Origin of the sequence: Pseudomonas atagonensis (genome assembly GCF_011369485.1) — a bacterium.
Classification (GTDB): domain Bacteria; phylum Pseudomonadota; class Gammaproteobacteria; order Pseudomonadales; family Pseudomonadaceae; genus Aquipseudomonas; species Aquipseudomonas atagonensis.
This window is the reverse complement of the sequence record NZ_VXCA01000011.1, coordinates 57,672-111,850: the sequence shown is the minus strand read 5'-3', so window position 1 is coordinate 111,850 and position 54,179 is coordinate 57,672. Positions and strand designations below refer to the sequence as shown.

Annotated in this window: 57 protein-coding genes and 1 pseudogene (2 of these 58 cut by a window edge); 29 read left to right on the top strand and 29 right to left on the bottom strand. The window is 58.6% G+C overall.

Annotated elements, in window-relative coordinates; genetic code table 11:
- The 3 genes and pseudogenes from F2P67_RS07695 to F2P67_RS28045 form a co-directional block, all read left to right on the top strand.
- Window positions 1-298 carry the 3' portion of an ABC transporter substrate-binding protein gene (locus tag F2P67_RS07695; protein ID WP_166219105.1) on the top strand. It extends 716 nt beyond the left edge of the window, so only the last 298 of its 1,014 coding nucleotides appear in the window; its start codon lies off the left edge, out of view; the stop codon is at window positions 296-298.
- A 514-nt stretch (window positions 299-812) separates the two neighbouring features.
- A pseudogene (locus F2P67_RS28050) lies at window positions 813-1,589 on the top strand (PAS domain-containing protein); the annotation flags it as partial.
- 3 nt (window positions 1,590-1,592) lie between these two features.
- Window positions 1,593-2,132, top strand: coding sequence for a methyl-accepting chemotaxis protein (locus tag F2P67_RS28045; protein WP_224787096.1), 540 nt, complete (start codon window positions 1,593-1,595; stop codon window positions 2,130-2,132).
- Window positions 2,133-2,268: 136 nt separating this feature from the next.
- On the opposite strand, the gene F2P67_RS07685 is transcribed toward F2P67_RS28045, so the two are convergent.
- The 3 genes from F2P67_RS07685 to F2P67_RS07675 form a co-directional block, all read right to left on the bottom strand.
- Window positions 2,269-2,817: a hypothetical protein gene (locus F2P67_RS07685; RefSeq protein ID WP_166219101.1), complete on the bottom strand. Its 549-nt coding sequence runs from the start codon at window positions 2,815-2,817 to the stop codon at window positions 2,269-2,271.
- A 152-nt stretch (window positions 2,818-2,969) separates the two neighbouring features.
- Entirely contained in the window at window positions 2,970-4,394 is a 1,425-nt protein-coding gene (locus F2P67_RS07680) for an MFS transporter (RefSeq protein WP_166219099.1), read from the bottom strand.
- A gap of 125 nt (window positions 4,395-4,519) precedes the next feature.
- The gene (locus tag F2P67_RS07675; protein WP_166219097.1) at window positions 4,520-4,960 is read right to left on the bottom strand and encodes a PACE efflux transporter; all 441 of its coding nucleotides are present in this window, start codon (window positions 4,958-4,960) and stop codon (window positions 4,520-4,522) included.
- A gap of 123 nt (window positions 4,961-5,083) precedes the next feature.
- On the opposite strand from F2P67_RS07675, the gene F2P67_RS07670 reads away from it, so the two are divergent.
- Entirely contained in the window at window positions 5,084-5,956 is an 873-nt protein-coding gene (locus tag F2P67_RS07670) for a LysR family transcriptional regulator (protein WP_166219095.1), read from the top strand.
- A 66-nt stretch (window positions 5,957-6,022) separates the two neighbouring features.
- On the opposite strand, the gene gntR is transcribed toward F2P67_RS07670, so the two are convergent.
- On the bottom strand, window positions 6,023-7,054 hold the full coding sequence (gntR, locus tag F2P67_RS07665; protein ID WP_166219093.1) for an HTH-type transcriptional regulator GntR: 1,032 nt from the start codon (window positions 7,052-7,054) through the stop codon (window positions 6,023-6,025).
- A 217-nt stretch (window positions 7,055-7,271) separates the two neighbouring features.
- On the opposite strand from gntR, the gene F2P67_RS07660 reads away from it, so the two are divergent.
- Entirely contained in the window at window positions 7,272-7,805 is a 534-nt protein-coding gene (locus tag F2P67_RS07660; protein WP_166219091.1) for a gluconokinase, read from the top strand.
- 82 nt (window positions 7,806-7,887) lie between these two features.
- Window positions 7,888-9,240, top strand: coding sequence for a GntP family permease (locus tag F2P67_RS07655; protein WP_166219089.1), 1,353 nt, complete (start codon window positions 7,888-7,890; stop codon window positions 9,238-9,240).
- A gap of 176 nt (window positions 9,241-9,416) precedes the next feature.
- On the opposite strand, the gene alaC is transcribed toward F2P67_RS07655, so the two are convergent.
- Window positions 9,417-10,634, bottom strand: a complete 1,218-nt coding sequence (gene alaC, locus F2P67_RS07650) for an alanine transaminase (protein ID WP_166219087.1) — start codon at window positions 10,632-10,634, stop codon at window positions 9,417-9,419.
- Between the two features lie 139 nt (window positions 10,635-10,773).
- Between alaC and F2P67_RS07645 the strand changes: the two genes are divergently transcribed.
- The 3 genes from F2P67_RS07645 (at window position 10,774) to F2P67_RS07635 (ending at window position 12,800) form a co-directional block, all read left to right on the top strand.
- Window positions 10,774-11,436 (top strand): LysE family translocator, encoded by a 663-nt coding sequence (locus tag F2P67_RS07645; RefSeq protein WP_166219085.1) that lies wholly within the window; start codon window positions 10,774-10,776, stop codon window positions 11,434-11,436.
- A 67-nt stretch (window positions 11,437-11,503) separates the two neighbouring features.
- Window positions 11,504-12,001: a GyrI-like domain-containing protein gene (locus F2P67_RS07640; RefSeq protein ID WP_166219083.1), complete on the top strand. Its 498-nt coding sequence runs from the start codon at window positions 11,504-11,506 to the stop codon at window positions 11,999-12,001.
- A 310-nt stretch (window positions 12,002-12,311) separates the two neighbouring features.
- Window positions 12,312-12,800 (top strand): GNAT family N-acetyltransferase, encoded by a 489-nt coding sequence (locus F2P67_RS07635; RefSeq protein ID WP_166219081.1) that lies wholly within the window; start codon window positions 12,312-12,314, stop codon window positions 12,798-12,800.
- A gap of 45 nt (window positions 12,801-12,845) precedes the next feature.
- Here the strand turns inward: F2P67_RS07635 and F2P67_RS07630 are convergent, their stop codons facing one another.
- Together F2P67_RS07630 and F2P67_RS07625 are read right to left on the bottom strand one after the other, a co-directional pair.
- Entirely contained in the window at window positions 12,846-13,451 is a 606-nt protein-coding gene (locus tag F2P67_RS07630; RefSeq protein WP_166219079.1) for a pyridoxamine 5'-phosphate oxidase family protein, read from the bottom strand.
- A gap of 19 nt (window positions 13,452-13,470) precedes the next feature.
- The gene (locus F2P67_RS07625) at window positions 13,471-13,956 is read right to left on the bottom strand and encodes a GNAT family N-acetyltransferase (RefSeq protein WP_166219077.1); all 486 of its coding nucleotides are present in this window, start codon (window positions 13,954-13,956) and stop codon (window positions 13,471-13,473) included.
- Between the two features lie 140 nt (window positions 13,957-14,096).
- On the opposite strand from F2P67_RS07625, the gene F2P67_RS07620 reads away from it, so the two are divergent.
- Genes F2P67_RS07620 through F2P67_RS07610 form a run of 3 tightly spaced genes read left to right on the top strand, consistent with a single transcriptional unit; the run spans window position 14,097 to window position 16,141 of the window.
- Window positions 14,097-14,522: a YybH family protein gene (locus F2P67_RS07620; protein WP_166219075.1), complete on the top strand. Its 426-nt coding sequence runs from the start codon at window positions 14,097-14,099 to the stop codon at window positions 14,520-14,522.
- A 40-nt stretch (window positions 14,523-14,562) separates the two neighbouring features.
- A complete protein-coding gene (locus F2P67_RS07615) occupies window positions 14,563-14,907 on the top strand; it encodes a YciI family protein (RefSeq protein ID WP_007951101.1) in 345 nt (114 codons plus the stop codon).
- The gene (locus F2P67_RS07610) at window positions 14,900-16,141 is read left to right on the top strand and encodes an RNA polymerase sigma factor (RefSeq protein WP_166219073.1); all 1,242 of its coding nucleotides are present in this window, start codon (window positions 14,900-14,902) and stop codon (window positions 16,139-16,141) included. Before F2P67_RS07615 ends, F2P67_RS07610 begins: the two co-directional genes overlap by 8 nt.
- A gap of 224 nt (window positions 16,142-16,365) precedes the next feature.
- On the opposite strand, the gene F2P67_RS07605 is transcribed toward F2P67_RS07610, so the two are convergent.
- On the bottom strand, window positions 16,366-17,091 hold the full coding sequence (locus F2P67_RS07605) for an SDR family oxidoreductase (RefSeq protein ID WP_166219071.1): 726 nt from the start codon (window positions 17,089-17,091) through the stop codon (window positions 16,366-16,368).
- A 111-nt stretch (window positions 17,092-17,202) separates the two neighbouring features.
- Here F2P67_RS07605 and F2P67_RS07600 point away from each other — a divergent pair, with 111 nt between their 5' ends.
- Window positions 17,203-18,039, top strand: coding sequence for a LysR family transcriptional regulator (locus tag F2P67_RS07600; RefSeq protein WP_166219069.1), 837 nt, complete (start codon window positions 17,203-17,205; stop codon window positions 18,037-18,039).
- A 114-nt stretch (window positions 18,040-18,153) separates the two neighbouring features.
- Here the strand turns inward: F2P67_RS07600 and F2P67_RS07595 are convergent, their stop codons facing one another.
- The gene (locus F2P67_RS07595) at window positions 18,154-19,008 is read right to left on the bottom strand and encodes a LysR family transcriptional regulator (protein ID WP_166219067.1); all 855 of its coding nucleotides are present in this window, start codon (window positions 19,006-19,008) and stop codon (window positions 18,154-18,156) included.
- 89 nt (window positions 19,009-19,097) lie between these two features.
- On the opposite strand from F2P67_RS07595, the gene F2P67_RS07590 reads away from it, so the two are divergent.
- Window positions 19,098-19,529 carry a multidrug/biocide efflux PACE transporter gene (locus F2P67_RS07590; RefSeq protein ID WP_166219065.1) on the top strand — a complete coding sequence of 144 codons (432 nt, stop codon included), beginning with the start codon at window positions 19,098-19,100 and terminating at the stop codon, window positions 19,527-19,529.
- A 140-nt stretch (window positions 19,530-19,669) separates the two neighbouring features.
- Here the strand turns inward: F2P67_RS07590 and F2P67_RS07585 are convergent, their stop codons facing one another.
- Window positions 19,670-20,428, bottom strand: a complete 759-nt coding sequence (locus F2P67_RS07585) for an SDR family NAD(P)-dependent oxidoreductase (RefSeq protein WP_166219063.1) — start codon at window positions 20,426-20,428, stop codon at window positions 19,670-19,672.
- A 120-nt stretch (window positions 20,429-20,548) separates the two neighbouring features.
- On the opposite strand from F2P67_RS07585, the gene F2P67_RS07580 reads away from it, so the two are divergent.
- Window positions 20,549-21,445: a LysR family transcriptional regulator gene (locus tag F2P67_RS07580; protein ID WP_166219061.1), complete on the top strand. Its 897-nt coding sequence runs from the start codon at window positions 20,549-20,551 to the stop codon at window positions 21,443-21,445.
- Between the two features lie 123 nt (window positions 21,446-21,568).
- On the opposite strand, the gene F2P67_RS07575 is transcribed toward F2P67_RS07580, so the two are convergent.
- Both F2P67_RS07575 and F2P67_RS07570 read right to left on the bottom strand, forming a co-directional pair.
- Window positions 21,569-23,182, bottom strand: a complete 1,614-nt coding sequence (locus tag F2P67_RS07575; RefSeq protein ID WP_166219059.1) for an inorganic phosphate transporter — start codon at window positions 23,180-23,182, stop codon at window positions 21,569-21,571.
- 335 nt (window positions 23,183-23,517) lie between these two features.
- Complete coding sequence (locus tag F2P67_RS07570; RefSeq protein WP_166219057.1) at window positions 23,518-24,540, bottom strand: transporter; 1,023 nt, start codon at window positions 24,538-24,540, stop codon at window positions 23,518-23,520.
- Between the two features lie 275 nt (window positions 24,541-24,815).
- Here F2P67_RS07570 and F2P67_RS07565 point away from each other — a divergent pair, with 275 nt between their 5' ends.
- The gene (locus F2P67_RS07565) at window positions 24,816-26,438 is read left to right on the top strand and encodes a methyl-accepting chemotaxis protein (protein WP_166219055.1); all 1,623 of its coding nucleotides are present in this window, start codon (window positions 24,816-24,818) and stop codon (window positions 26,436-26,438) included.
- A gap of 109 nt (window positions 26,439-26,547) precedes the next feature.
- Window positions 26,548-26,988 (top strand): hypothetical protein, encoded by a 441-nt coding sequence (locus F2P67_RS07560; protein ID WP_166219053.1) that lies wholly within the window; start codon window positions 26,548-26,550, stop codon window positions 26,986-26,988.
- A gap of 255 nt (window positions 26,989-27,243) precedes the next feature.
- Here the strand turns inward: F2P67_RS07560 and F2P67_RS07555 are convergent, their stop codons facing one another.
- Entirely contained in the window at window positions 27,244-27,549 is a 306-nt protein-coding gene (locus F2P67_RS07555) for a PepSY domain-containing protein (RefSeq protein ID WP_166219051.1), read from the bottom strand.
- Window positions 27,550-27,719: 170 nt separating this feature from the next.
- On the opposite strand from F2P67_RS07555, the gene F2P67_RS07550 reads away from it, so the two are divergent.
- On the top strand, window positions 27,720-28,598 hold the full coding sequence (locus tag F2P67_RS07550) for a sterol desaturase family protein (protein ID WP_166219049.1): 879 nt from the start codon (window positions 27,720-27,722) through the stop codon (window positions 28,596-28,598).
- A gap of 1 nt (window position 28,599) precedes the next feature.
- Here the strand turns inward: F2P67_RS07550 and F2P67_RS07545 are convergent, their stop codons facing one another.
- Both F2P67_RS07545 and F2P67_RS07540 read right to left on the bottom strand, forming a co-directional pair.
- Entirely contained in the window at window positions 28,600-29,283 is a 684-nt protein-coding gene (locus F2P67_RS07545; RefSeq protein ID WP_166219047.1) for a helix-turn-helix domain-containing protein, read from the bottom strand.
- Window positions 29,284-30,402: a glycerophosphodiester phosphodiesterase gene (locus F2P67_RS07540; RefSeq protein WP_166219045.1), complete on the bottom strand. Its 1,119-nt coding sequence runs from the start codon at window positions 30,400-30,402 to the stop codon at window positions 29,284-29,286.
- A gap of 223 nt (window positions 30,403-30,625) precedes the next feature.
- Between F2P67_RS07540 and F2P67_RS07535 the strand changes: the two genes are divergently transcribed.
- Window positions 30,626-30,952, top strand: coding sequence for a DUF2025 family protein (locus F2P67_RS07535; RefSeq protein WP_166219043.1), 327 nt, complete (start codon window positions 30,626-30,628; stop codon window positions 30,950-30,952).
- A gap of 118 nt (window positions 30,953-31,070) precedes the next feature.
- Here the strand turns inward: F2P67_RS07535 and F2P67_RS07530 are convergent, their stop codons facing one another.
- On the bottom strand, window positions 31,071-31,385 hold the full coding sequence (locus F2P67_RS07530; protein ID WP_166219041.1) for an antibiotic biosynthesis monooxygenase family protein: 315 nt from the start codon (window positions 31,383-31,385) through the stop codon (window positions 31,071-31,073).
- A complete protein-coding gene (locus F2P67_RS07525; protein ID WP_166219039.1) occupies window positions 31,382-32,083 on the bottom strand; it encodes a CTP synthase C-terminal region-related (seleno)protein in 702 nt (233 codons plus the stop codon). Before F2P67_RS07525 ends, F2P67_RS07530 begins: the two co-directional genes overlap by 4 nt.
- Window positions 32,084-32,119: 36 nt before the next feature.
- Between F2P67_RS07525 and F2P67_RS07520 the strand changes: the two genes are divergently transcribed.
- The gene (locus F2P67_RS07520; RefSeq protein ID WP_425511018.1) at window positions 32,120-33,067 is read left to right on the top strand and encodes a LysR family transcriptional regulator; all 948 of its coding nucleotides are present in this window, start codon (window positions 32,120-32,122) and stop codon (window positions 33,065-33,067) included.
- Between the two features lie 10 nt (window positions 33,068-33,077).
- Here the strand turns inward: F2P67_RS07520 and F2P67_RS07515 are convergent, their stop codons facing one another.
- Both F2P67_RS07515 and F2P67_RS07510 read right to left on the bottom strand, forming a co-directional pair.
- The gene (locus F2P67_RS07515; protein WP_166219250.1) at window positions 33,078-34,142 is read right to left on the bottom strand and encodes a diguanylate cyclase; all 1,065 of its coding nucleotides are present in this window, start codon (window positions 34,140-34,142) and stop codon (window positions 33,078-33,080) included.
- 157 nt (window positions 34,143-34,299) lie between these two features.
- Window positions 34,300-34,908 carry a TetR/AcrR family transcriptional regulator gene (locus tag F2P67_RS07510; protein WP_166219035.1) on the bottom strand — a complete coding sequence of 203 codons (609 nt, stop codon included), beginning with the start codon at window positions 34,906-34,908 and terminating at the stop codon, window positions 34,300-34,302.
- Between the two features lie 216 nt (window positions 34,909-35,124).
- On the opposite strand from F2P67_RS07510, the gene F2P67_RS07505 reads away from it, so the two are divergent.
- Window positions 35,125-36,180 (top strand): MBL fold metallo-hydrolase, encoded by a 1,056-nt coding sequence (locus F2P67_RS07505; RefSeq protein ID WP_166219033.1) that lies wholly within the window; start codon window positions 35,125-35,127, stop codon window positions 36,178-36,180.
- 142 nt (window positions 36,181-36,322) lie between these two features.
- On the opposite strand, the gene F2P67_RS07500 is transcribed toward F2P67_RS07505, so the two are convergent.
- Both F2P67_RS07500 and F2P67_RS07495 read right to left on the bottom strand, forming a co-directional pair.
- On the bottom strand, window positions 36,323-36,640 hold the full coding sequence (locus F2P67_RS07500; protein ID WP_166219031.1) for a helix-turn-helix domain-containing protein: 318 nt from the start codon (window positions 36,638-36,640) through the stop codon (window positions 36,323-36,325).
- 93 nt (window positions 36,641-36,733) lie between these two features.
- Window positions 36,734-37,501 carry an AraC family transcriptional regulator gene (locus F2P67_RS07495; RefSeq protein WP_166219029.1) on the bottom strand — a complete coding sequence of 256 codons (768 nt, stop codon included), beginning with the start codon at window positions 37,499-37,501 and terminating at the stop codon, window positions 36,734-36,736.
- Window positions 37,502-37,613: 112 nt separating this feature from the next.
- Between F2P67_RS07495 and F2P67_RS07490 the strand changes: the two genes are divergently transcribed.
- The 3 genes from F2P67_RS07490 to F2P67_RS07480 all read left to right on the top strand — a co-directional run bounded on the left by F2P67_RS07490 (window position 37,614) and on the right by F2P67_RS07480 (window position 40,990).
- Window positions 37,614-38,429 carry a sulfite exporter TauE/SafE family protein gene (locus F2P67_RS07490; RefSeq protein WP_166219027.1) on the top strand — a complete coding sequence of 272 codons (816 nt, stop codon included), beginning with the start codon at window positions 37,614-37,616 and terminating at the stop codon, window positions 38,427-38,429.
- A gap of 90 nt (window positions 38,430-38,519) precedes the next feature.
- A complete protein-coding gene (locus tag F2P67_RS07485) occupies window positions 38,520-39,668 on the top strand; it encodes a hypothetical protein (RefSeq protein WP_166219025.1) in 1,149 nt (382 codons plus the stop codon).
- 125 nt (window positions 39,669-39,793) lie between these two features.
- The gene (locus F2P67_RS07480; RefSeq protein ID WP_166219023.1) at window positions 39,794-40,990 is read left to right on the top strand and encodes a hypothetical protein; all 1,197 of its coding nucleotides are present in this window, start codon (window positions 39,794-39,796) and stop codon (window positions 40,988-40,990) included.
- A 3-nt stretch (window positions 40,991-40,993) separates the two neighbouring features.
- Here the strand turns inward: F2P67_RS07480 and F2P67_RS07475 are convergent, their stop codons facing one another.
- The 8 genes from F2P67_RS07475 to F2P67_RS07440 all read right to left on the bottom strand — a co-directional run bounded on the left by F2P67_RS07475 (window position 40,994) and on the right by F2P67_RS07440 (window position 47,778).
- Window positions 40,994-41,980 (bottom strand): hypothetical protein, encoded by a 987-nt coding sequence (locus F2P67_RS07475; protein WP_166219021.1) that lies wholly within the window; start codon window positions 41,978-41,980, stop codon window positions 40,994-40,996.
- Window positions 41,981-42,118: 138 nt separating this feature from the next.
- Window positions 42,119-42,349: a DUF7683 domain-containing protein gene (locus F2P67_RS07470; protein ID WP_166219019.1), complete on the bottom strand. Its 231-nt coding sequence runs from the start codon at window positions 42,347-42,349 to the stop codon at window positions 42,119-42,121.
- A gap of 42 nt (window positions 42,350-42,391) precedes the next feature.
- On the bottom strand, window positions 42,392-42,625 hold the full coding sequence (locus tag F2P67_RS07465; protein WP_166219017.1) for a DUF7683 domain-containing protein: 234 nt from the start codon (window positions 42,623-42,625) through the stop codon (window positions 42,392-42,394).
- On the bottom strand, window positions 42,622-43,815 hold the full coding sequence (locus F2P67_RS07460; protein WP_166219015.1) for an S-type pyocin domain-containing protein: 1,194 nt from the start codon (window positions 43,813-43,815) through the stop codon (window positions 42,622-42,624). Before F2P67_RS07460 ends, F2P67_RS07465 begins: the two co-directional genes overlap by 4 nt.
- Window positions 43,816-43,994: 179 nt before the next feature.
- Window positions 43,995-44,708: an HNH endonuclease gene (locus tag F2P67_RS07455; RefSeq protein ID WP_166219013.1), complete on the bottom strand. Its 714-nt coding sequence runs from the start codon at window positions 44,706-44,708 to the stop codon at window positions 43,995-43,997.
- Window positions 44,709-44,821: 113 nt separating this feature from the next.
- On the bottom strand, window positions 44,822-45,355 hold the full coding sequence (locus F2P67_RS07450; RefSeq protein WP_166219011.1) for a BRO-N domain-containing protein: 534 nt from the start codon (window positions 45,353-45,355) through the stop codon (window positions 44,822-44,824).
- A gap of 347 nt (window positions 45,356-45,702) precedes the next feature.
- Window positions 45,703-46,953 carry a ribonucleotide-diphosphate reductase subunit beta gene (locus F2P67_RS07445; RefSeq protein ID WP_166219009.1) on the bottom strand — a complete coding sequence of 417 codons (1,251 nt, stop codon included), beginning with the start codon at window positions 46,951-46,953 and terminating at the stop codon, window positions 45,703-45,705.
- 564 nt (window positions 46,954-47,517) lie between these two features.
- Window positions 47,518-47,778: a DUF2790 domain-containing protein gene (locus tag F2P67_RS07440; RefSeq protein ID WP_166219007.1), complete on the bottom strand. Its 261-nt coding sequence runs from the start codon at window positions 47,776-47,778 to the stop codon at window positions 47,518-47,520.
- Between the two features lie 465 nt (window positions 47,779-48,243).
- Between F2P67_RS07440 and acs the strand changes: the two genes are divergently transcribed.
- The 5 genes from acs to F2P67_RS07415 all read left to right on the top strand — a co-directional run.
- The gene (acs, locus tag F2P67_RS07435; RefSeq protein WP_166219005.1) at window positions 48,244-50,199 is read left to right on the top strand and encodes an acetate--CoA ligase; all 1,956 of its coding nucleotides are present in this window, start codon (window positions 48,244-48,246) and stop codon (window positions 50,197-50,199) included.
- Between the two features lie 729 nt (window positions 50,200-50,928).
- The gene (locus tag F2P67_RS07430; protein WP_166219003.1) at window positions 50,929-51,702 is read left to right on the top strand and encodes an ABC transporter substrate-binding protein; all 774 of its coding nucleotides are present in this window, start codon (window positions 50,929-50,931) and stop codon (window positions 51,700-51,702) included.
- 91 nt (window positions 51,703-51,793) lie between these two features.
- Entirely contained in the window at window positions 51,794-52,483 is a 690-nt protein-coding gene (locus F2P67_RS07425; protein ID WP_003227287.1) for an ABC transporter permease, read from the top strand.
- Window positions 52,480-53,178, top strand: coding sequence for an ABC transporter permease (locus F2P67_RS07420; protein WP_166219001.1), 699 nt, complete (start codon window positions 52,480-52,482; stop codon window positions 53,176-53,178). Before F2P67_RS07425 ends, F2P67_RS07420 begins: the two co-directional genes overlap by 4 nt.
- Before the next feature lies 1 nt (window position 53,179).
- A protein-coding gene (locus F2P67_RS07415; protein ID WP_166218999.1) for a M14 family metallopeptidase crosses the window boundary here: on the top strand, window positions 53,180-54,179 show its 5' portion. The gene runs 113 nt beyond the window's last position; the window shows 1,000 of its 1,113 coding nt (coding positions 1-1,000); the start codon lies at window positions 53,180-53,182; its stop codon lies beyond the right edge, outside the window.

Genomic DNA, 54,179 nt, shown 5'->3' with positions numbered 1-54,179 from the left:
CGAAGCCTGGAAAACCCTGGCCGACGCGAACAACCCGAATCCGAAAGGCTCGCGCTCGATGCCGGCCAGCCTGGCAATTGGCGTGTCGGCACCGTTCAAGGCGCAGTACCCGCAGTTGGTGGCGTTTTTTGAAAAGGTCGATTTGCCGATTGATCTGCTGAACCAGACGCTGGCCGGAATGAGTGAAAAACGCCAGCAACCGCGGGCGGTGGCCGAAGCGTTTTTGCGTGATCAGCCGCAGGTCTGGACACCGTGGGTGCCGGCAGAGGTGGCAAGCAAGGTGAGTGAGAGTCTGTAAGTCTTTTTTGATGCTTTTTCAGTGCTTGCATTGACGCCATCGCGGGCAAGCCACANNTGTGGCTTGCCCGCGATGGCTTTCGCCCGGTGAAAACTCCCCGCGCTGAACCGTTTCTTGTGCAAAAAGTGCCAGATACTGGCCGACTAGTGGCCTTGCGCAAGGCTTTGCGCTGTCTATGCTCACCTGTAACTAACTATGTCGATAGCCATCGGTTAGCCGTGACTTCAACGCTGCCAGAGTGCGCAATCAAAGGCACCGGACACTGAACCAACAAGGAGCATTTTTTAAATGGAAGTTCTTCAACGCGTTAGGGCTGGCCCCTCAGTGGGCTATCAAGAGAAGGATGTCTTGATTAGAGCGTCGCAACCGGGACGCTCCGATTGACCATCATTTATCACCTGACAACTTCCTCCCGTGGAGGAATGCGTGTGCCTGTTCCATGGAACGTAGTGGTGGATTCTGAAAGACCTGAACTTTCATCAAATCAAAAGACCGCGCGGAAGGTGATAGAGACATGTTCAACCTACATCACAAGGCTGACCTGCAGGAAATCGAACGCTTCAGTTGTGCCCTGACCGAAGCCAACGCCAGACTGGCGGCGATCAGCCGCTCGATGGCAATGATCGAATTCAGCCCCGACGGGGTGGTTCTCGACGCCAATGAAAACTTCTGCAAGACCATGGGCTACAGCGCGGACGAGGTACGGGGCAAACATCACCGGATCTTTTGTGAAGAAGCGTTTTACCGCAGCGAAGAGTACGCCAAATTATGGCGCGACCTGGCGCGGGGCGAGCCGATCAGCGGAACGTTTCTACGCCTGAACAAGAGCGGCAAGGAAGTCTGGCTCGAAGCCAGTTACATGCCGGTTTATGGGCCGGACAAACAAGTCAGAAGTGTGATCAAAGTGGCCGCCGACATCACCGCGCGGATCAATAAAGAGCATGAAGAGGAAAGCATGCTGGCGGCCATCGGTCGCTCGATGGCGGTGATCGAGTTCACCCCGGAAGGCAATGTGATCAGCGCCAACGACAACTTTCTGCGCACCATGCAGTATTCGCTCAATGAAGTCGTCGGCCATCACCACAGCCTGTTTTGCCACCGCGCCGAAGCCGAATCTGCGCAATACAAGGCCTTCTGGGCATCGCTCAATCGCGGCGAATATCACTCGCACCGCTTCGAGCGCAAGAACAAGTCCGGGCAAATGGTTTACCTCGAAGCGTCCTACAACCCGCTGTTCGACGCCAAGGGCCGCTTGTATAAAGTGGTGAAATTCGCCAGCGACATCACCCACCAAATGACCACGCTGCAGAACGCTGCGGAATCGGCCCACAGCACTTCGGTACAAAACGACGCCTGCGCGCAAAAAGGCTCACAGGTCGTGCAGCAAACGGTGCAGATCATTCAGGACATTTCCCGCGACCTCAACGAAGCGGCGGTCAGCATCGACGCGGTCAGCAAGCAGTCAGACATCATCGGCACCATCGTCCAGACCATTCGCGGCATCGCCGATCAGACCAACCTGCTGGCGCTCAACGCCGCCATCGAAGCGGCGCGTGCCGGTGAACACGGACGCGGGTTTGCGGTGGTCGCGGACGAGGTACGCAGCCTCGCGGCACGCACCAGTCAGGCCACGCTGGAAATTGTCGAAGTGGTGCGCAAGAACCATGACCTGTCGCTGAGCGCGGTGTCGAGCATGCAGTCGAGCCTGAGCCGTACCGGCCTTGGGGTTGAGCTGGCGAATGAGGCGGGGGAGGTGATTCTGGAGATCCAGCAGGGCTCGCGGCATGTGGTGGATGCGATCAGTCAGTTCAATGAGACGTTGCAGCTGAACTGACCCTCAGGATCACTGATAAACCTGTGGGAGCGGGCTTGCTCGCGAAGGCGTCGTGTCAGCCAACATCACTGTTGACGGATTCAAAGCATTCGCGAGCAAGCCCGCTCCCACAAAGGCGTTTCATGCGAGCTTGAGATCAAAGTGCTGCGAGAAACTTGTCCGCCAGCTTGTCGCTGTCCTTGACGTCGTTGACGTTCTCTTTCTCCGATTGCGCCAGTTGCATCTTGTCCTGCAAGCGCTGGGCGATCTCTTTGGCCACGGCCAGTTGTTTCTCCGGCGGCATGTTGGCGATGTCTTCCTCGGTAATGCCCAGGTCCTTAAGGATACTGTCGCGCAAACGCTGTTCCGGCGTTTTGCTCATGTAGTCCTTGAACTCGTCGGTGGCGCTTTTCGCGACGTTGGTGGCATCGGTCGATTGCAGATTGACGCGGGTCTTGGCAAACGCCTCGTCGACGTTATCGCTGATGCGCGTGGCTTCGCTGACCTGCTGGGTGGCGATCTGCGTGGCCGAGGCTTGCACCTTGGCGGTGACTTCGCTGCTTTGCGTCTGCACCTGGTTTTGTAGGGTTTGCAGCATCGCACCGTGCAGGCCGCCCTGCAAACCGGCGGCCGCCGTGGCGGTCGCGTCTTCGGCTAGCCGCTTGGGCAGCGGCAGCACTTCCAGTTGTTTGGCACTGACCAACATGATGATTGACCTGTAGGTAATGACTGACCGTCGTACCGGAGCAATTACCATGCCTGATAAATAAGCCCTTAAATTTCAATAAGTTGATTGGCGGCTTAAAGTGCAAAGCGGTCAGCCCTTGCCGCGTGGCGGCAGTGACTGACCGCCGGGGCTTATCGGTGGGCAATGTTCTCCAACGCCAGATTGCGTGTGCGCGGGCCGAACCAACCAATGGTCAGCATGACAATCAACATGCTGCTGACGATGAACGCCAGTACGCCGGGCGTGCCGAAGTGATCGAGAAACAGACCGATCAACAGACTGCTGAACACCGTCGACAACCGACTGAACGAATAGCAGAAACCCACCGCCCGGGCGCGGATGTTGGTGGGGAACAACTCACTTTGATAAGAGTGATAACTGAAGCTCAGCCAGGCGTTGCAGAAGGTGATCATCACCCCGCAAAAGATCAGGCCAAAAGCGCTGGTCTGCAGCGCAAACAAGGTGCCGAAAGTCATGGCGCCCAGCGCCGAGCCGACGATCTGCCACTTGTTCTCGAAACGGTTGGCGAACTTCACGAACAGCAACGGCCCGAGCGGGTAGGCAAGGGTGATGATGAACGCGTACATCAGGCTGTGCGTGACGCTCACACCCTGGCCGGAAAGCAGCGCCGGCAACCAGTTGCCGAAACCGAAGAAACCGATGGCCTGAAAGATGTGGAAGACGATCAGCATCAACGCGCGGCGACGGTAGGGCGGTTGCCAGATGTCGGCGAAACGGCCCTTGCCTTCCACGTCGACAGGAACCGCTTCAGGAGCATCCAGCGGTTTGCCGTGATCTTTTTCGCAACGGGCTTCGATGCCATCGAGAATGCGGTTGGCCTCATCGAAACGGCCATGCTGTGCGAGCCAGCGCGGCGACTCCGGCAGACGCTTGCGCAGCCACCAGATGAACAGCGCAAACACCGCGCTCGCCAACACCACCCAACGCCAGCCGCTGACCCCGAACGGTGCCTGCGGCACCAGCCACCACGACATCAGCGCCACCGCCGGCACCGAGAGAAACTGCACGAAAAATGCAAAGGCAAACGCCGAACTGCGCATGCGCTTGGGCACCAATTCCGAGAGGTAGGCGTCGATGGTCACCAGTTCAATGCCCAGTCCGATGCCCACCAGAAAGCGCATGCAGATAATCCCCAGCGCCGAACTCTGCACGCCCATCAACACCGTCGCCACCGTGTACCAGACCAGCGCAAAGGTGAAGATTGCGCGGCGGCCAAAGCGATCCGCCAGTGGGCTGAGCAGGCTGGCGCCGAGGAACAAACCGAGAAAAGTCGCCGAGGCAAACGCCGCCTGATCGGAGAAACCGAACACGCCCTGATTGCCGGTGGCGAAGATGCCGTCGCGGATCAGGCCGGGGCTGATGTAGGCGGTCTGGAACAAATCGTAGAGTTCGAAAAATCCGCCGATCGACAGCAACGCCACCAGTCGCCAGATCGTCGCGACGGCGGGGAGGCGGTCGATACGGGCGGACACCTGAGCGGCGCGAATCGGGTCGATGCCGTCGCGTTGCGCGGCGGCGGGGGTGTGAGCAGTCATGGGCTGATCCATTTTTTATTGATGGAAAAGCTTAGCCTGCTATCGGAGTTGAAGGATTGTGAATATCAGCGATTTAGCGGAGTAAACCGCTGATTTCTTGCAATATCTGTTTACGAATTAACGATTTATGCCGCCGCTGTTGAATCTGCCAGCGCCGAGGTCGGCAGGCCGAAGATCCGGTCAAACAACCAGTTGAAGGCGAAGGTGTAGCAAGGGATGAAAATGATCAACGCCAGATCCAGCAGGAACGCCTGCACCAGGCTGATATTCATCCACCAGGCGATCAGCGGAATCAGGAACACGATCAGCGTCAGTTGAAAGCCGATGGCGTGGGCGATGCGGCGTTTGACCGTGCGGGTGCGCGAGGTCTGGCGGCTTTCCCAGTGCTCGAACAGAGAGGTGTAAATGAAGTTCCAGGTCACGGCGATGGTGGTGATGATCACCGCCAATGGCCCGGTACTGCCTGGCGAGGTGCCGGACAACAGCGCCAGACCGAGGGCGGAGAAGGTCATGCCGATCACTTCGTAGAGCGACACGTAGACCAGTTTGCGTTTGACGCCTTGCATGGGGGATTTGCCTCTTTCTTCAGATTCACTGGCCAGCGGGGCTGGCGAAGGCGGCGAAAGATAGCTTCAATATGGCTGACAGAAAAAGTCAGATGCTTTCAGTTTTATTGATAGGTGGCGTAATTGAATTTCAACAGCGACAGCATCGAACTGTTCCTCGCCGTGATCGAGCGCGGTTCGTTTTCCGCTGCCGCCCGTGCCTTGGGCAAAGTCCCGTCGGCCGTGAGCATGGGCATCGGCAATCTTGAGGCGGAACTGGGTTACCCGTTGTTCGACCGCAGCCATCGCGAACCGCAGGCGACAGCGATGGCGTTGTCACTGGTGCCCCATGCGCGGCTGATCGCCGAGCAACTCAAGCAGTTGCGGGTGCATGCGCTGGAGTTGTCGTTGGGGCTGGAGAGCAAGTTGTCGATTGGCGTGGTCGCCGACATTGACCGGCGCCGCTTGCTGGCGGCGATCAAGGTGCTTGCCGAGCGGCATCCGCTGCTCGACATCGAAGTCCTCACCGCGCCGCAGGACGACGTGCTGGCGTTGCTGCACGGTGGTCGCGTCAGTGTGTGCCTGGCGTTTGCCGGGCTGAGCGTGAACGTGCTGGAGCAGTTTCAGTTTGTCGGAAGCGAACGAATGATCGCGACGCTCGCGGCGGACAGTCCGTTGTTGCAAGGCAAGGATTTGTTTCTGGAAGATCTGGTGCACGTGCGGCAGATCATCGTCGCCAGTCGGGATTTGCCGATCAGCGAAACGCGGCCGTTGGTGGCGCAGTCTTACTGGCGCACCGACAGCCTTGAGACGGCGATGGAAATGGTCGAGGCGGGATTGGGCTGGGGCAATTTTCCAATGTCGGTGGTGCAGCCGCGACTGGACAGCGGGCGCTTGAAGCGGCTGAACTTCCGCAACATCGAAAATGGCTTGGTAATGCCGGTGCACGCGGTGTGGCTCAAGAGCCAGCCGCTACAGAAGGGCGCATCGGCGCTGGTCGAACTCCTCGGCCATTGAACCCACCACAGATCCCCTGTAGGAGTGTTTAACCCTGAATTTGTGAGCACCACAGGGATTGTGGTATCAGGTGCTCTCGCGGATTTTCAGTTCGAAGCCCATGTCCTCGACCGGCCGCGCCACGGTGTTGCCGGCCATCAGCGTCAGCATCTGCTCTGCCGCTCGCTTGCCGATCGCTTCGCGGGGCGTATTGATGCTGCTCAGGCGCGGCACCATGTGCTCGGACATCGGCAGATCGTTGAAGCCGAGAATCGCCACTTGCTCCGGAATTCTGATGCCGTTGCGCAATGCTTCGAGCAAGGCACCCTGCGCCAGGTCGTCGTTACCGAAGAAGATCGCATCGACGTCCGGATGCGCCGCCAGCAGTTGCAGGAACAGCTCGCCGCCCAGGCCTACCGACGAGGCGCGCGGTGTCAGCACTTCAAGATCCGGGTCGTACTTTCCGGCCTTTTGCAGCGCTTTGCGGAAACCTTCGCCGCGCAGCAGCGTGCGCTGATCCAGTTGCGCGCCGATGTAAGCCAGACGTTTACGCCCACGGGAGAGCAAATGTTCAGCTGCTGTTTCCCCGGCGCTGAGTTGCGAGAAACCGACGCAATTCACCCCGGCGGCGCTGTCCAGTTCCATCATGTAGACGCAGGGAATATTGCTCGCTTCGATCATCCGTCGCGAACTTTCGGTGCGATCAAACCCGGTCAACAACAAGCCACGCGGCTGATAGGCCATGTAGTTGCGCAACAGGTTTTCTTCTTCGTCACGGGAGTAGTGGAAGTTGCCGATCAGTACTTCGAAGCCCTTGGGCGTCAAAACCCGATGAATGGCTTCCAGCGTATCGATGAACAAAAGGTTGGATAAAGAAGGCACCAACACGACGACTGAATGGCTCTGCGCCGAGGCCAGTGCACGGGCGGCGGGGTTGACCACGTAATTGAGTTCGAGCGCGGCTTTCTGGACTTTTTCCACCAGTTCCGTGGCCACGGTGCTGACACCGCGCAAGGCACGGGAGGCGGTAATCGGGCTGACGCCGGCCAGACGGGCAACTTCATTAAGGGTGGGACGGCCGGTGGTGCGAGTGTTTTTATCGTTTTTAGGGGAGGTCATCGGGCGGCTTGCCAAACAAAAATCAAGGCACTAAGGTAGCGCTGTCCTGATGCAGCTGTAAATGCGTAAGCGAGGTCCTGCCTGATCTTCGCTTTTTGGCGTTGGGAACAAAACCTGCTGCAACCCAAAAAAACGACAAGAAGGCGTCGGCAACTTCTGCCTGTGCACTAGAGTCATAGCTAGCAAAGGTAGCGCTGTCTGCGCGCTGAGGTGTTATATGAGTCATCCCATCACCGCCCTGGTCATCATGGGCGTTGCCGGTTGCGGCAAGACGTGCGTCAGCGAGGCCCTGTGCCAATTGAGCGGCGCCACTGCCATTGAAGGCGATACTTTCCATCCGGCCGCGAACATCGAAAAGATGAGCGCGGGGATCCCCCTGAACGACGACGACCGTGCCGGCTGGCTCGACAGCCTGTGCGATGAACTGCGTCGCGTCGATGCCACGGGCCAGCGCCCGGTGCTGACCTGCTCGGCCCTCAAACACAGTTATCGCGAAGTGCTGCGCAGTGCCTTGCCGGGCCTGGGCTTCGTGTTTCTTGAATTGACCCCTGAAGTGGCCGCCGAGCGTGTGTCCCACCGCCCGGGCCACTTCATGCCCGCCACGTTGATCGAAAGCCAGTTCGCCACCCTCGAATCGCCCAAGGGCGAGCCGTTGACCCTGGCGCTGAACGCTTCGGTTCACAGCGTTGAAGAACTGGCCGCTCAGGCTCACGTCTGGTGGCAGGCCCACGGTCTGAAACAGGCGGTATGAGTGTGTTCATGCAGATAGCGCTGTCCCCACGACTTCTGATTAACCCGCTTTAATAACAACAACAAGCCAGGAGACACCCCCAATGTTCGGCATGTCCCACGACGCCTACCTGCTGCTCGATGCAGTAGTGACGGTGATCGGACTTATCGTCCTGATCACCAAGTTCAAGCTTCACCCTTTCATTTCCCTGACTATCGCCGCTGCGTTTCTCGGCCTGACTTCGGGGATGCCGATCGGCACCATCATCAAGGCGTTCCAGGACGGCTTCGGTGGCGTGCTCGGTTTTGTCGGTATCATCCTCGCGCTGGGCACCATGCTCGGCAAAATGATGGCCGAGTCGGGCGGTGCCGATCAGATCGCGCAGACCCTGATTCGCGCGTTCGGTAAAGACAAAGTCCAGTGGGCCATGATGTTCGCCGCGTTCCTGGTGGGCATTCCGCTGTTCTTTGAAATCGGCTTTGTTTTGCTGATTCCGCTGGTGTTCATCGTCGCGCGACGCACCGGTGTGTCGATCATCAAGATCGGTATCCCGCTGCTCGCCGGCCTGTCCGCCGTGCATGGTCTGGTGCCACCGCACCCGGGTCCGTTGCTGGCCATCGGTGTGTTCGGCGCGGACATCGGCAAGACCATTCTGTACGGTCTGATCGTTGCGCTGCCGACGGCAATCATCGCCGGCCCGATCTTCGGTACGTTCATCGCCAAGCACATTCCGGGTCACCCGAATCAGGAACTGGTCGATCAACTGGCCCGTGAAACCGATTCGGAAAAACTGCCAAGCTTCGGCATCACCCTGGTCACCGTGCTGCTGCCGGTGTTCCTGATGCTGCTGAAAACCTTCGCCGACGTTGCACTGCCGGACGGTCATTTCTTCCGCACCTGGATGGACATGATCGGTCACCCGATCTCGGCACTGCTGCTGGCGTTGCTGCTGTCGCTGTACACCTTCGGCCACAAGCAGGGCATCGGTTCTCAGCAAATGCTCAAGTGGCTGGACGCGAGCCTTGCGCCTACTGCCGCGATCATTCTGATCATCGGTGCTGGCGGTGGCTTCAAGCAGATGCTGGTGACCAGCGGCGTGGGCGACGTGATAGGCCACATGGCGGTCAGCGCGCAGATCTCGCCGATCTTGCTGGCGTGGCTGGTGGCGGCGGTGATTCGTATCGCCACCGGTTCGGCCACTGTCGCGACGATTACCGGCGCGGGCATTGTGGTGCCGGTAGTGGGGATGATCCCGGGCGTGAACCGTGAGCTGCTGGTATTGGCCACCGGTGCCGGTTCGCTGATTCTGTCGCACGTTAACGACGCCGGTTTCTGGCTGGTGAAGCAATACTTCAACATGACCGTGGCCGAGACGTTCAAGACCTGGACGGCGATGGAAACCATTCTGTCGGTGGTCGCGCTGGGCTTTATTCTGTTGTTGTCGCTGTTCGTTTAAGCGATCCGCAGACACAAAAAAACCGCAGCGATGCGGTTTTTTTGTGGGCGGAGAATTCTTGGTTGGATCGTTCCCACGCTCTGCGTGGGAATGCCTCAATGGACGCTCTGCGTCCGCTTTGGGACGCGGAGCGTCCCGGGCTGCATTACCACGCGGAGCGTGGGAACGATCATGCGTTAACCAGTGGTTTTCGGGGCCAGGCCATCGGCCCGGAACATCCCGCGAATCCCGCGTACGGCCTGACGAATGCGGTCCTGGTTTTCGATCAGCGCGAAGCGCACGTGATCGTCGCCATACTCACCAAAGCCAACCCCCGGCGAGACGCAGACCTTGGCCTCGGCCAGCAGCTTCTTGGCGAATTCCAGCGAACCCAGGTGCGCGTACGCCTCGGGAATTTTCGCCCAGACATACATCGACGCTTTCGGATTCTCGACCATCCAGCCCAGCTCATGCAGACCCTTCACCAGAACATTACGACGCTGGCGATACTGCTCGGCAATGTCGCGCACGCACTGCTGATCACCTTCCAGCGCAGCAATCGCCGCCACTTGCAGCGGGGTGAACGTGCCGTAGTCGTGGTAGCTCTTGATCCGCGCCAGGGCGTTGACCAGCTCCGGGTTGCCGACCATGAAACCGATGCGCCAGCCGGCCATGTTGTAGCTCTTGGACAGGGTGAAAAACTCCACCGCAATGTCCTTGGCGCCGGGCACCTGCATGATCGACGGGGCTTTCCAGCCGTCGTAGACGATGTCGGCGTAGGCGAGGTCGTGCACCACCAGTACGTCGTACTGCTTGGCGAGGGCGATCACTCGTTCGAAAAAGTCCAGCTCCACGCACTGTGCGGTCGGGTTGGACGGGAAGCCGAGGATCATCATTTTCGGTTTCGGGATCGAACCGCGAATCGCCCGTTCCAGCTTGTCGAAGAAGTCCACGCCCGGCACCAGCGGCACCGACCGCACCTGAGCGCCGGCAATCACCGCACCGTAGATGTGAATCGGGTAGCTCGGGTTAGGCACCAGTACGGTGTCGCCCTGATCCAGGGTCGCCAGCATCAAATGCGCCAGGCCTTCCTTGGAACCGATGGTGACAATGGCTTCGTTTTCCGGGTCGATTTCGACCGCGTAACGATCCTTGTACCAGTTGGAAATCGCCCGGCGCAGGCGCGGAATGCCCTTGGATGTGGAGTAACCGTGAGTGTCTTCGCGTTGAGCAACTTGTACGAGTTTTTCGACAATGTGCGGCGGCGTGGCCCCGTCGGGGTTGCCCATGCTCAAGTCGATGATGTCTTCACCACGACGCCTGGCGGCCATTTTCAGCTCGGCGGTGATGTTGAAAACGTAAGGGGGGAGTCGATCTATGCGCGCAAAGCGGCGCGGTGAACCTTGTTCAGCCATTGTTGCCTCGGATAACGTAAGCGCCCGGAACCGTCCGAGCGACGCTGGTCACTGCGGTGACCTGTGGCGGAAGATAAGGGCAGTGATGGCATACTGTCCAGCGCGTTTTTCAACAGTGTTTGCCCAAGGAAATCGGTAGATGGAATTCACCAGCGGCTTTTTGCTGAGCCTCTCGCTGTGCCTGGACATCGGCGTGGCCAACATCGCAATGATCACGCTGGCGATGCAGCGCGGCTACTTTCAAGGCTTCGCGCTGGGCCTCGGCACCTGCGTCGGCGACCTGATTTACGCGGTGCTGGCATTGGCCGGGATGACCGTGCTGCTGCAATACGAAAGCGTGCGTTGGGTCCTGTGGGTCGGTGGTTCGGCGCTGCTGATCTACTTTGCGGCGAAGATGATTTATTCGGCGATCCACCACGAAGCGCAATTGGCGGCCACGGCCGAAGTGGGGCAGAACTCCCATCGCAAGGAGTTCTTTCGCGGGATTTTCCTGGCGATGTCCTCGCCGAGCGCAATCCTCTGGTTTGCCGCCGTCGGAGGCACGCTGATCGCCCGTTCCGGTGGCGGCGGGCCAGTGAGTTCGGCGCTGTTCCTCGGTGGGTTTCTCTGCGCCGGGCTGCTGTGGTCGGCCGGTCTGTGCTTCGCCGCCAGTCACGGTGGCAAGTTGCTGGGCGACAGGCTGCTGCGCTATTCCTACATGGCATCTGCAGCGATCTTCTGTTATTTCGCGGTGTACGTGATCGTATCCGGCTATAACGAGTTCATCGGTTCGGGCGCCGTCGAGCAGCTGCATTCGCTGTAACCGTGCGAAATGGTTTTGGCTTTCTATACTCCCAGCCGAACCCCTTTTCTGTTCCAGGAGTCGAGTCATGGATGAGCAAAAACGCGTCGAAGTGGCTGAACCTCGCTTCGAACATGGACACTTTCTGCTGATTGCAGGTTTTCGCGGTCGATTTACCCAAGACACGGCAAAGGACATCCCGGCTCTGTGGGAAAAGTTCTTGCCCCATCTGGGGAAAATACAGGGACAAAAAAACGAAGTGACCTACGGGGTCTGCAGCAATTTCGACGGCAAGGGCGGCTTCGATTACATCGCCGGGGTGGAAATCAGCAAACTCGATGACCTCGACCAGAAGGTCTACCAGTGGGTCGAAGTACTGCCCCGCCAGTACGCGGTGTTTGAACACCAAGGGCCGCTCGACCAACTGCCGCAAACCCTGCAATACATCTACAAGACCTGGCTGCCAAGCTCGCACTACGTGGAACTCAACGCCCCGGAGCTGGAGCGCTACAGCGCCGATTTCAATCCGAGGTTGCACACCGGCAAACTGGAAATCTGTGTGCCGGTCGACTCCAAAAAAGCCTGAACAGACAACCATGAGGCGGATCATTTATCCGCCTCATGCCTCAACGCTGTTTACGCCGCGTGCGCAGCAAGTCAATCGCCAGGGTGATGAACCCGAACGTACTGATGCCCAACACCATCAACAGACCAATCTGAACGCTGCTCATAAGCGGTTTCCCCCATGGGTAGTCATAGACACCCCACAGCAATAGCCGCCCGCGAACCCGAATAAAAGCGCTTATACGCAGGCTTTACGCTGTCCGCACAGATCGATATGAACCGCTTATTCCTTTAAGCTGACCGCACTTTTTTCCGCTGATTTCCGAGCCGCCATGAACACCGTCATCCGCAACGTCACCGCCGCCGATCTGGATCGCTGTTACGCCATCGAAACCGTTGCCTATGAAGGTGACGAAGCCGCCACCCGCGAAAAGATCGCCACGCGCATTGCCACCTGGCCGGAGGGTTTTATCGTGGCCGAAGTGGATGGCGTGGTTGCCGGTTTCGTCAATTCGGGCGCGGCGTTCGATGTGCAGATGTCGGATGAGGCGTTCAAGGAACTGATCGGCCACGATCCGGCGGGGCCGAACGTGGTGATCATGTCGGTCGTCGTGCACCCGGACTATCAGGGGCAGGGGCTGGCGAAACGCTTGATGGCCGAATTCATCGAACGCATGCGCGGGATGGACAAGGCGACGATTCATTTGATGTGCAAGGAGAAGCATATTCCGCTGTATGCCGGATTCGGCTTTGCCTACATCAAACCTTCGGAGTCCGACCACGGCGGCATGGCGTGGCACGAGATGATCCTGACTCTCTGAAGAACACTGCAAATTCCCCGTGGGAGCGGTGTTTGCAAGTTTCGGTCAGTACAGCGTGTCGAGCACTCGCTTCGGCGCTTCGCGGTCGTAGCTGTCCGCATCAAACTGGCCGTCATTCAATCGTTTGTGAAACGCCCCGGCCGTCGGCAGTGCCGAGCGCGGCAGGTGGGTCGCGGGGTTCCACGCATCCGAACGCACAAACGCTTTCGAACAATGGAAAAACGCCGCCTCCACTGTCACCAGCAACACGGTTTTCGCCGGTTTGCCATTCACCGCAAAGCTTTCCAGCAGCGCCGGCTCAGCGCTGATTTGCGCCGTGCCATTGACCCGCAAGGTCTCGCCAATCCCCGGAATGATGAACAGTAGCGACACCCGAGGATCGTGCAGGACGTTGCGCAAGGTATCGATGCGGTTGTTGCCCGGGCGATCCGGCAGGGCCAGCGTGCGTTCGTCGATGATCCGCACAAACCCCGGAGCATCGCCACGCGGTGAGTTGTCGAGGCCGTCGGCACCCACCGAACTGACGATCACCAGCGGCGACACCCGCACCATCGCCTGATAGTCCTCGTTGAGAAAACCGATCTGCTTGCGCAGCGCGCGTTCGTGGGGAAAACCGTAAATAGCTTCCAGTGCTTCGATCGAATCGATCATCGTGCATCCCCTCGATGACTTAAAAGAACAGGCCCATGCGCCGCTCGTAACCGATCCGGCCCTTGTACGCTTCGCCGCTATCGACGAAACCGTATTTGGCGTACAGCGCGATGGCAGCGTCGTTGTCGGCGTCCACCGACAACTCCAGCCCTTTGATTTCCGGCCACGCTTCACGGGCGGCGATCGGCAATGCTTGCAGGCAGGCCTTGCCATAACCCTTGCCCTGGGCGCGGTGATCGACCTGTAACGCATGCAGTGTGGCGCTGTGTTCGTCGGCCCACGCCGGCAATACCGGCGGGCGCTTGAGCAGCAGAAATGCCACCGGCACGTCCTCCGCCAACAAGGCAAAACCTTTCACGCCGGGACCGGGTTTCGACAGCAGTGTGTGCAAGGCACCGTGGATGTCGCCGGAAAACTTGATCTGCTCGGCGTGGATTTCAATCGCTTCGACCTGCTGGCGCTGCAAGGCGTTGAGGCTCTCGTACGGTACGAGTTTGGCTGACACGGGAATTTCCTTTTTCCTACAGAGGTGAGTCCGGATTCTAACGACTTTGCCGACCTCGGAAATTTTTTGTTGCGCCTGTCGATCTGCCCACACGCCGAACGACTAAGGGTGTCTTCACAACAAAAACCACGGAGAACACCATGAGCGCACACAGCGATATCCAGACTCTGATCAACACCTACCGCGACGCCGTCATGACCAAGGACGTCGAGAAAGTCATGGCGTTGTATGCCGACGACATCGTTTCCTTCGATGCGATCAAGGCCCTGCAATTCAAGGGCAAACCGGCCTACCGCGCGCATTGGCTCGCGTGCATGGAAATGTGCCCCGGCCCGCACATTTTCGAGTTCCACGAAATCGCCATCGAGAGCGCCGACAACATCGCTTTCGCCCACTGGGTGGCCAATTGCGGCGGCACCAATGACAAGGGCGAAACCCAGAGTTGCTGGATGCGTGTCACTGCCTGCTACCGTCAGGCGGGCGGGAAATGGCAGATTGCTCATGAACACTGGTCGGCACCCTTCGATCCGATGAGCGGCGCCACCCTGTTTGATGTGCAACCCTGATCTTCAGCCATAGTTGATCCGTTCGATTCAGGAGAACGCCATGAAGTATTTATGCCTGGTCTACAGCGATGAACGCCTGCTGCATTCCTCGCCCGACAGCCCCGAAGACGCCGAGTGCTGGGCCTATGCCGAGTCGATTCAGGGCAGTGGGCGCATGGTTGCCGCCGAGGCGCTGGAGTCGGTGCAGACCGCCACCACCGTGCGTATGCGCAACGGCAAGCTGTCGATCACCGATGGCCCGTTCGCCGAAACCAAGGAGCAACTGGCCGGCTTCTACCTGATCGACGCGCGGGATCTCAACGAAGCGATCCAGGTCGCAGGGAATATCCCGGCGGCCCGGGTCGGCAGTGTCGAAGTGCGCCCCGTGCGCCAGTTGAATGTCTGAGGTCAGGGCGCGGGTCGAGCAGGTCTATCGCGAAGACTCGCGGCGGATTCTGGCGACGCTGATTCGCCTGCTCGGCGATTTCGACCTCGCTGAAGAGGCCTTGCACGAGGCGTTCTTCGTCGCGGTCGAGCGCTGGCAACGCGATGGCGTGCCAGATAATCCGCGCACCTGGCTGGTGTCCACCGGGCGCTTCAAGGCCATCGACGTATTGCGCCGCCGCGCCCGTTTCAAGGCCTCGCAGCCGTTGCTGCTGGCGCAGCTTGAAGAACTCGAACAGGCCGACTGGAGTGGCGAAGACGTGGAAGACGATCGCCTGCGGCTGATTTTCACCTGCTGCCACCCGGCACTGGCGGCAGATGCGCAAGTGCCGCTGACCCTGCGTGAAGTCTGCGACCTGACCACCGAGGAAATCGCCCGCGCCTTTCTCTCGGCGCCGGCAGCGATTGCCCAGCGCATCGTGCGGGCGAAAGCGAAAATTCGTGACGCGAAAATCCCCTATCAAGTACCGAGCCTGAGCGAACTTCCCGAGCGCCTCGACAGTGTGCTGCGGGTGATTTATCTGGTGTTCAACGAGGGCTACTCGGCCTCGGTTGGCGCTGAGTTGACCCGAGAGGACCTGACCCGCGAAGCGATCCGGCTGGGGCGCTTGTTGATGGAGTTGCTGCCGGAACCGGAGGTCATGGGCCTGTTGGCGCTGATGCTGTTGCATGAGTCACGCCGGCCGGCGCGCACTTCGCCCAGTGGTGAACTGGTGCTGCTGGATGATCAGGATCGTGCGCGGTGGGACACCGATCTGATTGCCGAAGGTTGTGCGCTGGTGGAGCGGGCGCTGACCACACGACGGTTCGGGCCGTATTGTTTGCAAGCCGCGATTGCGGCGGTGCATGCCGAAGCGCCGACGGCCGAGGAGACCGATTGGCAGCAGATCGTCGGTTTGTATGACGTGCTGTTGCGGGCGGTGCCGTCGCCGGTGATTGAATTGAACCGTGCGGTGGCGGTGGCCAAGCGTGACGGGGCGTTGGCCGGGTTGAATCTGATTGAGGGGATTCTGGATCGCGGTGAACTGCAGGATTACCACCTGGCGCATTCGGCGCGGGCGGAGTTTTGTCGACAGTTGGGTCGGGTGGAGGAAGCGCGGGCGGCGTATCTCCGAGCTTTGGAATTAACCCGACAAGAACCCGAGCGGCGATTTATTGAAGGGCGACTCATGGCGCTGGAATTGCCCTCACCCTAGCCCTCTCCCAGAGGGAGAGGGGACCGATCGGGGGATATTGAGGGATTGCACCGACGTGAAATTTCAGCTTTGAATCCATGATCGATTCAACCTCTCAGATCGATATTTACCGCAGCAATAAACCCATAATCGACCCGGTCTCTCAGGTCGATGTACGACGCAAGACATCTCGGTCGGCTCCCTCTCCCTCCGGGAGAGGGCTGGGGTGAGGGTGGCTTTTGCCCTTAAGCCTGCTGGCGGGTTGCGGCCATGACGATCTCGCGAATACACACGCCCTGCGGCTGCTCATACGCATAGGCAATCGCCGTCGCCACATCTTCGGCACTCAACACCGTACCGCCCATCTCCTGTTTCCACGCCTGATAACCGGTCTTGATCGCCTCATCAGTGGTGTGGCTCAACAGCTCGGTTTCCACCGCTCCCGGCGCAATCGTGGTCACGCGCACGTTGTGCGGTGCCAGTTCTTCGCGCAGGTTTTCCGACAAACCATGCACGGCAAACTTGGTACCGACATACGCCACATGATTAGGGAAGGTCTTGCGCCCGGCCACCGAGCTGACGTTGATGATCGTCCCGTGTTTACGCTCGACCATCCCGGCCACTACCGCGTGCACACCGTTGAGCAGGCCCTTCACATTGACGTCGAGCATCTGCTCCCACTGCGCCGGATCCTGCTCGGTCATCGCCCCAAGCAGCATCACGCCAGCGTTGTTGATCAGTGCGTCGGCCGGGCCGAAGCGAGCTTCTGCTTCAGCCACTGCGGCGAGCAGCGCGGTGCGATCAGTGATGTCGACCTGACGGCTGAGGCTGTTCGGCAGCTCCAGCGCTTGCAGGCGTTCAACGCGCCGCGCCAGTAATAGCAGCGGGTGACCAGCGGCGCTCAAGCGGCGTGCAGTGGCTTCGCCGATGCCCGAACTGGCCCCGGTGATGATGATCAATGGCTTGCTCATGGTCGAACTCCTGAAATAAGAATTTCAAATGACTGGCGGATGAGCGCAGTATATTTAGCCGTTTGAAGACTGAAAAATGCCTTATTCCTCTGTCAGCTATCGGAATCACCTATGGATATCCGCCATCTCAAAGCCTTCCTCGCGGTGTTCGAAGAACGCAACATCACTGCGGCGGCACAACGCTTGTTCATCAGTCAGCCGACGCTATCGGTGACGATCAAGCAGCTGGAAGACGAACTCGGCGCGGCGCTTTTTGTGCGGCAGCCACGCGGGGTCGAGGTCAGCGCTGAGGCGCGGCTGTTGTACCCGCAGGCGCGGCGGATGGTGGCGGAAGCTGAGGCGTTGAGCCGGATGTTTCGTGGCCGGGAAAATCGTGCGCCGTTGACGCTGGGCATCGAGGGCGATGTTGCCGCCAGTCATATCGAAGCGTTCGTGCGCATGGCGCATCTGGCGTTGCCAAATTTGCTGCTGACGCTGGAGGAGGGCTGTAGCGGTGACGGTCGCCTGGCGGTCGAAGAGATGTGCTGCGAGGACGAACTGTTTCTGCCGCTGTGGGAAGAACCCTATGTGCTGGCGCTGCCGCTGGAGCATCCGATGGCATCGGCGCAGTCCGGTTGGGCGCCGATTGAGGACTGGATCACTTGCCCGCAACATCCATCGCATCAACGCTTGATGGCGTTGTATGGACGCTCGCCGGAAGCGGTGGCGGGGCATGCCGGGTCTTTGCACCAGGCGTTGCACATGGTTGCGGCCGGGGTTGGCGTGGCGATGTTGCCGCAGTCGCTGGTGAACGGGCATGCGCGAGTGGCGGTGCGTGCTCTGCATCTGCCGGCGCCGACCCGGCGGGTGGGATTGTGCTATGCGGCGCAGGCGCTGGAATTGCCGGCGATGCGTGGGTTGCATGAGTATTTTCAGGTGAACCGGCCGGCAGCGATTGAGGCGGCTTGATCGGTTGACTGGGCTGATGCCTTCCCTGGCAATCCCACAGTACCGATGTGTTCATTGATTTTGTGTACGACTCGGACACTGTGGGAGCTGGCTTGCCAGCGATTGGTAGCGCCGCTATTCCAGCATCTTGCTCAGCAACCAACTCCCCGCCGGCCCCGGCGGGTACAGCCGCGACCACAGGGCATCGACGAACACCGGTTTCGGCCAGCCGCGTGCTTTCAGTTCCAGCAATGAGCCATTGCCGAAACGCCCGACCAGCCAGCGCGGCAGCGGTGCCCAGCCGAAGCCCATTTCGGCCATTTCCATCAGCATCAGGTAGCTCGGCGCCGACCACACGCGGCCCTTTGCACGGCTGTCGTACGGATTGACGATGGTCGCCAGGCGCAGCTCGCGGTGTTGCTCCAGCAGCACTTGATCGACGTTTTCCATAGTTGCCAGCGGATGCTCACGGCTGACGAACAGGGCGATATCGGTGCGCTCGGCGACGGTAGAAGTCACCAGATCCGGCGGGTAATGTTCCTGCATTTCGGCGAAGGCCAGATGCGCGCGGCCGCGCTGCACCAGTTCGATCAGGTCATCGCATTCGGCAATCAGGCATTCCAGTTCCAGATCCGGGTAACGCTGCTCGAACTCCATCAGCGCCGCCTCGAAACGCGCCGATTGGTAGGTGTCGGACAGCGCCACTGTCAGTTTCGGTTCGACGCCTTGTGACAATTGCCGCGCAGTCATTTCCAGACGACTGTTGGCCGCCAGAATCGCCTCGGCCCGTTGCAGCATGACGTGACCTTCCGGGGTCAGGGTCGGTTTGCGACTGCTGCGATCAAACAGGATCAGATCCAGATCAATCTCAAGGCTCGCCACAGCGGCGCTGATGGTCGACTGACTGCGCCCCAGCTTGCGCGCCGCCGCCGAGAACGAACCCTGCGTCGCTGCTTGAACAAACGCCAACAACACTTCTTGCGAAGCCATAAACTATCGCCTTGATCGATGGTTATTGGTTATGAAGTATCGGTGTGAGGGTGGATCATGGCAACCATCTTCACTCAAGGAGTCAGCCCATGACTGCCCCGAAATCCCTCACTGAACGTATTTTCCAGGCCATCGGTTTCGAACTGCTGGCGATCCTGATCTGCACACCGTTGCTGGCCTGGATCATGAAAAAACCGTTGCTCGACATGGGCGCGGTGACCGTATTGATCGCTATGCTGGCGCTGGCCTGGAACGTGGTGTTCAACCGCTTCTTCGACCGCATCCTGGCGCGCATGAACGTCGCGCACACCGTGTGGGTGCGGGTTGTCCACGCATTGCTGTTCGAAGGTGGCTTGATCGTGATGGGCGTGCCGCTGATTGCCTGGTGGCTGTCGGTCAGCCTGTGGCAGGCATTCCTGCTCGACATCGGCGTGCTGCTGTTCTTCCTGCCGTACACCTACGTGTATCACTGGGGCTATGACGTGGTGCGTGAGCGCTTGATGATGGCCCGTACGGTCTAATGCTGGAATGCAAGTAGTGGCGAGGGGATTCATCCACGTTGGGGTGCGAAGCGCCCCCTCTTTTTGATCCAGAAAAAGATGGGCCTGCTGCGCAGTCCAACGGGGATGAATCCCCTCGCCACAGTGGGGCGGTGTCGGGTTTAGAGGAACATCCCGCCCGAAGCTTCAACCCGCTGCCCGTTGATCCACTGCGCCCCCGGCGACAGCAGCAGCGACAGCGCGCCACCAATGTCATCCGGCTGACCGGCACGGCCCAGCGCGGTATTTTCGGCAACCATCGCGTTCACAGCCGCATTGTCGCGCACGGTGCCGCCGCCGAAGTCGGTTTCAATGGCCCCAGGCGCCAGGGTATTCACGGTGATCTGCCGGGAACCCAACTCTTTGGCCTGATAACGGGTCAGCACTTCAATCGCACCTTTCATCGCCGCATAAGCACTGGCGCCCGGGATGCTGAAACGCGCGAGGCCGCTGGAGACGTTGATGATCCGACCGCCGTCGTTAATCAGTGGCAGCAGTTGCTGAGTCAGGAAAAACGGCCCTTTGAAATGCACGTTCATCAGCAGGTCGAATTGCTCAACAGTGGTCTCGGCGAAACTGACGTGCAGACCGAACCCGGCGTTGTTCACCAGAAAATCGAAACGCGGGCGCTCGAAGGTTTGTTGCAGCGCCTGTTCAACCTGTGCGCCGAACGCGGCGAAGGTTTCACTGTAACCGACATCCAGTTGCAGCATCACGGCTTTGGCGCCGAGTTTTTCCAGCTCTTTGACCAGTGCCTGTGCCTCGTCGGCGCGGCTGTTGTAGGTGCCGATAATGTCGATGCCTTGAGCGGCGAGGTGCAATGCGGCGTTCTTGCCCAAGCCACGGCTGGCACCAGTGATCAATGCGATTTTGCGGTTCATGTGAAGTCCTCGATTGCGCTGAGTGGGGATGAGCCAAAGTTTATTTATCCGCCTTGTGGTGATAAACAGAGCAAAACCGGAATCACTGATCGGATCAGCCGAACAATCAACAGGTGGCTCATGAACAAACTGGAACTGCTGCGCACCTTCGTTCGGGTCAGCGAACTGTCGAGTTTTACCCTCGCAGGAGAAAGTCTCGGCCTGCCGCGTTCCACCGTGTCCGAGCATGTGCAAGCGCTCGAAGCCTTGCTCGGCACGCGGCTGCTGCAACGCACCACACGCAAGGTGCAAGCGACGCAGGACGGCCTGGTGTTGTACGAACGCAGTAAGGATCTGCTCTCGCACATGGACGAAATCGAAGGCTTGTTTCGTCAGAATGAGGCCTCTCTGACCGGGCGCATTCGTGTCGACATGCCGAACATTCTGTCGCGACGTCTGGTCATGCCGCGCCTGCCCGGGTTCATGGATCGCCATCCCCATCTGGAACTGGAAATCAGCAGCACCGACCGTCGCGTTGATCTGCTCAGCGAAGGCTTCGATTGCGTGGTGAGAATTGGTGCGCAGCCGGATCAATCGGTGGTGGCGCGGCACTTGGGCGATTTTCCGATGATCAACTGCGCCAGCCCCGCCTACCTTGAGCGATACGGCGTGCCACAGACGCTGGAAGACTTGGCGCAGCATCGGCTGGTGCATTACGTCGGCGTGCTGGGTTCGCGCTCGGAAGGGTTTGTGTATGAGCAGGACGGTCAGGTGAAACGCTTGCCAATGGCTGGCAGTGTCACGGTCAACAGCACCGACGCCTACGAGTCGGCGTGTCTGGGCGGGTTTGGTCTGACGCAGGTGCCGCGCACGGGCATGCAGCCACATCTGGACAACGGCGAACTGGTCACCGTGCTGCCGCAGTTCACCGCGCCGGCGATGGGCATTTCATTGTTGTACGCGCGGCAGCGGCATCTGCCGTTGCGGGTGCGAGTGTTCATGGACTGGCTGGGCGATCTGATCCGCTCCGCGCTCTGACCAACACTATCTATCTAATGTGGGAGGGGGCTTGCTCCCGAAAGCAGTGTTTCAGCCGACATCAACATCGGCTGACCCTCCGCCTTCGGGAGCAAGCCCCCTCCCACAATGGTTTTGTGTAGATCAGAAGATCTGGGTGAATAGCCAGTAGAGGCTGCCCGACAACAGAATCGCCGCCGGCAACGTCAGCACCCAGGCCATCAGCAAATTACGGATGGTCTTCATCTGCAAGCCGCCGCCATTGGCGACCATGGTCCCGGCCACGCCGGAAGACAACACGTGGGTAGTCGAAACGGGTAAGCCAAACATGTCGGCGGCGCCGATGGTCAGCATCGCCACGGTTTCCGCCGACGCGCCCTGGGCGTACGTCAGGTGGGTCTTGCCGATTTTTTCGCCCACCGTCACCACAATCCGCTTCCAGCCGACCATGGTGCCCAGCCCCAGCGCGATGGCCACGGCGATCTTCACCCACAACGGAATAAAGCGCGTGGCGTTGTCGATCTGCTGCTTGAACAGTTGCAGTTTGCTGCTGGTGTCGGTGTCGAAGTTACCGACCTTGTTCTTGTCCATCAGGCGAATGCTTTCGCTGGCCAGGTACATGTCGTTGCGCACGTTGCCCATCGCCTCAGCCGGTACTTTCGCCAGCGAGCCGTAGCCTTTGACTTCTTCGCCGATGTGCCCGGTGAGGGAGGCGAGGGCGGGGATCAGCTGCGGTGTGGCTTCCTTGCTGCGCACATAATCGGAGAGGACTGCGCGTGGATCGGCCGGTGCCGGCAGTGGCGCACTTTTCACCAGCGCTTGCTGGGTCACTTGGGCGACAGCGGCGAACTGCAACGATTGTTCTTCCGGCATGGTGCGGTTCAACGCGTAGGCCATCGGCAAGGTGCCGACCAGAATCAGCATGATCAGGCCCATGCCTTTCTGGCCGTCATTGGAGCCGTGGGCAAAGGACACGCCGGTGCAGGTGAGGATCAGCAAACCGCGAATCCACCACGGCGGCGGGGTGTTGCCTTCGGGGGCCTTGTACAGCGAACGGTTCTTCACGAAGGCGCGCAGCGCCAGCAGCAATAGCGCCGCACAACCGAAACCGACCAGTGGCGACAGCAGCAGCGCGTAGCCGATCTTGGTCGCTTGTGCCCAATCGACACCGCTGGTGCCATCACGCCCGTGCATCAAGGCATTGGCCACGCCGACGCCGATGATCGAGCCGATCAACGTGTGCGACGACGAGGCCGGCAGGCCTAGCCACCAGGTGCCGAGGTTCCACAAAATCGCGGCGATCAACAGGGCGAAAATCATCGCGAAACCGGCGGATGAACCGACCTGCAGAATCAACTCCACCGGCAGCAACGCGATGATGCCGAACGCCACCGCGCCGCTTGAGAGCAGCACCCCGAGGAAATTGAAGAACCCCGACCAGACCACCGCGACATTCGGCGGCAGCGAATGGGTATAAATCACCGTGGCCACGGCGTTGGCGGTGTCGTGGAAACCGTTGACGAACTCGAAGCCCAGCGCAATCAGCAGCGCCACGCCGAGCAGCAGAAACGGCGTCCAGGTGGTGACCACCGTGCCCAGCTCGTGCATGTCGTGCATCAGGCTGTAGGCGGTGAACAGCATCCCCATGGCCAGCACGGCGAAAAACACCACGTAGGTGAAGGGCCCGGTTTTCTTGTCCAGCGCTGGCCTGCCGCTGGGGGCGGACGCCTGGCTGGTGGTCAGGGAGGGAGTAGCCATGAGCGGACAATCCTGAGCGAGGGAAGGAGTGTTGCCCATGATCGTTGCAGAATGTTACAGAGAGACTGCGTCAGGTCAGTGTTTGGATGAATAGCCTGACCATTGATCTAAAGGGAAATGAAAGAGTGGGTGCAATGATTTAACTGTGGCGAGGGGATTTATCCCCGCTGGGTTGCGAAGCAGCCCCAAAACCATTCACCTCGGTGTATCTGTTCAACCGCGTTCACCGGATATACGACTGCTGCGCAGCCGAACGGGGATAAATCCCCTCGCCACAGGATCTCTGTCACCAAGATAGTACTCTGTCACTCCAATGGATTTGCGGTGGCCAAGGGTCAGTAATCCCCGCGCTTACGGAAGGCCCAGCGCCCGGCAATCACCGTGAACGTCGCCACCAGCGCCACCAATATCCAGAACCCCTCCGGATCCTGCGACAGCGGCACACCGCCCACATTCATCCCGAAAAAACCGGCAATGATATTGATCGGCAGCGCCAGCACCGTGACCACGGTCAGGGTGAACAGGGTCCGGTTGCTCTGTTCGTTGAGGTTGGCGGCGATCTCTTCCTGGAGCAGTTTGATCCGCTCGCCGAGGGCGGTGAGGTCGTTGATGATCAGCGCAAACTCCTCGGTGGATTTGCGCAGCTCCTTGACGTCCTCCTTTTGCAACCACGGCGGCGGGCGATTGAGCAAGCGCAACAGAGAACCCGGTTCCAATGCCAGCAGCCGTTGCAGACGCACCAGCACCCGGCGGTTGGCGCCGAGTTCGGCGCGGTTGGTCGACAGGCGCGAGGAGAGCAATTCGTCCTCGACCTGATCGACGCTCAGGCTGGTCTTGCGCACGATTTGCGTCAGCACTTCGCCCTGATCGCGCAACAGATGCACCAGTAGCTCCGACGGCGAACGAAAGCGCTCGCCGGCCTTCACCGACGAGCGCAACTTGTCCACCGAGTGCAGCGGTTGCAGGCGCGCGCTGACGATCAGTTTGCTGCGCACGCAGACCCACAGTGTCGAGACATCAGAGGAGACCATGCTGCTGAGGTTGAACACCACGTCGTTGACCACCGCCAGCAACGCCGAATCGACATGCTCGATGCGCGTCGAACGCGAGCCTTCGTGCAACGCCTCGAAAAATTCTTCAGGCAATTGCAGATGGCTTTTCATCCAGCGCTCGCACGCCGCGTGCGCCAGGTTCAAGTGCAGCCAGAGGAATTCGCCGCTGTCGCTGTCGTCTTGCAAACATCGCAGAGCTGTCGCCGAGTCGACTTCACGGCCCCGCTCGCCGGGCAGAAAGCGGAAGCCGTAGAGCAAGCCGAAAAGGTCAGGATCGCGATGGCTGGTGTCGAGGCTGTGGTTCATGAAGGCTCGCTGCGAGGAGGGTGTCTGGCGCGGAAGTTACAGATTCACCTGAGCGGCATCATCGCAATGTCACATGACGCTTGTGTGACAGCAAAATGACGTCAAATCAATGTGTTACCGGCGGTCGGAAAATCTTCAAGAAGCGCTCTGGCGCGCCGATCACAGGTGCGTTAGGTTGCGCGCCATTGGCCCAGCGCCAAGGTTCGCCGACAGGGAAGTCCGGCCAATTTTCACGCCTGAATCGGCGTGCCTCATCCCTGTCCTGAGTACCTGCGATGCTGCAAAAATCCCTGAGAGCGCAAATTCTCGCCCTGCTGAGTGGCAGCCTTTTGGCGATGCTGTTGATCGCGCTGGCCTGCTTTCATTTCCTGTCCAACGGCGTGCAGAGCTACAGCCAGTTGATCGCAGGTCCCTTGCACACCTCGCAACTGATTGACGAAGCCAACCTGCAATTCAAGGTGCAGGTGCAGGAATGGAAAAACGTTTTGCTGCGCGGCAAGCAACCGGCGGATCTGGCCAAGTACTGGGGCCAGTTCGAAGATCGTCAGCGCGATGTGCAGAACATTCTTGGGGAACTGGCCAGTCAGAAAGGCATCGAGCCCAGCTTGAAATCGCGCATCGAACGCCTGCGTGACGAGCATCGTCAACTCGGCGCTGCCTACCAGAAGGGCCGCGATGCCTACGTGGCCGCCGGTGGTGATCCGACAGCGGGCGACAACGCCGTCAAAGGCGTGGACCGCGCCGCCAGCGATCAGATGAGCGAACTGGTCAGCGAACTGCGCAAGCAGGGCACCGAGCAGTCGGCGCTGATCAGTGCCGAAGCCGATCGCACCGTGTGGCTGGGGCTGTTGGTGATGCTCGCCTCGGGCCTGCTGATCGGTCTGTTGAGCCTGTGGCTGGTCAACCGCAACCTGGTCGAACCGATCCGCAAACTGATCGACTACGTGACGCAACTAAGTCGCGGCAAACTGGCCGAGCGCGTGGTCAGCGACCGTCAGGACGAGCTGGGCAACCTTGCCGCAGCGGCCAACACCCTGCGTGATTTCCTCGCTGAAACCTTCACCCGTCTGCAGCGCAGCGCCAGTGATCTGGACAGTGCCAGCGGCGAGCTGAATGCGATTGCCACGACCATGGCTGGCGGCACCAACGAGCAGTTCAACCGCACCGACCAGGTCGCCACGGCGATGAACGAAATGTCTGCCACTGCCCAGGAAGTGGCGCGCCACGCTGCCGACGCCGCGCGGGCTGCCGATGATGCCGATCAGTCTGCGCAGCAGGGTGAAAAGGTCATGCAGAGCACCATTCATTCGATCACGCAGATGCGCAGCGAAATCGCCAACACGGCCACCGTGATCCGTCGTCTGGAAGCAGACAGCGGTCGCATCGGCAAGGTGCTGGAAGTGATTCGCGGCATTGCCGAGCAGACCAACCTGCTGGCGCTGAACGCGGCCATCGAAGCGGCGCGTGCCGGTGAAGCCGGCCGTGGTTTTGCCGTGGTCGCCGACGAAGTGCGCAACCTCGCCCAGCGCACGGCGGAGTCGATCATCGAGATCAACCAGATAATCCAGAGCGTGCAGACCGGCGCGGTCGACGCGGCCCAGGCCATCGACAGTGGCCAGACCCGCAGCGACGAAAGCGTCGAGCAAGTGACCCAGGCCGGCGCCATGCTCGAGCGCATCACCCATGCCGTGGAAGCGATCCGCGACATGAACCGCCAGATTGCCACGGCAGCCGAAGAACAAACCTCGGTGGCTGAAGACATCTCGCGCAACCTGACCGAAATCACTTCGATTGCCAGCACCAACCTCGACAACGTGCAGCGCACGGAAAGCGCCAGCCAGAACCTGCACGGTCTGTCCGGGCAACTGAACGAGGTCACCGCGCGCCTCAGCGCCTGACCGGCTGACTGTGTACCGGTTCGGATACCGAGTCGGTACACAGTCGATCTCAATTCAATGCGGCCAGCGCCGATGACCGGTCAACGACAACCGGCACTGGAGCCTTCCCATGGTCAGCATCACTTCTGTTTCGATCAACCAGACCCTCAGCACGTCCACCAGCAAAACGGCGATCAGCGACGTCGGCGAAGACACGTCAACCACGGCCGTCGCGGGCACTGGCGCTACCACTGATGCAGCAAAAGCGGCCGGCGGTGCGGCGCCATCGGGCGACAGCAGTTCCAGCAGCAGCGAAGAATCGGATTCGGTGAAAGAACTGCGCAAGCAGATCGCCGAACTGCAAAAGCAACTGCAGGAACAGCAGCAGGCGTTGCAAGCCGCGCAGGCGAAACAGGAAAGTGCCGACGCCAAGGCTACCGAAGTGGCCTCCGCACAAGCGCAGGTCACCGCCACCTCGGCCTCGCTGTCCACCGCAACAGCTTCATTGTTGCAGGCCTTGCAGGATTCCGATTCAAGCACCTCGGGTTCGCTGGTCAGCACCTCGGCGTGAAGCCTTTTCCCCTCACCCTAGCCCTCTCCCAAAGGGCGAGGGGACTGACCGCGGTGATTATTCGAGCTACGCCGACCCGAAAAATCGAGCCGAGCTCAGGCTTTGAAAAGCCCCCGATTTGCTCCCTTTCCCCCTCGCCCCCTTGGGGGAGAGGGCTGGGGTGAGGGGGAGAAAATCTCACCGACACCAAATCTAAAAAGCCGAACGCAAAAAAGCCGCACGATTTCTCAATCGTGCGGCTTCTCATATTCTCTATCAGTTGTCTTGCTTGTTGCTCAGCACCTTGCCGGTGGTGGCGTCGAAGTCGACGTCGAACTCTTTGCCATCGGCGGTTTTCAGTTCCACTTCGTACTCGTAACCGTTGAAGTGGTTATCCAGATCGGTGTCGGTGATGGTCGCCCCCGGGTGCAGTTTCAGCGCTTCGGCGTTCATCGATTCCAGCGACTTGATCTTGCCCGACTTGACCAGTTCAGGGATCTGATCGACTCGGACATCAGCCTGGGCCAAGCCAGCGGTGAGGGTCAGGGCAGCGGCGGTAAACAGGGCAGTCAAAGTTTTCATCGGTTCAATCCTTTTGGGTGTTTATCTAAGCGGATGTGCTGTTTCAGTGGGTTCAGATTAATCACCGCAACTTAACTCACCCTTAATCTCGCCTCGGCGGTTTGCGTCGTTTGTTCAATTGCCGCAAGCCGCAACCTTTCATGCTCTGCCTTCGATCAAGGGAGGTGAACATGAAACGATTGATGACCGGGTTGTACGCGCCGCTGTTCTGGGGCGGGTTTATCGCGGGCGGGTTGTGGCTCGCCGAGCTGTCGACGCTGTGGTTGTTGCCGCTGTTTCTCGCCGCGTTGGCGGTGTCGTTCGCAGCAGAGTGGGCGATGCCGTATGAGGCGTTTTGTAATCTTCCGGCCGGTGATCGCAGGCGTGACATCTGCCATGCGCTGGTCAACGAAGCGTTGAGTGCACTGGGTTTACTCGCGTTGCCGGGTCTGGTCACGCTGCTGGCGATTGAAGGTGTCTGGCCCAGGGGCTGGCCGTTGTGGTTGCAATTGGGAATGGCGATATTCATCGCCGACGCCGGTATCAGCCTGATGCATTACGCCAGCCATCGCGTGTCGTGGCTGTGGCGATTACACGCCGTGCATCACAGTGTTGAACGCTTATACGGTTTCAACGGATTGATGAAGCATCCATTGCATCAACTGCTCGAAGCCTCGGCGGGGCTGTTGCCGTTGCTGGTGCTCGGCATCCCTTCACCGGTTGCGGCGCTGTTGGCGTTCGCCATCGCGATTCAACTGTTGTTGCAGCATTCGAATGTCGATATGCGCCTCGGATTTCTGCGCTGGATTTTCGCCTGGGCGCCGCTGCATCGTTTCCATCACATGAAATATGGCCGCGCCGGCGACGTTAATTTCGGGTTGTTCTTCACCGTGTGGGACTGGCTGTCGGGTACCGGTTTCTACACCGAGGATTACCGCATCGGCCAAGGCGATCTGGGGATTGGCAACCGCCCGGATTTCCCCCGCGACTATGTGGGGCAATTGTTTTATCCGTTCGCAGCGGTGAGGTTGAGTCGCGAACCACACGTGCCCGACGCGCTGCGCCGCTGACTCAGTCGAGCAGTTTCAGTTCGATGTGCTGCAAGGCCTGGCGCGCGGTGACACCGAAGAGTTTTTTCAAGCTGCGCGAGAAGTGCGCCGAATCGGCAAATCCGGCGGAGTGTGCCGCGAGGGTGACCGGGTCACCGGCCAGAATCGCCGCCATCGCCCTGCGCAGACGCCGCCACAACACCAGCCTGCGCACTGGCAAACCAACCTGGCTGACCAACAGTCGCTGCAACTGACTCAGGGACAGATTCGCCGTGTCGGCGACGGCGCGGGCGGCGACCTTATCGGACAGCGATGCGTCCACTGCGGCCAGTGCACGTTCGATGCGCGAGTCACTCAGCGAACGACGCGGGCATTGGCATATCGCCCGATGAAGCTCGGGCAACGTCAGTTCGGCGTTAAACAACGCATCACGCAACGTGTCTGCTGCAAACATCAACGGTTCGGCGTAAACGGTGAACAGCGGATCCGGCGCTTCAACAATCGCATGGCGCACGTTTGAGACAATCAACAGCCGCGAGGCGCTGACGACTTCACCCTCGAGCAACACCGTCGCCGGTCGCTCGGGGGCAAGGATAATCTGGTGGGCATAGTGGCAATGGGGCGCGGTGCGCCCCGACACTCCGTGGATCAGGCCATAGTCGCGCCCCAGCCAGAGGCGGCCTGTCCACTCGGTGTGTGCGGTCACTCAGAAACCGTTGTTCTTCAACACCTGATCGACACTGACGGCGGCCGGGCGTTTATAGAATTTCAACAGTTCGCTGGCGCGGTTGGTGAAGATGCCGTCCACGCCGGCGGCCATGACTTTCTCGAAGTCCACCGGCTCATCGACGGTGTAGACGTGCACCAGCAGACCCTGATCGTGGGTGTATTTGTTCATCCACGGTTGCACCAGATCCGAATAACTCTGGTCGCCGCCCTTGGTCAACTTCGCCGAAGGACCGGTGCCGATCGCACCTTGCGCCTTGGCGTAGTCGATCCACTGCTTGAATTCAGCTTCGGATTTCGGCTCCTGCTTGCCGTAGAACGCGTTCTTGTCCTTCTCGCCCGACTCGGCAAACGTTACGTTCGATTTAGGTTCAATGCTGCCTTCGCCAACCCACAGCAGGAGGATTTTCGGCACTTGCGGCATTTCCTTTTGCAGCAGTTCGAGGCTGTTCTTCTCGAAGGTCTGCAGGATCACCTTGCCTTTGCCCTGACCGACACCCAGCTCGCTCTTGGCCAGTTTCGAACCGGCCGGGCTCAGCCAGCCGCGATCCTGCAGTTTTTCTTTCAGGTCGTGTTCGATGCCAGGGAACAGTTGCGGTTCTTTGGTCTCGATGTACAGGCCCGGTTTGTGTTGCGGGTTGGCCTGGGCGATGTCGATGATTTCATCGAGGGTGAGGATTTTCAGCCCGGCGAAGGACGCACGCGCGCGATCCGGGTAAGCCTTGTTGTACCAGCTGCCGGCGTCGAGGGTTTTCAGTTCGGCCATGGTGAATGCTGTGGCCGGGCTGTCCTTGCGCTCCGGGAACTTGCTCGCGACGTCGGTGGTGCGCTGCAGGTTGTTGTCATGCAGGGCGAACAACACGCCGTCCTTGCTGCGTTGCAGGTCCATTTCCAGGTAATCGGCGCCCAGGTCGCGTGCCAGTTTGTAGGAGGCGGCGGTGGATTCCGGAGCATCGAACGACGCGCCACGGTGGGCGATGACCGCCGGGTGCGGAATGCCGTGGGCGGCGGCCAGCGCATCGATATCGGCGGCGTGCGCCTGACCGAAACCGAGCATCAGGCTCAGCATGAGGGCGCTTTTGGTGAAAGTGGCGGGCATGTTCGAGTTCCTTTCGCAGGGCATTTTCAAAGACGTACCTTTTAACAACTGAATCGATTGCGTGCTATCGCCAGACCGACATAAACGTATTAAAAGCGATTTTTCCTGCACTTTTGTGGCGCTGTTTGCAGTACGCTTGCCCTCAGCAGACGCCCCGGCAGAGGGCGCGCCCACTGATTCGCCCTGCGTGTAAACCATCGATCAACATTTCGTGAGGTTTACCATGCGCATCACCTCTCAACTCATCTGCCAGGCCGCCGACGACCTCAAGGGTTTTGTCGGCCTCAATCGCAAGACCGGCCACTACATCGTGCGCTTCAGCGAAGATTCGTTCGGCATGGACGTGGCCGATGACGGCATCATCCCCACCAGCGAATTTGTCTGGGCGCAGGCGTCGGACACGACCATGACCCTTAAGCGTGAGTTGATCCAGTTGTTGCTGGATCAGAATATTGATGACCGGATCAACATCACCGAGCCGTTGCGGGTTTATATGAGCAAGGTTGAAGTGCCGGAGATTGTGGCGGTGCGCAGTCTGGTGCGGGGCTGAAGTTTTTGCAGTGACTGTCGGAGCCTCTTCGCGAGCAGGCTCGTTTCCACATTCTGGAATGCGTTCCCCTGCGGAAGCGGGCTTGCTCGCGAAGACGGCCTACTGCGCGCCATCGCACTCAATGACCGAAGCGATACTCGCGCTCAACCCGACACACCCGCGTCTGAAACGCCGAATACCAGACATCCCGGCCGCGCTTCTGAATCACCCGGTGCTCGGGATGGTTGCGCCACGCCAGAATTGCCGACTCACTGTCCCAGTACGACACAGTGATCCCCACACCATCAGCCCCGCGAATCGAATCAATGCCGAGAAACCCCGGCTGCTGGCTGACCAGTTCCATCATGCGCTCGGAGGCCGCGGCGTAACCGTTGTCACCCTCGGTACGGGTCGAGGTGAAAATGACCGCGAAGCAATCGGTATTCGGCTTCATCGGCATTGCTCCGCACACGCTTTGACAAACGCCCGCACCAGCGGTGGTGTCTGGCCCTTGAGCGCTGCGCGTTCAGGCTGAAACAGCGTGGCGACGAAAAACGGATGCCCCTCCAACTCAATCGCCCGCAAGTCCCCCGTCGAATCATGACCCACGGCCTGTAGCCGATTGTTTAAAAATTCACGTTCGAACTGCGGATTCACCCCGAAGCGGCAGCGATAACCTTCACGAATCTCGGACGTTTCGTACGCTTGGGCGATCAACGAACCGGCCACCAGATGAATGCTGTCCATGGCTTCGACCAGCGAACAGGTCAGCGGCGTGAGCACCGCTCTTTTTGAGTCTGGCGAGGTTTCGCCATGTTCTGCGTCGGCCCAGCCCAATACGTTGCGGGAAAATTCCAGCACCGCATGCTGAAAACCGCCGCAGGTACCGAGGAAAGGACGCAGTTGCTCGCGGGCAAAACGGATCGCCCGCAGCGCACCGGCTTCACTTTTGTAGGGGCTGGCCGGGACGCACCAGAAGCCGTCGAATGCTGTCAGCTCGGTGTTAGCGTCGATCTGATCGGTGCCCAGCCATTTGAAAACAAGAGGGCGGCCGAGGTGTTCTGCCACCCGACCAAGGGCCACGGGAATGGCCTGGTGCGCGGTCACTTGCGGGTCGTAATCGCCGATCAGGGCGATGGAAATGGCGTCCATGGGATTTCCTTTCTGCTGTGGTGTGTTGTCGCAAGAATGCGATTGTCCGTGGCTGGCGCTCACTATAGATTGGCGTTCACGCACTCAATATTGGCGTTTCCCCAAGTGATCAATGCAGCGACGCACTATCGGCTCGACTACCCTGACCTCGCTCTGATCCTCGCCTTGGTGCGCGGCGGCTCTCTGGCCCGGGCATCGCAGCTGTTAAAAGTAGACGTGTCGACGGTGTTCCGCGCGGTGCGCCGGCTAGAGGCCGCCCTCGGCCAGCAACTGTTCGAAAAAAGCCGTGCCGGTTACCTGCCGACCACACTCGCGCAAACCCTCGCCGAACAGGCAGAACGCGCCGAGCAGGCGCTGGACGCCGCACGTATCGGCGTGGAGCAGGGCGGCGAAGTGATCAGCGGCACGGTGCGCCTGACCTGCACCGATTCGGTGTTGCAAGGTTTGCTGTTGCCGGCACTGGCGCAATTCATGCCGAACTACCCGGCATTGACTATCGAACTGAGCACTTCCAACGATTTCGCCAACCTCAGCCGTCGCGACGCCGACATCGCCCTGCGCCTGACGCGCACGCCTCCGGAACATCTGGTCGGACGACAATTGGCGAAGATTTCCTACCGGGTCTGCGGCAGTCAGCGTTATCTGCAAAAGCATGATCCGGCGGATCAGGCCGCCCTCACGTGGATCGCCCCGGATGACTTTCTGCCCGATCACCCGACCATCGCCTGGCGTCGTCAGCAGTTGCCGGGCGTTACGCCGGGTTATCGTTGCAACAGCATGCTGTCGGTCACCGAACTGGTGCGTGCCGGGATGGGGGTGGCGGCGTTGCCGGACTTCCTGATCAATGAAGGGCTGCAGCCGCTGAGTGAGCCGTTGCAAGGTTGCGATACGGCGTTGTGGCTGCTGACTCGCCCGGATTGCCGGGCATTGCGCTCGGTGGTCACGCTGTTCGATGAATTGGGGCGAGCACTGCGATTGCCATGATCGGCTGGGGCTAAATACCGGCACCTGTCGCCGAGTGATTCAGCGCCACGCTGATGGTGTTGCGACCGGTGTGTTTGGCGGTGTACAGCGCTTTGTCGGCATCATCCAGCCAGGCAATCGCATCGCTGTAGGACGACTGAAAACGCGCCAGTCCAATGCTCAGGCTGACCCGCAATTGCGGCACATCGGCATGACGGTATTGGTCCAATGCCTGACGCAGTTGCTCCATCAAGGCTTCGGCTTTGCTCAGCGGCAGATTCGGCAGAATCACGCAGAACTCATCCCCTCCGTAGCGCCCGGCCATTTCGTATTCATCGAGCAGGCGTTTGAGCTCGCGACTCAGTTGTTGCAGCACGGCATCACCGACGATGTGGCCGTAACTGTCGTTGATCACTTTGAAATGATCGATATCGATCAGCGCCAGAATGGCGTTGGTATTGTGCTGGCGGCACTGCTGGAACTTCAGGTGCAGCAGGTCTTTCCAGGCGCCGTGATTGAGCAGTCCCGTCAGGCTGTCGGTGCGGCTCAGTGCACTCAGGGCGCGTTTGTGTTGAGCCAGTTTGATTGCCAACTGGTAACAGACCATCCCGAGCGCGAGGGGATAAAGGGTCAGCATCGGCAGGCAGGCCCAGACCTGGGTTTGGGTCATGCTCAGGCTGAATTTGAAACCGAACAGCAGTCCGCCAAGCAAGACGCCGGCGACTTGGGCGAGGGCGCCGAAGATGAACAGGCGACGGCCACCGGCGGCGACGTTGTTCATGGTCATCATCGACAGAATGGTCACGGCGGTCAGCGGGTTGAACTGGAAACACGCTGTCCAGAACCCGCCACACAACGAGTCGTACAAGAGATTGCGGCGCTCGGCCTGATAGGGGAATGCCGAGCGGGTCGACACTTGAAACGCCAGATGCGGCCAGAGAAAACCGTTAAATACCAGCAACACCCAGAGCCAGGCTGGCATGTTCAACGGATACAGCGCTGCAGCCACGCTGAAAAAACCGACGCCCAGCCCGATAGCCCTTGGCAGGTAAATGCGTCTGGCGAATGACAAACCCTTGCCGCGTTGGTTTTCCATGATGTCCTGCGCGAAATTCATCCTGAAATACTTTGCAGTATTTTCCTCAGGCAGACCGTCCGTCGGCCAATTGTCGGACATTGTCATTTATTCCAACGGGAATAATCAGTGTCCTTCCGAGCCATTTAATCGGTGAGACGCGCAGGAGAACGGCGTTTCAGAGCTGGTAGTGCGCCAGAAACATTTCCAGCGCCGACTCCACGACGGTGGTCTGCATCTCGGCATCGAGGGCTGCACGGCCCATCGACATTTGCGGCCAGAAGCCAAAAGTCTTCAGCAAGCCCTGTACCTGATGCGCGGCAAACTCAGGATCGACCGGTTTCAGCCTGCCATCGGCCTGCGCGGCGCGGATCCACACGGTCATTGCCTCCTCGCGCTCACCCATGCGCTCGACCATGTTTTGCGCGCGCTCAGGGGAGTGAATCGTCGCCGCAATCGCCACCCGTGCCAGCGTCAGAAAGTTTTCGTCCGCCATCATCTGCACCTTGGCCTGCAGCATCTGCCGCAATTGATCGCGCAGCGGTTGGTCAGGGCTATAGGACACCGACTGCTCTGCGCTGATTCGCGCCCACAACTGGTTGAGAATTTCGGCGAAAAGTTCTTCCTTGCTGGGGAAATGGTTGTACACCGTGCGCTTCGACACCCCGGCGGTGGCGGCGATTTTGTCCATGCTGGTGATTTCGAAACCATTGGCACGAAATTCGGCAATCGACGCCTGAATGATGGCTTCGCGTTTGCGGTCGGTGAGGCGCTGTGGAGCTGTCATAAGTACGCTTCGGCAGGAAAAGATTGAAATTACACTTGGCAGTTTACTTGTCGGCAGCTTTGCTGCAACCTAGAAACTACACCGACCAGTGTAATGTTGCGTTAATCCACGCAACCTAAAAAACAGAAAGTCCGGCTGATGCGTGCGTGCCTTGGCCATTTATCGTCCCATCGTGAAACGCCGTGAATTGCACGGTGTTTCTGGAGTCATTCAGTCATGGCCAATCCAGTTTCCCTCCCGGATAAAACATCCACGCCTGAAGCCTCTCGACAGGATCAAGGGCTGTTCCGCAACCATGCGCCGGTGCAGCGCGAAGGCGTGCGCAAGATGCTGCGGATCATGTGGAACATGATTTTCCACAAACCGCGCAACACCCGGCCCGCTGCGGCGATCCCGGTGCAATCGCTGAGCCGGGAAGATCTGCTGGCAGCACCCAACCACAGTGTCTGGCGCCTCGGCCATTCCACGCTGTTGCTGAAAATGCAGGACAAGTTCTGGATCACCGATCCGGTCTTCGCCGAGCGTGCTTCACCAGTGCAATGGGCCGGGCCGAAGCGCTTTCACCAGCCACCGATCAGCATCGACCAGTTGCCGCCTATCGAAGCGGTGATCCTGTCGCACAACCATTACGACCACCTCGATTACGCCGCGGTGCTCAAACTCGCCGCCAAGACCAACGTCTTCCTGACTCCGCTGGGCGTCGGTGACACCCTGATCAAATGGGGCATCGACGCCAGCAAAATCCGCCAGTTCGACTGGTGGCAGGGCACTGAGGTCGCCGGCATTCGCTTTATCGCCACGCCGTCGCAGCACTTCTCCGGCCGTGGTCTGTTCGATGGCAACAGCACACTGTGGGCCTCGTGGGTGATGATCGACGGCGATACCCGAATCTTCTTTAGCGGCGACAGCGGCTACTTCGACGGCTTCAAACGCATCGGCGAACAGTTCGGCCCCTTCGATCTGACCCTGATGGAAACCGGCGCCTACAACGTCGAATGGCCACACGTGCACATGCAACCAGAACAAACCCTGCAAGCCCACATCGACCTCAAGGGCCGCTGGCTGTTTCCGATCCACAACGGCACGTTCGACCTGGCAATGCATGCCTGGCACGAACCGTTCGACCGGATACTGGCGCTCGCCTGGGAGCGCAGCGTTTCGATCACCACGCCGCAAATGGGTGAAGCGTTCAACATCGCTCAACCACAACGCGGGAATGCCTGGTGGTTGGCGGTTGAAGGTGAGAGTGGGGCGGTGGTGCAGAACGCCTGATGCCAATCAGTGAGAGCTGATGTTGATCTTGTGGTGAGGGGATTTATCCCCGATGGACTGCGCAGCAGGCCACTTCTTCGAGGGCCGCTCGCGGATCGTCGGGGATAAATCCCCTCACCACAACTGCTTACTCAGCAAATGCTCACTCCGCCATCGCATAATCCCCACGCCCCGCCGTTTCCGCAGCCATTGCATTCAGACTCGCACTACGCCCCGGCGCAAACCCGGGAAAGAACACCAGCCCCTGCGCTTCAAGCCGATAAGCCAACGCCAGACGCGCCGCATCCGCCACCTCTTGCTGCGCTTCAAAGCGCTGAATGTCTTCCGCCGAAACCTCGGCCTCCCGCGACAGCTGATCCACGCTCCAGCCCAACATCGCTCGGGCCTGGACGCAGTGAGTCGGGGTGAACTGGAAAAGGGCAATGCGTTCGAGGATGTGGTTCATCGCAAGAGAGGCCATGGTGTGCTCCGGGCTCAAGAGTGCTGATTGAAAGTGTACTGTGTTTTTGTACAGTTGTTTTTGGCCGGGATCAAACGCAATTTTTGATTTTCCCTAATTCGCCGCCTCCAACCAGACGGACGGTGCCTGACCGAGAATGCGCCGGAACATCGTCGAGAACGCCGCCGGGCTTTCATAACCGAAGTCCAGGGCGATCCGCGTCACCGCTTCACCCGCGGCCAGACGCGCCAGCGCCAGTACCACACAGGCCTGCTGCCGCCATTGGCTGAAACTCAACCCGGTCTGCTGGCGAAACACTCTGTTGAAGGTGCGTAAGCTTATGTGTAACTGGTCGGCCCAGTGCTGCGGCGACTGATGGGCATTGGGTTGATGGAGAAAGTTCTGACACAGCGCGAGCAGCTTTCCTTCAGCCGGCAGCGGAATGTGCAGAGGCAATGGAGCGCTGCGCGCCAGTTCGTGCAGCAACAGATTGATCAACACGCCATCGCGTCCCGACGCGTCATAAGCCAACGGCAACTCCACCGCCTCCATCAACAAGTGCCGCATCAACGGCGAAACGCTGATCACCTGGCAGCGCTCGCCCAAATCCACTGCACCGGGCTCGATGTACAAGCTGCGAGTACTGACCCCGAGCATCAGCACCTCATGAGCCACCCCCGGTGGAATCCACACCGCCCGCTGCGGCGGCACGACCCAGTTGCCGTCATGGGTGCTGACCTGCATCACCCCGGTTGCGCCGTACAGCAACTGCGCCCGCCGATGCGTATGAAAAGGCAGCAAATGTCCGTGGGAATAATCCGTACCGATCGCCACCACCGGGCGCGGCGTGTCATCCAGCAGATTGATCGAAACATTGCGCATCGAGTGATCCTGAACGTTTGGCGTAAACGCAAACATTATTGGCTGACTTGCTGAAGCAGGCCAAGCGCTGGCGTTCTATCGTCGACCGCTCTCTACCACCGGACGACGCGCCATGTTCTATCTTCTGCTGACACTCTTCGGCTGCCTTACCGGCATCACCGCCGTGCTCTTTGGCTTCAGCGGTGGCTTCGTCGTCGTGCCGCTGCTCTATCGCATGCTCACCGCCAGCCACGGCGCCGACGACCCCATCGGCCAATCGGCCATGCACATCGCCGTTGCTACCTCGACCTGCGTAATGATCGTCAACGCCCTGATCGCCACCGACAAACACCGTCGCGCCGGCAACCTGATCTGCCATTACCTGTGGCCGTTGGGCGGGTTCATCGCACTGGGTGCGGTTGTCGGCGCGATCGCGGCGGTGTGGGTCAGCGGTGAAGTCATTCGCTATGCCTTCATCGCCTACCTTGCTGTCACCATCATCGATTGCTTGATCAGGCGCGGATTCCTCACACACACGGAAGGCGTCATCCCGCGTCGACTCGGCACTACCGAAACGTCCGTCGGCGGTGTAGGCATTGGCGCCATTGCGACGTTTCTCGGTGTAGGAGGTAGCGTCATGACCGTGCCGCTACTGCGCCGTTGCGGGCTGAGCATGTCCCAAGCGACGTCCATGGCCAATCCTTTGAGTGTGCCGGTGGCACTGGCGGGAACCCTGACGTACATGGCGCTGGCCGGTTTCAGCGAGACAGACCTGGGGCCATGGTTTGTCGGGTATGTGGATCTGCTGGCGTTTGCGCTGCTGACGGTTGGTTCGTTGCTGGGGATTCGACTGGCTACGCCGTGGATCGGGCGTATTCCGGATCGGGTGCATGCGCGGGTCTACATCGGACTGCTGCTGATGGTGATGATCAGCATGTGCTTGAGCTGAGGCCGAAGGCGCTCGATTCCCCCGCGCAACGTCGACATAATCCACGGCTATTTTTCGCGGGCAGTTGCTCGTTTATTCAAGGATGAAGTGATGTTCCGAGGACTGATACGCCTTTTCGCTGCTCTTTTACTGACGGGGTTATTTGTCTCGACGGCAACTCGGGCCGACAACGGCGCGCAGGTCTACAGCGGCACCCTGGGTAAAGCGGCCATCGTCCTCGAAATAAATCCTCGTACTGGAGACGGTCGTTACTTCTATAAGAAGTACCGCAAGGATCTGCCACTCGACGGTGCCCTGGACGGGGAAACACTGGTGCTGGAAGAAGGTTCGCGAATGGAGGACTCGCGTCCGACCCTTCGTCTGCAGCCGACAACTCATGGTTGGAGTGGCGAGTGGACAAGTTCTGCGGGTAAAACCCTGAAGATCGAGTTAGAGCCAGCCGTTATCCCCGAAGTACCCGCCGATGCCTTGCCTTTTTTCACCACGCTTCACGACAAGTACCCTTACGAATATCTGCGGCTGCAAGGCGTCACACTCAAAAAAGGCAAGACCGACACCTTCATGGGCTACACGCTGCAGTGGTGGACCGAGCCGAAGACTGACACTTCCCTGTTTGAAGTGGTGTCTGGTTACTCCCTCGAAGAGCGTCGACGTATCAACCAAAAATTGATGGCGCGTTTGTGGGGCGAAGTATTGTCTTCTTATGGCTGTTCCGGAAGTTACGCGCAGTGGAGCCAGCCACTGTGGATGTCGTCCACCGTGATGAGTGTGCGGATTTCATCGGGCTATTACTGTGGTGGCGCCTATCCGGATCAAAGCCACGACGCGCTCAACATCGATACCAAAACAGGCAATCTTCTGACCCTTGATGATGTTTTGTGGGTGGGGCAGGGCAAGCCGTTGCACTACGAGGAATATGAAGATTTCGCCGCGGGCTCACCCGGGTCTTCGACAGCGTGGTCGAACTACCGCGCCACTGAACTGGCACCCTGGTTGGTCGCACAGTTGCTGAAACTCTACCCAACCGAAATGACCGTCACCCCCGGGGGTGAAAACGATTGCGGCTACGACGAGGATTATCCCTGGCATTATCCGGGTTGGCACTTCACGGAACAGGGCATCAAGATCGAGCCATCATTTGCCCACGTCGCGGCGGTCTGCGGATTCGTGGACTGGAGCGTTCTGCCGTACACAATCGTCAAACAACATCCGGGTGGGGTTGCACTGCAACTGCCTTGAGGTGGCGTTATCTTTCAAGCGCAGACCCTCGATTACCAAGCGTAACCCCGCCATAATCGCCGCGAATTTATCCGTGCCAGTCTTCCAATGCCGGCACGGCCTCCGCCTCTTTCAAGGATAGATCAATGCTCAAGGGACTGATGCGCCTGGCGCCATACACCGCTGCGCTGTTCTCAATACTGTCCACCGTGCACGCCGAAGACAACCGCATGGTGTTCACCGGCACGCTGGGCAAAATGCCGATCGTCTTCGAAGTCGATACCAGTGACCCGGAGCAAGTTACCGGTCGCTACTTCTACGAGAAATTTCACCGTGATCTAGAGCTTAACGGCACCTATAAAAATGACGTCTTGCTGCTCACAGAGGGCAGCGATCGTATGGAACCGGGCAAACCGTTACCGACGCTGAAACTGCAACAGATAGATGGCGGTTGGAAGGGCGAATGGCAAAACCCAAAAGGCAAAAAACTGCCCGTACTGGTCACCGATACGCCACTTCCCGAAGTGCCGGCGAATGCATTGCCTTACATCGCCAAGTTGCCCAAGACCGAGCCTTACGAATATCTGCGGCTTCAGGGCCTGAAACTCAAAACCGGGAAAAAGCAGGACTTCATGGGCTACTCCCTGCAATGGTGGGAAGAGCCTGATACCAAGATGACCATGTTCAGCATCGAGTCCGGGATGCCAAAAGAGGATCTGCAACGGGTCAACCAGCAGTTGCTCGGCCGCTTGTGGGACGAGGCCATCAGTTACTACGGTTGCCAGTTGCGCGGCCGCGGTTATGCCGAATTCCTCCAGGACGTCACCCCGACGTTTATCTCGCCCAGTGTCATCAGCCTGAACATTTCCACCAGCTACGACTGCGGCGGCGCACACCCGGACTTCGGCGACTCCCCACTTAACATCGATGTGAAAACCGGCCATCCGTTGTCGCTCGAAGACGTGCTTTGGGTGGGCGAGGGCCAACCAATCCTTCACGCCGACCGTTACCGAGGCGGTGACCAGCCGTTGACCGAGGCCGAAGATGCCGCGCGCTCCAAGTATCAACGCGAAGTATTTATGCCGTGGCTGATCAAACAACTCACCGCGTTGTACCCGGATGAAATGAAGAAACCGGCGGAGGGAGATGAAGACAGTTGCGACTTCACCAATGAAGACAACTGGAGCTATTCCAACTGGCACTTCACAGAAAAAGGTTTGTACTTGGGCGCATATTTCGCCCGCGTAGAGCGAGCCTGCGATTCACCTGACTGGTCGATCCTGCCGTACTCGCTGATCAAACAACACCCCGGCGCCGTCAACTTGCAACTACCCCAGGGCTGACCGTCACTCCAGACCCGGCGCTTCACGGATGATGAAGTGATCCAGGTTCTCGATATTGGCATTGAAGACCTCGAAAGGCTTTTCGGGGTTCTTCTTGCCCGGCACCTGCTTCAACTCCGGCGTCACCCCATAGAAGAAACAGAACAACGCCTTGTCGCTATCCACCGCGTGCTTGATCTCTTCCAGAAACGCCTTGCGCTTGCGGTAGTTGTCGATCAGCTTCTTGTTCAGATAAACGCTGACTGGATACGGCTTCTTCTTGCTGTCTTCCGGCTTCTTGAACCAGACCTTGTCCTCGAAATCGATACGAAAACTGGCACTGTGGAAGTCCTCGATCTTCTTGATCCGCCCCCAGTAAATCAGCCCCTTGTTGTCCGTCAGATACTCGATCTTTTTGAAGAACGAACTGTACGGCGCCGAATGCTCACCGACCTTCAACGGCATCCGCTTGAGCAACTCCTTGTCGGCGAAGTTGGAAACAAAACACTCCACCGGATGCGCAAACACACTGGTCTTGTCCGGCGCCGACTCACGACTCGCCGACTCTTTACCACTGTCCGCCGCCACCCGAACTGGATCATCCCGCAACACATCCGCCGCCCCCGCTGGCGCGACAGGCTTGCGCACATACTCACGCCGGGTCAGCAACAACTCTGATGGGAAGTGTTCCTCGCGACCGTCATCAGTCTCGCCATCCGCAGTCTCAACGCCAGACGCTGAAGCCTTCAAACTTACATACGGACAGCCCGCTACATGCTGCGTCGTGGGCAGATTCTTGAAGTGCGGCGTGCGCACGTAATTCACATTCTTGGCGTTGAACGTACCCAACTCGTTGGAAGCCTCGAACGCCGAACGACAGGCATCGTTGGGGCACTGGAAGTGTTCCTTCGCCGAGTCGAAGGCAACCGTCTCATCGAAATTGAGATCGCGAACATCATAGATCGACAACTTGTCGTCGAGGCTGAGGCAGTAGGCGAGATCGAATTTCATGGTGGGGCTCGGATCCTTGAGTGGGGGAGGGGTATTAATAGCGGGAGGCGGCGCGGGTTGCACTGATTGTTTTCAGGATGATGCGGAATCTCTCTGGACCAATCGGTTTGTCATGCTCACCGGTGTCAGACCCGTCATTTACACATTGGAGCTGAGCTGGAATTTATAAGCAGGGTTATAGATTTCTTTTCCCAGTAGTTTTTCCAGGGCTCCAAGCTGTTCGTGCGAGAGATCGTATCCCTCCCATCCTTGCTGTTCCACCGTCCATCCCATGATGGTTTTTATCGCCTGATCTGATCCACTCGGGAGTTTCTCTTCAAAAGCCAGGAAACCGCTTTCTTTATCAAATGCCTCGATTAGGTAGATCATGGTTCTACTATCCACGTGCCGTCGCTGGGTTGCCCTGAACTTTTAATGTTCGTAGCTAGCGAGTTGGTAATCGTATTGAGGATCGTAGAAGTAATTTCCGGTTAGCGTTTCCAGTTGCGCTAGCTGCTGAAAATCAAGATCGTAACCGTAGAGTTCGTCTTCTGCGTCATTCCATTTCATGATGACTCGCAGCTGCTCGATATCCTCAGCCGAGATAGGCACTTCGAAAATCAGAGCTTCGGTGGATCGATCAAACGCATAAATTACGTGAGTCATGGTTCTATCCTTCTCTTTGAATCGGCCGGTTTGTTCTGCTCACCAGTGTCAGCATCGAATTCGCCCAGATGCCGACCGCGTTTGTCGTACATCTCTACTGCTCCATGTTGATAATCCCATTCCAGAATTTGCCCATCCTTGGTTTTCCAACGCATACGAGTACCTCGTCCTTTGACCCTGGTCTTCTGTTTTGCTGGTGTTGCGTCGGGAAACGCACTTAATCCTTTGGGTGCCGGATGATATTTGTGATCAGAAACACTCACCACAATATAAACCGGCCTTACGCCCGAACTCTCCGGAAACACCAGAATGAAATCCTTGTACTCCGGTGGGTAAACCGGATTCACAAGGATGTCGTTGGCCGCTTTCGTTGGCGGGTAAACCCAGATATGAGGTGCCCGCGGGGCAGCTTCGAGAGCAGGAATGCCGAGGATGTCGGAGCCGTCAACGGCGGGTGTCCAGATCAGCTCGACGCCTTCACCCAGATTCGCGACGTACTGACTGTCCCGTTTTTCCAGTTTCACGACATCGACCATTTCCCAGTCGCGATTCTTGCCGGTGTAGAAGGCATAACCTTTGAGACTGCCATCGGTTTTTTGCTCGATGCTCAGGCGAACTCGGGTGCGGGCCTGCTTGAGGGCGCGCAATTGTTCCTCGGTGTAGAGAGCGCTGTCACCCAGGCTGGGCGTCCAGAGCAAAGCGACCATGCTGGACATGAGTGCGGCACCGGTAGCGCCAATGGCGGCTCCAAGACCTATCGCTGGCGTGGCGAGTGTCGGGCTTCGAAGAGCAAGACGCCCAACACCGAGTGAAACGGTACTGCCGCTGATGGTCTGCAGGTTCTGTAGTCCGGCATCATCGGCCTTGCGGGTACCGAGCAACGCGAATTCGCCGTAATCCCTCAGACTGTCGGTCGGCACCATCCCGGAGGGATTCGAGTAATCAATGATCGCGTCCGGCAGCTTGCAAGATTTCGCGAACACGCATCCGGCCCGAACCGCGTCGTCTTTTTTGCCAGCGACCTGCCGGCTGCGCTCAAACGCATCCTGCCGGGCCAACATGGCCTCATAAGCGTTCTGCCTGGCTTCGCGCTCGGCCAGTTCGGTCGCGTTCATGAATCGGTAGGTAACGTGATGCCCGTCGCCTGAAGGTGGGTTTCTGACCCGGGGAATATCCTTTTTGCCAGCCACTGATCATCCTTTCGTTCATTTATCGGTCGCACCGGAAAGAAGCCGGGCGACGTTAACGAAGGTGATGCATTGAGGCTGTAGGACGGTTCTTGGATGAGGTTGGGAAATGTCGCTGTTTGATTTGGAGGTCAGTGCAGAGTCTTTGGGACGTTGGGATTCCTCGGCACAAGTTTGATCCTCTATTCAGGCCTCAACCGCTCGACTTTCTTATAAAACTCAGCGGTGAACTCTTTTTTATCGCTGGAATGGTGGCAACGACGATGGCAGTTCGGGCACAGCGCGACCGTGTTGCATATGCGGTCGGTTCCGCCATCAATAAGGTGCTTAACATGATGGACTTCAAGAAAGGGGCGGCCGTTTGCACTAACGAATGGTGCGGTTTGCCCGCAACCTTCACAAATGCCTTGGGAGTGCTTGAGTACCCATTTCTTTACGCTCTGGGCGCGGGCAAGTCTCACGACAGTGGAGGTCGTCTCTTTAGGGTTAAGAACGCCCACTGGCGCTTCATTCTGTTGAGGTGCAGTGACCTCGACCAACTGAAGCGGAGTAAATGTAACAGCTCGCTGTTCGCCTTTTCGTAATGCGTGGATGCCCTTCTTCGCGAGGAATTCCTTGATCCGTTTACTCACGCCAGAACCAAGGTTCTTTGCCGAAACGTAGCCGGTAATTCGCTGCTGCCCCAATTGCTCCATCACCGCAGAGATGTTCTGCATGCGGTACTCGACGGAGGAGGCACTGCGTTTGTTTAGCGGGCCTTCACGCAATAGACGGTTTTCGTCTGCCTTTTTGAATGGCTGCTTTTGCTGCTCAAGAGCAAACATCTTCAGATAAGCGTCCACCGAAGCCTCTAGCTCTTCATCGCTCCAGCCAGTCTTTTCTTTCGAGATATCCATACAGTCGCCGAGGGTTGAAAACCCTCGGACGATACTGAGTGGCCATCACTTCTGTCTACGAAAAATCCTACATAAAAAAGCGACGGATCCTGCGGGATCCTACAAACCCATCCCTAGCCCATCGAGTGCTTCGAGGACTGAAAAATCTGCGTAACCCGTCGCCACCAGGGTTTCTCTAGAGAAGCTCGACGTGGATTTTGATCATTCAACAGGTAAGGCATATCCCGAAGTCGAATCCAGCCCTCATCTTGCCAATGCAGCAAGCTCAATGACATCTCCGGCCAATCCAACAAGCTCAACATTGGCCGATTCGAATCTCCTGAATCCTCCGCATCGCGCAAGGTCGGCACTACCTCGTTGGTCAGCCACTCCCGCAACAACCGATTCCCCGGTACGTAGTGATACACCAACAGCGCATACACCCCAGATTCACTGAGCATCAGTTGCTGTTCAGGTTCTCGAAAGTACTCAATCCACATGACGCGGCGCTGGTCGCTATCTAGCTTGTTGACCACCCGACCATTCAGATGGAAACCCATCAAACGGCCGACATCACGGGCGGAAAACCATGGCTGGTTTTCGAGTAGAAGGGCGTGTAGAGAAAGATTGTGGCGAGAGAAGACTGTTACCGAGCATGGATCAGACATATCTATGACCTCTACGTTTTGGATTTGAGAGGGCCTGACCCCAACGTAGAGCGGACCTAAGAAATTCCAACGAGCAGAGCCGTTGCCACCGACGAATTACGCGTCTGTGTCACTGACCAAGCTATCTACGTTGGGCGTTTCTTAGGCACCTGCGATAGAGCTTAGTAGCGCTCGCAGCACGCTTCAATGGGAAGCGACTGTAAGTGCTGTAGGAGAGTGAGCGCTGTGGCGTAGGCGTAAAAAGTTTTACCCATCGCCCATAAAAAAGCCCCGATCAGATCGGGGCTTTTTGCTTTCTCGACTCGTCGATTGAGGCAGCAATCGTCAAATCATGCCAAGCGAGACTATTAGTCCCAGCTCAACGCACCACCAGTTTGGTATTCGATCACGCGAGTCTCAAAGAAATTCTTCTCTTTCTTCAAGTCCATAATCTCGCTCATCCAAGGAAACGGGTTAGTCGTCCCTGGATATTCCTCTTTAAGGCCGATCTGCGACAAACGACGGTTAGCGATGAACTTCAGATAGTCCTCCATCATCGCCGCGTTCATGCCCAATACTCCACGAGGCATGGTGTCACGTGCGTATTCGATCTCCAGCTGCGTACCCTGCAGAATCATCTGGGTCGCTTCTTCTTTCATTTCGGCATCCCACAGGTGTGGGTTTTCGATTTTGATCTGGTTGATCACGTCGATGCCGAAGTTCAGGTGCATGGATTCGTCGCGCAGGATGTATTGGAACTGCTCGGCGACGCCGGTCATTTTGTTGCGGCGGCCCATGGAGAGGATTTGGGTGAAGCCGCAGTAGAAGAAGATGCCTTCCAGAACGCAGTAGTAGGCGATCAGGTTGCGCAGCAACTCTTTGTCGGTGTCCGGGGTGCCGGTTTCGAACTTCGGATCGGAGATCGAACGGGTGTATTTCAGGCCCCAGGCTGCCTTTTTGGCTACCGATGGGATCTCGTGGTACATGTTGAAGATTTCGCCTTCATCCATGGCCAGCGATTCGATGCAGTATTGGTAGGCGTGGGTGTGGATCGCCTCTTCGAAAGCCTGGCGCAGGATGTACTGGCGGCATTCCGGGTTGGTGATCAGGCGGTACACGGCCAGGACCAGGTTGTTGGCAACCAGGGAGTCGGCGGTGGAGAAGAAGCCGAGGTTGCGCATGACGATGCGACGCTCGTCGTCGGTCAGGCCTTCCGGGTCTTTCCAGAGGGCGATGTCGGCGGTCATGTTGACTTCTTGCGGCATCCAGTGGTTTGCGCAACCGTCCAGATATTTCTGCCAGGCCCAGTCGTACTTGAATGGCACGAGTTGGTTGAGGTCGGCGCGGCAGTTGATCATGCGCTTTTCGTCAACGGCGACACGGGCGGAGGCGCCTTCGAGTTCGGCGAGGCCTTCGGCGACGTCGAGGGAGTTCAGTGCAGCCTTGGCGCGGGCCACGGCGGCCGAGTCGGCGGCGGTGACGGCGCGGGCTTCGAGTGCCGCGGCACCGCCGGCGTTGTCGAGGCGGTCCATGTTGGCTTCAGTAGCGTGGCCGGCGTTGGCGCCTTTCACTGCTGCTACTTCACTGTCTTCTTTGTCGAATTCGTCCCAGCTCAGCATGACGTGTCGTCTCCTGCGTGAGGGCCTGTCGCCCGTGTGAAACCTGATTGGTTGGTTTTTCACACGGTCGTACAGACCGCGTTGGATCTAAAGGAATCGTTCTTTGCAGCAGCTAAACGCAGGCATCAAACAGAATTTTGTACGGGTTTCCGAGAGCCTCTGACGGGCGCAGTTCGCGTTGAACGCGTCTGCGGGGCTTCAGAATGGCTTTTGATCCCTGTAAGGGAATATTGCTGACCCGATTAGGGCGGCATTATAGGGAAAAAATTGTGGTCGTGGGGGAGGGCGAATGCGCGCAGGGCGGTCGAGTAGGAAGGGGATTTCAGTCGGAGCGAGGGTTTACAGGGCTTTCGCCGATGTTGGCGTCTGAGAATTTTTTTTGATTAATTTTTTAGCGGGGCTTTGGTTGTTCAAGAATTGAGCAAAAAACCGCGTTTTTCACTATATCTTGTGTTTTGCAAGCCTTTTGCACGACTCCAGACACAACTGAGCCCGACCGAAGTCGGGCTGGAATTGACCCTCAATGAAGCGCTGAGAGATCCAATTCGGTGCAGTCTCAACGCATCAATTGGTGCAGCCGTTGCCCATGACGCTGTAACGCAGGATGTGACGTTGGCCGGTGGAGTCGTCGTATTCCATTTTCATTGGAACAACTTCGCAGACATTTGGAATTTCGCTCATCGATACAACGTTGGCGATGTCCAGGTGGGTCGAGTAGGTGTATTCCTCGATGGCCGGTTTTTGCTGTGCAACATCAGTCGGGACCTCGTCTGCCATGGCGGTTGCGCACAGACTGCTGAGGGCCAGAACCAATAAAGCTTTCATTTCAGATTTACCTTTTTGAGGTCGAGTGGGGTCACGCAACCTTTTTAGGGTTGCGTGTGGAACTTCATCGTTTGCAGTTATTGCTTGAGAGCTGGATTAACGGCCTTCGTGGGGGCTGTAACGTTGTTAATCGCGTTTGCCTTGTCGGCGAGGTGAATTTTAGGGAGGCGGGGTGGGGGTAAACAGAGGGGGTTTTGATAAACACCTTTGGCAGATTTGGTAACAATCCCTTGAGATGGAGATTGATAACCGGGTGTTTTGTCTGTGGGACCGAGTTGTCTGAATCGCTTGCAGGCAAGCTCCCACAGGGGGTGTGGGGTGTCTGAACAAGCGGCGTGGGGCTTGCGTTTGGGGTAGGTGGACGCTTTGTAGGGGCTTGTTACTACCATCGTCGAATGGTTCTATGGGCCCGGCCCCGTTACAACAGGGTCATACAAAAACAACTATTACACCGAGGTAGGAAAGATGAGTGCGGCTTCTCTGTATCCCGTTCGTCCCGAGGTTCTGGCTAACACGCTGACTGACGAGGCGACCTACAAAGCCATGTACCAGCAGTCGGTCGTCAACCCTGACGGTTTCTGGCGCGAGCAAGCCAAGCGTCTCGACTGGATCAAGCCTTTCACCACGGTGAAACAGACTTCGTTCGACGATCACCATGTCGACATCAAGTGGTTTGCCGACGGCACCCTGAACGTTTCCTACAACTGCCTCGACCGCCATCTGGCCGAGCGCGGCGATCAAGTCGCAATCATCTGGGAAGGCGACGATCCTTCCGAAAGCCGCAACATCACCTATCGCGAACTGCATGAACAAGTGTGCAAACTGGCCAACGCCCTGCGTGGTCAGGACGTGCACCGTGGCGACGTGGTGACCATTTATATGCCGATGATTCCCGAAGCCGTGGTCGCCATGCTGGCCTGCACCCGGATCGGCGCGATTCACTCGGTGGTGTTCGGCGGGTTCTCGCCGGAGGCTCTGGCCGGTCGCATCATTGATTGCCGCTCGAAAGTGGTGATCACCGCTGACGAAGGCATTCGTGCCGGCAAGAAGATTTCCCTGAAGGCCAACGTCGACGACGCGCTGACCAACCCGGAAACCAGCAGCATCCAGAAAGTCATCGTGTGCAAGCGCACCGGTGGCGACATCAAGTGGAACCAGCATCGCGACATCTGGTACGAAGACCTGATGAAAGTGGCAGGCACTGTCTGCGCGCCGAAAGAGATGGGTGCCGAAGAAGCGCTGTTCATCCTTTATACCTCCGGCTCGACCGGCAAGCCGAAGGGCGTGCAGCACACCACTGGCGGTTACTTGCTGTATGCGGCGATGACCCACGAGCGCGTGTTCGACTACCGTCCGGGCGAAGTTTACTGGTGCACCGCCGACGTCGGTTGGGTCACTGGCCACAGTTATATCGTCTACGGCCCGCTGGCCAATGGGGCGACCACGCTGCTGTTCGAAGGCGTGCCGAACTATCCGGACATCACCCGGGTGGCGAAGATCGTCGACAAGCACAAGGTCAACATCCTCTACACCGCGCCGACCGCGATCCGCGCAATGATGGCCTCGGGTCAAGCCGCTGTTGAAGGCGCAGATGGCAGCAGTCTGCGTCTGCTCGGCTCGGTGGGCGAGCCGATCAACCCGGAAGCCTGGGACTGGTACTACAAGAATGTCGGCAAGTCGCGTTGCCCGATCGTCGATACCTGGTGGCAGACCGAAACCGGCGGCAACATGATGAGCCCGCTGCCGGGTGCCCATGCGCTGAAGCCGGGGTCGGCGGCGCGACCGTTCTTCGGTGTGGTGCCGGCGCTGGTCGACAACCTCGGTAACATCATCGAGGGCGAAGCTGAAGGCAATCTGGTGATTCTCGATTCGTGGCCAGGTCAGGCGCGCACCTTGTACGGCGACCATGACCGCTTCGTCGATACCTACTTCAAGACTCTCCGTGGCATGTACTTCACCGGTGACGGCGCGCGTCGTGACGCCGATGGTTACTACTGGATCACCGGGCGTGTCGATGACGTGCTCAACGTGTCCGGCCACCGTATGGGCACGGCCGAGATCGAAAGTGCGATGGTTGCGCATCCGAAAGTCGCCGAAGCGGCGGTGGTCGGTGTGCCGCACGACATCAAGGGGCAGGGCATTTATGTCTACGTCACCCTGAAGAATGGCGAGGAGCCGAGCGAGCAACTGCGTCTGGAACTGAAAAACTGGGTGCGCAAAGAGATCGGCCCGATTGCTTCACCGGACGTGATCCAGTGGGCGCCGGGGCTGCCGAAGACTCGTTCGGGCAAGATCATGCGCCGCATTCTGCGCAAGATTGCTACGGCGGAATACGACGGGTTGGGGGATATCTCGACGCTGGCGGATCCGGGTGTGGTGCAGCATTTGATTGATACGCACAAGACCATGAATGTTGCTTAAGTAGCAGGTCTGAAAGTAAAAAGCCTCGTCCGGTGTATGCCGGGCGGGGCTTTTTTGTGTCAGCAGGTTTTGTGGTGATTTTGCCGGCCCCTTCGCGAGCAAGCCCGCTCCCACAGTTTGAAACGGGTTTCTTCAGTTGGAATGCGATCAAAACTGTGGGAGCGGGCTTGCTCGCGAAGGCAATCTGTCAGGCGCTGATTTAGTCCCTTGTCGGAAAACGCCTCCCCCAACCAATAATTATCGACCAGCGCCGTAAGCCCTTTCCCGCTGTTACCCAGCAACTTCCACGTAACCGAATGTGTAACCGCCTGCGCAAAACCGGGGCAAACAGAAACGCATCGCCCCGTTTTAGAGCCTCTAAACCCCCGATAAAAAATAAGACACAACGCTGCGCTTGCCGGATTAGAAGGGTTTGCGAATAATAGGCCCGCAATTTGCAGCATAGATCGGTTCACTGTCTTTCGCTCTTGCATGAATTTGCGGGGCTGTCAATGAGCTCAAGTCGCTTTCTCTGTGCATCTGTAATTAGTTGTCGCATTGAAGAAATATCGGCTTCGGGCCTGTCGTTAGAATGCCGATCACTCGCTCATCGTGGCTGACGTTGAAATCTCTGAAGGTTTCAATGGGAAATTTCCCACCGATGCAGCAACCGATTTCCCGATTCACCCATTCGCATATTGGGCTGTCGCTCACTCTGCCGTTTTTGCCCTTTACCGATGGAGTCCCAAGATGAAGAAACTTGTGCTGCTTGGCGCCCTGGCACTGTCCGTGCTGTCGCTGAATTCCTTCGCTGACGAAAAACCTCTGAAAATCGGTATCGAAGCGGCTTACCCTCCGTTCGCTTCGAAAGCGCCGGATGGCAGCATCGTTGGTTTCGACTACGACATCGGCAACGCCCTGTGCGAGCAGATGCAGGTCAAGTGCGTATGGGTCGAGCAAGAGTTCGACGGTCTGATCCCGGCACTGAAAGTGCGCAAGATCGACGCGATCCTGTCGTCCATGTCGATCACTGAAGATCGCAAGAAGTCTGTCGACTTCACCAACAAGTACTACAACACCCCGGCGCGTCTGGTCATGAAGGCCGGCACTCAGGTCAGCGAAAACCTGAGCGAGCTGAAGGGCAAGAACATCGGCGTACAACGTGGTTCGATCCACGAGCGTTTCGCCCGCGAAGTCCTGGCCCCACTGGGTGCCGAGATCAAGCCGTACGGCTCGCAGAACGAAATCTACCTCGACGTGGCTGCCGGTCGCCTCGACGGCACCGTGGCTGACGCCACCTTGCTGCAAGATGGCTTCCTGAACACCGACGCCGGCAAAGGCTTCGCGTTTGCAGGCCCGGCGTTCACCGACGTCAAATACTTCGGCGACGGCGTAGGCATCGCAGTCCGTAAGGGCGACGCGCTGAAAGGCAAGATCGATGCGGCCATCGCGGCCATCCGTGAAAACGGCAAATACAAAGCAATCCAGGACAAGTACTTCGCCTTCGATATCTACGGCAAGTAAGACGTCTCTGCGACAAGTCCGAAATGGCGCAAGCAACAGGATCTCTGCGGTTTGCGCCATTTTTTCATCCCAACTTTCGAGGACCTGAATCATGTTGAAAGGCTACGGGGCTGTCATCCTCGATGGCGCATGGCTGACGCTTCAGCTCGCCTTGTCGTCCATGGCTCTGGCCATCGTTCTCGGGCTGATCGGTGTCGCGTTGCGCCTGTCGCCGATTCGTTGGCTGGCGTGGCTGGGCGATCTGTATTCCACGGTGATCCGCGGGATTCCCGATCTGGTGCTGATCCTGCTGATCTTCTACGGCGGTCAGGACTTGCTCAACCGTGTTGCACCGATGCTCGGTTATGACGACTACATCGACCTGAACCCGCTGGCCGCCGGTATCGGCACCCTCGGTTTCATCTTCGGTGCGTACCTGTCGGAAACTTTCCGTGGCGCGTTCATGGCGATCCCCAAAGGTCAGGCCGAAGCGGGCATGGCGTACGGCATGAGCAGTTTTCAGGTGTTCTTCCGGGTGATGGTGCCGCAGATGATTCGCCTGGCGATTCCCGGCTTCACCAACAACTGGCTGGTACTGACCAAGGCGACGGCGCTGATTTCCGTGGTCGGTCTGCAAGACATGATGTTCAAGGCCAAGCAGGCGGCAGACGCCACGCGCGAGCCTTTTACCTTCTTCCTCGCAGTGGCGGCGATGTACCTGGTGATCACCAGTGTCTCGTTGCTGGCATTGCGTCACCTTGAGAAGCGCTACTCGGTAGGCGTAAGGGCGGCTGATCTATGATCTTCGACTACAACGTCATTTGGGAGGCTCTGCCGCTGTACTTTGGCGGCCTGCTGACCACCCTCAAACTGCTCGCGCTGTCGCTGTTTTTCGGTCTGTTGGCGGCCCTGCCGCTGGGGCTGATGCGCGTCTCGAAAAATGCCGTGGTCAACGGCGCGGCGTGGCTTTTCACTTACGTGATTCGTGGCACGCCGATGCTCGTGCAACTGTTCCTGATCTACTACGGTCTGGCGCAGTTCGAAGCGGTACGCGAAAGTTTCTTGTGGCCGTGGCTGTCTAGCGCAACGTTCTGTGCGTGCCTGGCGTTCGCGATCAACACCAGCGCCTACACCGCTGAAATCATTGCCGGCAGCCTCAAGGCCACGCCGAACGGTGAAATCGAAGCGGCCAAGGCCATGGGCATGTCGCGCTTCAAGATGTACAAGCGCATCCTGCTGCCATCGGCCCTGCGCCGGGCGCTGCCGCAGTACAGCAACGAAGTGATCATGATGTTGCAGACCACCAGTCTGGCGTCCATCGTGACCTTGATCGACATCACGGGTGCTGCGCGTACCGTCAACGCGCAGTTCTATCTGCCGTTCGAGGCGTACATCACTGCTGGCGTGTTCTACCTGTGCCTGACTTTCATTCTGGTGAAGCTGTTCAAGCTGGCCGAGCGCCGCTGGTTGAGCTACCTCGCGCCGCGGAAGCACTGATATGGAACGCATCGACCACCTATTGCCGTGGAGCCACCTGGGCAGCGAGCGCAAAGTCTCGGTGTTCCGCTTCGGTAGCGGCGAGCGCAAAGCCTACATTCAGGCCAGCCTCCACGCTGACGAATTGCCGGGCATGCGCACCGCCTGGGAGCTGAAAAAGCGCCTCGGCGAACTCGAAGCCAAAGGTCAGCTCAACGGTGTCATCGAACTGGTGCCGGTGGCTAACCCGTTGGGGCTCGGGCAATTGCTGCAAGGCAATCATCAGGGTCGTTTCGAGGCCGGCAGCGGCAAGAATTTCAACCGTGATTTCGTCGAGCTGAGCGCGCCGGTTGCGGCGGCGTTGGCCGAACGTCTTGGTGATGATCCACACGCCAATGTGCGTCTGATCCGTAAGGCGATGGCCGATCATCTGGCCGCATTGCCCGAGGCGAGCAGCCAGTTGCAAGGTATGCAGCGTGTGCTGCTGAGCCACGCCTGCACCGCCGACGTGGTGCTCGACTTGCACTGCGACGCCGAAGCCGCGCTGCACATGTATGCGCTGCCGCAGCACTGGCCGCAGTGGCGTTCGTTGTCGGCGCACCTGAATGTGAAGGTCGGTCTGCTGGCGGAAGATTCCGGTGGCAGCTCCTTCGACGAGGCTTGCTCGCTGCCGTGGCTGCGTCTGTCGCGGCAGTTCCCGGACGCGCAGATTCCGCTGGCCTGTCTGGCGACCACCATCGAATTGGGTGGTCAAGCCGACACCGATCGCGCGGATGCCGAGGCCTGGGCTGAAGGCATTCTGGCGTTCCTTGCCGAGCAGGGTCTGATCACGGGCGAGTGGCCGAACCCTGCTCACGAACCGTGCGAAGGCATGCCGTTCGAGGGCACCGAATTGCTGTTGGCGCCGCACCCCGGTGTGGTGAGCTTTTTGCGTCAACCCGGCGAATGGGTCGAGGCCGGTGACGAGATTTTTGAAGTGATCGATCCTTTGTCCGATCGGGTCAGCACGGTGTGTGCTGGTA

What these genes read in the sequence shown, in the direction of transcription:
- F2P67_RS07510 (WP_166219035.1), bottom strand. Translation starts at nt 34,908, where the DNA reads ATGACAGCTCCACAGCGCCTCACCGACCGCAAACGCGAAGCCATCATT.
- F2P67_RS07445 (WP_166219009.1), bottom strand. Translation starts at nt 46,953, where the DNA reads ATGCTGAGCTGGGACGAATTCGACAAAGAAGACAGTGAAGTAGCAGCA.
- F2P67_RS07600 (WP_166219069.1), top strand. Translation starts at nt 17,203, where the DNA reads ATGGATATCCGCCATCTCAAAGCCTTCCTCGCGGTGTTCGAAGAACGC.
- gntR (WP_166219093.1), bottom strand. Translation starts at nt 7,054, where the DNA reads ATGACCTCCCCTAAAAACGATAAAAACACTCGCACCACCGGCCGTCCC.
- F2P67_RS07555 (WP_166219051.1), bottom strand. Translation starts at nt 27,549, where the DNA reads ATGAAAACTTTGACTGCCCTGTTTACCGCCGCTGCCCTGACCCTCACC.
- F2P67_RS07675 (WP_166219097.1), bottom strand. Translation starts at nt 4,960, where the DNA reads ATGCAAGGCGTCAAACGCAAACTGGTCTACGTGTCGCTCTACGAAGTG.
- F2P67_RS07570 (WP_166219057.1), bottom strand. Translation starts at nt 24,540, where the DNA reads ATGAACCACAGCCTCGACACCAGCCATCGCGATCCTGACCTTTTCGGC.
- F2P67_RS07530 (WP_166219041.1), bottom strand. Translation starts at nt 31,385, where the DNA reads ATGAAGCCGAATACCGATTGCTTCGCGGTCATTTTCACCTCGACCCGT.
- F2P67_RS07620 (WP_166219075.1), top strand. Translation starts at nt 14,097, where the DNA reads ATGAGCGCACACAGCGATATCCAGACTCTGATCAACACCTACCGCGAC.
- F2P67_RS07450 (WP_166219011.1), bottom strand. Translation starts at nt 45,355, where the DNA reads ATGTCTGATCCATGCTCGGTAACAGTCTTCTCTCGCCACAATCTTTCT.
- F2P67_RS07505 (WP_166219033.1), top strand. Translation starts at nt 35,125, where the DNA reads ATGGCCAATCCAGTTTCCCTCCCGGATAAAACATCCACGCCTGAAGCC.
- F2P67_RS07500 (WP_166219031.1), bottom strand. Translation starts at nt 36,640, where the DNA reads ATGGCCTCTCTTGCGATGAACCACATCCTCGAACGCATTGCCCTTTTC.
- acs (WP_166219005.1), top strand. Translation starts at nt 48,244, where the DNA reads ATGAGTGCGGCTTCTCTGTATCCCGTTCGTCCCGAGGTTCTGGCTAAC.
- F2P67_RS07485 (WP_166219025.1), top strand. Translation starts at nt 38,520, where the DNA reads ATGTTCCGAGGACTGATACGCCTTTTCGCTGCTCTTTTACTGACGGGG.
- F2P67_RS28045 (WP_224787096.1), top strand. Translation starts at nt 1,593, where the DNA reads ATGACCACGCTGCAGAACGCTGCGGAATCGGCCCACAGCACTTCGGTA.
- F2P67_RS07640 (WP_166219083.1), top strand. Translation starts at nt 11,504, where the DNA reads ATGGATGAGCAAAAACGCGTCGAAGTGGCTGAACCTCGCTTCGAACAT.
- F2P67_RS07520 (WP_425511018.1), top strand. Translation starts at nt 32,120, where the DNA reads ATGCGATTGTCCGTGGCTGGCGCTCACTATAGATTGGCGTTCACGCAC.
- F2P67_RS07440 (WP_166219007.1), bottom strand. Translation starts at nt 47,778, where the DNA reads ATGAAAGCTTTATTGGTTCTGGCCCTCAGCAGTCTGTGCGCAACCGCC.
- alaC (WP_166219087.1), bottom strand. Translation starts at nt 10,634, where the DNA reads ATGGCTGAACAAGGTTCACCGCGCCGCTTTGCGCGCATAGATCGACTC.
- F2P67_RS07425 (WP_003227287.1), top strand. Translation starts at nt 51,794, where the DNA reads ATGTTGAAAGGCTACGGGGCTGTCATCCTCGATGGCGCATGGCTGACG.
- F2P67_RS07635 (WP_166219081.1), top strand. Translation starts at nt 12,312, where the DNA reads ATGAACACCGTCATCCGCAACGTCACCGCCGCCGATCTGGATCGCTGT.
- F2P67_RS07660 (WP_166219091.1), top strand. Translation starts at nt 7,272, where the DNA reads ATGAGTCATCCCATCACCGCCCTGGTCATCATGGGCGTTGCCGGTTGC.
- F2P67_RS07575 (WP_166219059.1), bottom strand. Translation starts at nt 23,182, where the DNA reads ATGGCTACTCCCTCCCTGACCACCAGCCAGGCGTCCGCCCCCAGCGGC.
- F2P67_RS07465 (WP_166219017.1), bottom strand. Translation starts at nt 42,625, where the DNA reads ATGACTCACGTAATTTATGCGTTTGATCGATCCACCGAAGCTCTGATT.
- F2P67_RS07495 (WP_166219029.1), bottom strand. Translation starts at nt 37,501, where the DNA reads ATGCGCAATGTTTCGATCAATCTGCTGGATGACACGCCGCGCCCGGTG.
- F2P67_RS07655 (WP_166219089.1), top strand. Translation starts at nt 7,888, where the DNA reads ATGTTCGGCATGTCCCACGACGCCTACCTGCTGCTCGATGCAGTAGTG.
- F2P67_RS07560 (WP_166219053.1), top strand. Translation starts at nt 26,548, where the DNA reads ATGGTCAGCATCACTTCTGTTTCGATCAACCAGACCCTCAGCACGTCC.
- F2P67_RS07490 (WP_166219027.1), top strand. Translation starts at nt 37,614, where the DNA reads ATGTTCTATCTTCTGCTGACACTCTTCGGCTGCCTTACCGGCATCACC.
- F2P67_RS07610 (WP_166219073.1), top strand. Translation starts at nt 14,900, where the DNA reads ATGTCTGAGGTCAGGGCGCGGGTCGAGCAGGTCTATCGCGAAGACTCG.
- F2P67_RS07540 (WP_166219045.1), bottom strand. Translation starts at nt 30,402, where the DNA reads ATGCCCGCCACTTTCACCAAAAGCGCCCTCATGCTGAGCCTGATGCTC.
- F2P67_RS07630 (WP_166219079.1), bottom strand. Translation starts at nt 13,451, where the DNA reads ATGATCGATTCGATCGAAGCACTGGAAGCTATTTACGGTTTTCCCCAC.
- F2P67_RS07475 (WP_166219021.1), bottom strand. Translation starts at nt 41,980, where the DNA reads ATGAAATTCGATCTCGCCTACTGCCTCAGCCTCGACGACAAGTTGTCG.
- F2P67_RS07480 (WP_166219023.1), top strand. Translation starts at nt 39,794, where the DNA reads ATGCTCAAGGGACTGATGCGCCTGGCGCCATACACCGCTGCGCTGTTC.
- F2P67_RS07535 (WP_166219043.1), top strand. Translation starts at nt 30,626, where the DNA reads ATGCGCATCACCTCTCAACTCATCTGCCAGGCCGCCGACGACCTCAAG.
- F2P67_RS07470 (WP_166219019.1), bottom strand. Translation starts at nt 42,349, where the DNA reads ATGATCTACCTAATCGAGGCATTTGATAAAGAAAGCGGTTTCCTGGCT.
- F2P67_RS07680 (WP_166219099.1), bottom strand. Translation starts at nt 4,394, where the DNA reads ATGACTGCTCACACCCCCGCCGCCGCGCAACGCGACGGCATCGACCCG.
- F2P67_RS07605 (WP_166219071.1), bottom strand. Translation starts at nt 17,091, where the DNA reads ATGAGCAAGCCATTGATCATCATCACCGGGGCCAGTTCGGGCATCGGC.
- F2P67_RS07590 (WP_166219065.1), top strand. Translation starts at nt 19,098, where the DNA reads ATGACTGCCCCGAAATCCCTCACTGAACGTATTTTCCAGGCCATCGGT.
- F2P67_RS07525 (WP_166219039.1), bottom strand. Translation starts at nt 32,083, where the DNA reads ATGGACGCCATTTCCATCGCCCTGATCGGCGATTACGACCCGCAAGTG.
- F2P67_RS07595 (WP_166219067.1), bottom strand. Translation starts at nt 19,008, where the DNA reads ATGGCTTCGCAAGAAGTGTTGTTGGCGTTTGTTCAAGCAGCGACGCAG.
- F2P67_RS07585 (WP_166219063.1), bottom strand. Translation starts at nt 20,428, where the DNA reads ATGAACCGCAAAATCGCATTGATCACTGGTGCCAGCCGTGGCTTGGGC.
- F2P67_RS07580 (WP_166219061.1), top strand. Translation starts at nt 20,549, where the DNA reads ATGAACAAACTGGAACTGCTGCGCACCTTCGTTCGGGTCAGCGAACTG.
- F2P67_RS07615 (WP_007951101.1), top strand. Translation starts at nt 14,563, where the DNA reads ATGAAGTATTTATGCCTGGTCTACAGCGATGAACGCCTGCTGCATTCC.
- F2P67_RS07565 (WP_166219055.1), top strand. Translation starts at nt 24,816, where the DNA reads ATGCTGCAAAAATCCCTGAGAGCGCAAATTCTCGCCCTGCTGAGTGGC.
- F2P67_RS07550 (WP_166219049.1), top strand. Translation starts at nt 27,720, where the DNA reads ATGAAACGATTGATGACCGGGTTGTACGCGCCGCTGTTCTGGGGCGGG.
- F2P67_RS07685 (WP_166219101.1), bottom strand. Translation starts at nt 2,817, where the DNA reads ATGTTGGTCAGTGCCAAACAACTGGAAGTGCTGCCGCTGCCCAAGCGG.
- F2P67_RS07645 (WP_166219085.1), top strand. Translation starts at nt 10,774, where the DNA reads ATGGAATTCACCAGCGGCTTTTTGCTGAGCCTCTCGCTGTGCCTGGAC.
- F2P67_RS07455 (WP_166219013.1), bottom strand. Translation starts at nt 44,708, where the DNA reads ATGGATATCTCGAAAGAAAAGACTGGCTGGAGCGATGAAGAGCTAGAG.
- F2P67_RS07430 (WP_166219003.1), top strand. Translation starts at nt 50,929, where the DNA reads ATGAAGAAACTTGTGCTGCTTGGCGCCCTGGCACTGTCCGTGCTGTCG.
- F2P67_RS07420 (WP_166219001.1), top strand. Translation starts at nt 52,480, where the DNA reads ATGATCTTCGACTACAACGTCATTTGGGAGGCTCTGCCGCTGTACTTT.
- F2P67_RS07515 (WP_166219250.1), bottom strand. Translation starts at nt 34,142, where the DNA reads ATGGAAAACCAACGCGGCAAGGGTTTGTCATTCGCCAGACGCATTTAC.